Genomic DNA, 51,168 nt, shown 5'->3' with positions numbered 1-51,168 from the left:
GAGGTGCATAGAAAAGCCAGTTGTCACTGACAACTGGCTTAGTCAAAAACCGTCAACGTATTTTAGGACGGGTCAGGAGGGCGCTGACTAGAAATAGAAGCGGGTTTCCAGCAGCAGGCTGTTGGCGACTTCGTTGTGTTCGGCCCTCAGGTTGAGGGCGATCTGGGGGGTGGGATAGAACACCAGGCCGACACTGGAGTGATTCCACTGCTTGTCGAACTCCTTGGCCACCTGATGGCGAATCTCCAGATCCAGCTGGCTGGTAAGCTTGCCCCGAATCTGGAAGGCCACCACAGGGGAGATGGAGTACTCCTTCAGGTCCCCCTGGGTCCAATTGGCCAGGCTGGTGCCGACGCCCACAAGGAAGTCCCAGTGTTCGTCGCCGCCGACCCGGTAGTCGAGTCGTGCCTGGAAACGGTTGAGGGCGGCACTCTGATACTGCGCTCCCTCCTCCTGCCAGTTCATCTCCGCATTGATGTCCAGCAGCCAACGCTGATTCAGCTGGGCCAGGGCTCCGGCAGAGAGCTGCATGCCGCTGTCGTCTGTGGCGTGGATCTTCGCCAGGGCCGCATGGGCGTAGTTGTAATCCACTGGGGTGAGGTAATCATCAAACCAGTTGTCCAGCCATTGGCACAGGTCGCCGCACATGGCGAAGCCAGGTGCTGGAAGCAGCGCAATCAATAGGGGGGTGGCACGGATCACAGTGGACTCCTCGGTTTGTGTGACCCATTGAGTACCTGATCCTGACGGAAGATAAAAGCACAGTTTGGTGCCGAGTGAAGAATCTTCGATCCTGGTCAAATTTTTATCACCCCAATTTAAGTTATCTCCGGTTAACGTCGATGTAACCCTTATGGCACAAGCTGTCTCGCTTGTTTTTTGCTTCTTCTGCTGGCAGGGCGAAAGGTGCAGTTCGAATGATATTTTGACCTGTGTCAGTTTTTCCTGAGAAAGTTTCGCAACCCCTTGTTTCTAATAGGAATGCTTCTGTAAGTGAGATCTATATCTCGGAAGGGGTATCTGGAATCTGGTTATATATCCGCATTGTGCCGGTAGCGTGCCGCGCCCTTGGCAAACAGGAGTAAAAGGACGATGAGTAAATCAGATTTATACAAGGTTAGGGAAACCCGCATTCTGTTGGCTGCCCTGAATACTGCGAGCAGCAAAGGTGCTCTCGACTTTCGTATGGCCGATGTTGCTCGCGCCGCCGAGTGCTCAGTCGGAACCCTTTACGGCCACTTCATCAGCAAAGAAGATATGATGGCCGCATTGGTGCAGGTGGGTCTGACTCGCCGTACCGAGTTCGCTAAGCGTCTGTCCTCACTGGAATTGAGCGGTATGGAGCGATTCGTCAGCCTGCTGGTGCTGGAGCAACAGCGCCTGGCCCACGACGATATCCTGGCCCAACTGGAACTGCTGGTCTGCTACAGCGACCTGTGGCGTCGTGCCGCCGATAAGCGCGTGGCCGCCCTGCGAGATGCTTCCGAAGAGTTTGATCGCCAGCTGGATGAGGCCCTGGTGGCCGCAGAGAAAGAGGGGTACCGCCTGAACGAAGATCAGCGTGCCCGCCTGACCGCCCGTGGTCGTGCCGCGGTGCTGGGCAGTCAACTGCAAACGTCTCGCCAGACCCTGATGCCTTGCGGTGTCATGGCCGGTGAAGGTGAATTCTTCAATGTGCTGGCGGACATCGTTCGCTGCGGTAATGGTCCGGTTCTGGATGGCAACGAGTGGCTGGGTAAATGCCAGAATGCCCTGGAGTTGGGTCGTGAGATGATTGAACAGCCTGTGCTGGGTCAGGTCGCTGCCTGATCCCCGGCATAGCCGTTAAAGCGCGCCCAGGAGGCGCGCTTTTTTTGTGCCGGTGTCTGGCCATGGGTATACTTCCGCCATCGATACTCCCCGGACTGATCATGTACTCCCTTTATCTCGACTCACAGGGCGATGACGCCCAGCGACTGCCCGACATCGCCCGGCGTTGGCGGCTGGAACATAGCGAGACTTCCCCTTTCTCCCTGGGCTTTGAGCAGGGGCGCCTCTGCCTGAGGCTCAGAGAGGAACCGAAAACGGGTGCCATCAGTGTGGATCTGGCGTCCGGCGCGGCAGCCCACAGACGCAAATTTGGTGGCGGCCGGGGCCAGGCGATCGCCAAGGCGGTGGGCCTGAAGGGTGGCGTTACGCCCCTGGTGGTGGATGGCACCGCCGGATTGGGGCGGGACAGTTTTGTGCTGGCCAGTCTTGGCTGCCGGGTGATCATGGTGGAGCGTCACCCAGTGGTGGCGGCGTTGCTGGAGGATGGTTTGCGCCGGGCCTGTGAGGACAGCGAGATAGGCGGCTGGGTGTCACAACGCCTGAGCCTGGCGCCGGGGAACAGTATCGACTCCCTGAGTGCCATCGAGGATGAGGTGGAGGTGGTCTACCTGGATCCCATGTACCCGCACCGGGCCAAGTCTGCCCTGGTGAAGAAGGAGATGCGGGTGTTTCAGCAGTTGGTGGGCAGTGATGAGGACGCGGATGCCCTGTTGGTTCCTGCCCTCGCCCTGGCTCAAAAGCGGGTGGTGGTGAAACGCCCAGATTACGCCGAGCACCTGGATGGCCGCGAGCCCACCATGGCCATCGAAACCAAGAAAAACCGCTTCGACGTCTACGTCAAAGCGGCCTTGTCGTAACACGCCCGTCAGCGCGGGCTGGTGGGCAGTCGGTCGTACTTGCGACGTCCGAATACCTGTCGACGGTCGCTGCTTTCCTCTCCGTCCCTGGGCTGAGTGCGGCGATCCTGATTCTGGCGACGGTCCTCCCGGCGCCGGTCAAAGGGAAAGCTGTTCATGGCTCCTCCACAACCTGAGCCCGAGTACCTTACCTATAGATATAGACGTTTTTGCCTGGCACACAACCGGAGAGACCCGATTGGCATCACTGAGTATTGAAGCCTTACCGGCACAGATGCTGCCCCTGGCGGACCGCTTCTACCGTGATCAGGGTGAGAAGGATCGCTGCCGCGGTCATGACAGGGTGTGGTTGGGTCGAATCGAAGGAGGTCCGGTGGCGGTCGCCCGCCTCTCTCCTCAGGGCGGCGTGCTGCTGCTCCGGGGAGTGTGGGTGGCTCCTGAATGTCGTGGCCTTGGGGTCGGGACAACCCTGGTGCGACAGGTGATCGCCCTGGCCGGGGCGCCGGTCTGGTGTTTTACCCAGCCTGAACTGGTGGCCTGGTACCAATCCCTGGGCTTTCAACAGGTCGAAACCCTTCTCGAGAATCAGGCCGCCATGCTGGCGGCCTATCGTCGCAGTCACCCTGCACTGCAGGCCCTGTGTTACTCCCCTGGGCGTTAGCCCTGAGCCTGGAGGATCGCTTCGATGCTGCTGGTCTCGCCTCTGGCGAGGAATGGCTGACCAAAGCATGATCTTGGTTTTTGTTGGTGAAATGGTGTTTTCAAAGACAAATCACTTTCGGTTGCTTTGATGGCACTCTTGATACCGGGCAGTGTCGGAGAAACTCTCTATACTTACAGAGAGTTGGCCATGGATGGTCGCGACCCCACACGGATGAGTCATGTTCAAATCCTCAGTTAGTCTCTGGCAACCCCTGGCGTTGATGGTGGTGCTCCTCAGTTTGCTGATGGTGTTCCTTACCCTGGTGTTTGAGTCCCAGATTCGACAGATGCATCAGGCGAGGCTGCAGCAACTGGCACAGCTCGGTGCCGGATTGGTGCTTCACACCGGTTACTCTGATGCGGCGTTGCAGACCGGCGCCCTGGCTCAGATGTTGGAAGGCAGCCAAGCCCGGTTGCAGGTTCTGGACGATACCGGCCAGGTATTGCTGGACTCCAGGGGGGAGAGGGGGGGCCGCATACCGGTCACCTCCCCTGAACTGACGCAGGCCATGGCCAATGGCATCGGCGCAGCTTTGCGACACGAAGCGTCCCTCGGAGAGGTGTATCTCCTGGCGCTGTCCCTGAATCAGGGAGGCCAGAACCGCCTGATTCGCATCTCTGAACCCAAATCCGTACTTACCGGGATCCTCATGTCTCTCAGATTCTGGGTCTTGCTGACCTGGATGCTGGGGCTGTTTGTGGTGTTGGCCTTCTGGCGTTGGTTGAGGTTTACCCTGGAAAATGGCCGGCGGGATGCCGCGGCCAGTCAGGAGATCCAGGTAGTGGCACGAACCCGGGATCTGGCGATGCTGCAGCGATTGGGCAGCCTGATGTCCGCCTGTACGACCGTGCGTGCGGCTTGCAAGGTGATGGAGCCCATTGCCGAGCAGTTGTTGCCCGGAGCCAGGGGCAGCATTGCGCTTATCCGTTCCAGCCGTGGGCTGGAGTTGGTGACCAACTGGGGAGGAAGCTGGCCCGGTCCCAGAGAGTTTGGCTCAGAGGAGTGCTGGGCGCTGCTGAAGGGCAATACCCACCTTAGCTGCGACGAGGGAGTAGAGATTCATTGCGAGCATCAGACTCAGCAGGGCAGCCAATTGTGTATCCCCCTGTTGGCCCAGGGAGAGGCCCTCGGGGTGCTCAGCCTGATGTTCACCGATGAGATGCAGATGCTGGCCGGCAGGGCGGTGGCCGAATCCATGGCGGAGCAGGTGGGGTTGGCTCTGGCTAACATTCGCCTGAGAGACAACCTCAAGGAGCAGGCGATCCGTGATCCCCTCTCCGGTTTGTTCAATCGCCGCCATATGCTGGAGTTTCTCGAGGCGCAGCTGGCCCTCAGTGAGCGTCGTCAGGAGCCGCTGTCGATGCTGATGATGGACATAGACCATTTCAAGAAGTTTAACGACACCTTTGGCCATGACTCCGGCGACTTTGTGATACAGCGGGTGGCCAAGGAGTTGACCGAACTGGTGCGTAAATCGGATCTGGTGTGTCGCTACGGGGGAGAGGAGTTGGCGGTGATCTGTCCCGATACCGATGCCTCTGGCGCCCTGGACCTGGCCAATAAGCTGATTTTTGCGGTGGCGGCGCTGGAGCTGAATCACAATGGTCAGGATCTGGGGCGGGTCACCCTGTCCGCTGGCGTCAGTTGCACTGCGGGTAACCCGGTTACCGTGGAGCTGCTGATGAAGATGGCGGATGAGGCGCTCTACAGTGCCAAGCAGAAGGGACGCAATCGGGTGGAGGTGGCGGAAGGGTTACTGCCCCAGGTGCTGGCCTCTCTGAATTTCCCTGCTCAAACTACTGAACCCGGTTGATATTTGATGCGTAACTAAGAACAATGTCACCAGTTGTAGTTGAAACCGGAGAGTCCCACCCATGCTATCGAAGACCATGATCGACAAGCTCAATGAGCAGATTAACCTGGAGTTTTTCTCGTCCAACCTCTACCTGCAGATGAGTGCCTGGTGTGAGGACAAGGGTTTTGAGGGAGCTGCCGAGTTCCTGAGGGATCACGCCGACGAGGAGATGCAGCACATGCGTCGCCTGTTCACCTATGTCAGTGAGGCCGGCGGCCTGCCGATGATCGGTCAAATTGAAGCGCCAGACCACAACTTCGAGTCCCTGGCGGACATCTTTGCCAAAACCTACGAGCATGAGCAGCTGGTGACCCGTAGCATCAATGACCTGGCCCACACCGCTTTCTCTACCCAGGATTACTCCACCTTCAACTTCCTGCAGTGGTATGTGGCCGAGCAGCATGAAGAGGAGAAGCTGTTCAAGTCCGTTCTGGATAAGCTGACCCTGGTGGGTGACAGTGGTCAGGGCCTGTACATGATCGACAAGGAGTTGGCCCAGTTGGCTCAGCAAGAGGGCGCCAGCATCATGCACGACGCCGAAGGCGGCGCATAAGCAAGCCCTGAGTTCGCAGACTTTTTCCTCAGACTGTGGTGCAATGGCCCTGAACTAAAACCCGCGGAGCCACCATGCCACAGTCTCTTCCCGCCCGGACGCTTATCCTGTTCGGGCTGGTTAACCTTCCCCTTTCCATGCTGATGTCGCCTGCGGCGGCGATTCTGCCCAACTTCTATATCGAGCACACTGCGGTGACCCTGGGGATGATGGCCACGGTAACCCTGGTGTCGCGATTGTTCGACGGCATCACCGATCCGGTGATCGGAGTGTTGTCTGACCGGCTGGGTTCCCGCAAACCCCTGATGCTGATTGGGGCCCTGGTGTGCGCCCTGTCGGTGTGGCAGCTGTTCAGGCCGGCTCCGGAGGCGGGCCTGGGCTACCTGCTGCGCTGGTATCTGTTGCTGGTCCTGGGCTGGACCCTGGTGGAGATTCCCCACTCCGCCATGGCGGCTGAGCTGAGCCGAGATTACCAGCAGCGTAACCGCATCTCCATGTGGCGGCAGATCCTCGGTTTCGCCGGCGGAGTGCTGTTTATGGCTTCCCCAATGTTGCTGGGTCAGGGGCGTGCCTTTACCCCTCAGGTGATGGCGGCTCTGGCTGCCTTTGTGGCCCTGGCCTTGCCTCTGACCCTGGTGGTGATGTGCTGGCGGGTGCCTGAGCCCAGGGTGCATGGTCAGCACAGAATCCGTCCCGGTGACATGCTGCAGGTGTTCAGAACTCTGCCCTGGCTGCGCCATTTCCTGCTGACCCAGGTGCTGTTTGGCCTGGCCACCGGCGCCGTCTCCGCGTTGTTTGTCATCTACGCCAGTCAGTATCTGGGGTTGGGCGACTCCATCGCCCGCATCGCCTTGCCGTTTTCTCTGGCCATGGCCCTGTCCATGCCCCTGTGGTTGCAGTTGCTCAGGCGGGTAGAGAAACACCGGCTGTGGGCGGTGTCTGCCCCGGGAGTGATGGCCGTACTGCTGGTGATCATCAATATTGAGCCAGGTCCGGGGGCGCTGATGCCCATGACCCTGGCGATGATCCTGTTCGGTTCGATGTTGGGGCTGGCCTCCCTGGTGCTGCCTTCAATGCTGGGGGATCTGGTGGATGCCGACCTGGCCCATAACGGCCGTGACAGAGCCGGGATCCTGTTTGCTTTCCAGGCGCTGGTGATCAAGCTTAACCAGGGGGTGGGTGGCGCCATCGGCCTGAGCATACCCGCCTGGTTTGGTTTCAGTGCTGAGGGGGCCCTGACCGACTCAGCGGTGACCGGCCTAAAGCTGGCCTTTGCCGGCTGGCCATGCCTGTTGCTGGTACCGGTGATGGTTTTGGCCTGGCGCTATCCGCTGGATCGCAAGACCCACGCGCAGCTGGGCGCTACAATGGCGGCCCAGCAGACCCCTGAATCCTAGGAGACACAGTGGCCATCAATGATCTCGAGCTGGTTCGCCGCCTGGAACCTTCACTGTTAGAAGACTACCGGCTGGCCCGCAACTACTGCCTGGATGTGCCGACCCATGCCCTGGTGCACCTGCGCTCTGTGGCTTACAAGCTGGTGGAGGCCCTGGCCGCATCGGTGGAGATAAAGTTCAAAAGCAAGAACCTCTATGACCGGGTCGAGGTGCTCAACCGCGCCCGGGCCATTGATGTGCGCCTGGCACGCAGGCTGCATAAGCTCAGGGAGGGGGGCAACAAGGGGGCCCACCCCGAGAAGTACCGCCTCTCCCAGGAGCAGCTGGTGGATCTGGCAAAACGGTCGGTGGAGTTGACCGCCACGGTGCTGGCCGAGTCTTATGACACCCTGAAGGGGGCGCCCTGCCCCGACTGGGCGTTTGAGCCCCTGGATCAGGTTGCCGGCAGGGAGCTCTGCTACCGGGCGGTGATGGAGGAGGATGCCGAGGCCCAATACCTGGTGGGGATCTCCCTCAAGGCCAAGGGGCTGATGCAGCGGGAGCGGGAGCTCTCTTTCGCCATGGCCAATGACAGCGCCGACATCAACACCGAAGCCTCTCAGCGTCGCCTGGCCCAGGCGGGATACTGGTTTGAACGAGCCAGTGACAACCACGCCGGGGCGCGCTTCGAGTATGGGGTGGCACTGATCCACGGCTACGGTGACCATGAGGACCCGGCGTTGGGGGAAACCCTGGTGCAGCAGGCGGCGGAGTCTGGCCTGGCGGAGGCTCAGGCGCTGCTTGGCTATTTCTACCTCTCCTCCAGCACCGCTTTCGACCAGGACCTGTCCAAGGCGGAGCATTACCTTCTGCTGGCGGCGGACCAGGATCAGGCGGAGGCGATGGCCAACCTGGGAGTGCTCTATCACCACCACCTGCCCGATGCCGACAAGGCTTTGAGCTACACCCGACAGGCAGCACAGGCGGGCTACCCGGTGGCCCAATACCATCTGGCGCTGATGTTGGAGCAGCGGGGGGAGCTGGACGCCGCCCTCGACTGGCTGCAGCGGGCGGCGGAGCAGAGCTATCCCGATGCCATGGCCGTCCTCGCCAGGCATCTGCTCGATGGTGAGAGGCTGTCCCCGGATCCCACTCGTGCCAGCGCCCTGTACCGCAAGGCGATTCGCTATGCCGCTCTGCCGGAAGCGATGTTTGAACTCAGTCTGGCCATCTTCGATAACGAGGTGCCGGATGCGGATCCTGTGGAGGGGGCGGCGCTGCTGCAGGCGGCCTATCACTACGCCGGCAGTCGGGAGCTCAAAGAGGCGATTGAGCAGCTCAGCCCTACCCTGGTGGCGGCCCTGGAGTCGGGAGCCGGCAGTGACGACCAACTGCAGAGGTTGCAGTTGGCCCGGCGCCGCTTTGATGATCATGGGTTGCCTCTGCCCTTTGAAAATCTTTAACAAAGCGTAACTTATCCAGCCTTGTCCCCACGCTGGCCATCCAGTAGCGTGGTGGCTGGGCCTGTTGCCGACGAACTTTTGTTGGCAACAGGCCCCTAATCAAAGAGGCACGCCCGGGCACTTCTCTGGAGTACCCTGTCTAAGATGTTGTGAATTCGTTAATTTTTTTGCTCTGCTGGCCCGCGGCTGGCATGATGCATCTCTACTTTTTTCTGTCACAAGGAGCGGTTCGGTGAAACAGTTACTCACGCCGGCTTTGGCGCTCTCCCTGGCGATGGCCCCTGTGGTAACACAGGCGGCGGATTCGTCTGAGGTGAAGAGCTTTACCCTGGATAACGGCATGAAGGTGCTGGTGTTGGAAGACGACGCCATTCCCAATGCCAACATGTACCTGTTCTGGAAGGTGGGGTCCCGTAACGAGGTGCCCGGCATCACCGGCCTGTCCCACTTCTTCGAGCACATGATGTTCAACGGCTCCAAGAACTACGGTCCCAAGATGTTTGACCGCACCATGGAAGCCGCAGGTGGCGCCAACAACGCCTACACCACAGAGAACGTCACCGTGTACACCGACTGGTTCCCGGCGGAAGCCCTGGAGACCATCTTCAAGCTGGAGTCGGATCGCATCGCCCACCTGAACATTGATGCCAAGATGGTGGAGAGTGAGCGTAACGTGGTGGCCTCCGAGCGCACCACGGGTCTGGAAAACTCCAACTGGCGTGCCCTGCAGGAGGAGGTGAAGGCCACCGCTTTCCGTGCCCACCCCTACAGCTGGAGCGTGATCGGCCACGAGTCCGACATCTATGCCTGGACCCTGGACGACCTGAAGCAGTACCACAAGACCTACTACGCCCCCAACAATGCCGTGGTGGTGATCGCCGGAGCGGTGGATTATGACCAGGTGAAGCAGATGTCCGAGTACTACTTCGGCTCTATCCCTGCCCAGACGCCCCCAGCCGAAGTGCGTACCGTGGAGCCTGAGCAGAAGGGTGAGCGCCGGGTCTATGTGCGCAAGGAGTCGGTGACCAGCCCCAACCTGATGTTGGCCTACCACGTCCCCCAGACCTCCCATGAGGACAGCTATGCCCTGGATGTGCTGATGTCGCTGCTGATCGACGGTAACAGCTCTCGCCTGAACAAGGCACTGGTGGATGAGCAGCAGATCGCCCTGGGCGTGGACGGTTACGTGCCGGACAGTTTCGATCCCAATCTGTTCTACCTGTTTGCCGTGGCCAAGCCTGGCGTGGAAGCCGCCACTCTGGAGCAGGCACTGATCACCGAGATCAACAAGGTGGCGCAGGAGGGGGTTTCCCAGGAGGAGCTGGACAAGATCAAGAACAGCAAGCTGATGGGGTTCTATGACACCCTGGAGACCATCAACGGTCGTGCCAATACCCTGGGTACCTACGAGCTGTTCCAGGGAGACTGGAAGAAGATGTACACCGCCCCCGAGGCTTACGCCAAAATCACCCGCGAAGACGTGCAGCGGGTGGCCCAGACCTACCTGAAGAAGTCCAACCGCACCGTGGGTGTGCTGGCGGCCGAGGAGGACAAAGACTGATGAAAACCCTGACTCAATCCCTGCTCGCCCTGTCCTTGACGGCCCTGATGGCCACAGGGTGCAGCCAGACCACCCCAAAGGCGGAGGTCAAACCCGTGGAAACCGTGAACGCGCCCAGTTTCAAGGCCGCTGAAACCAAGCCCTTCACCCTGCCCGCCTACCAGACGGTAACCCTGAAAAACGGCCTGACTCTGCAGCTGATGGAGAAGCGCAATGTGCCGCTGATCACCGCCGACGTTACCATCCGTGCCGGTGCCGTGAACGACAGCGTCCCTGGCCTGGCCACCATGACCGCCGACGGTCTGCTGCTGGGCACCGAGCGTCGCACCAAGCAGCAACTGGAAGCCCTGGTGGACAGCCTGGGTGCCGAGCTTGGGGCCTATGCCGGAAAAGAGGGCACCTCGGTCTCTATGCGCTTCATGAGTAAAGACGCCGAAGTGATGTTGCCGCTGCTGGCGGAGCTGCTGCGCAAGCCCAGCTTCCCCGCGGAAGAGGTGGACAAGGCCAAGGCCCGCTATGCCGCTCAGCTGAAGCAGCGCAAGGAGAGCCCGCGTCAGGTGGTGGGTGCCTACTTCGACAGCCTGCTCTACGGAGAGCACCCCTATGCCAATGCTGCTGCCGGCGAATCCTCAGCCGTTGAGGGGATGGATAACTACGACCTGAAGATCTTCCACGGCAGCTGGTATCAGCCGCAGAACATGGCGATCACCCTGGTGGGGGATTTTGATGCGGCTCAGATGAAGCAGCGTCTGGAAGGCCTGTTCGACGACTGGCGGGGTGCCGATACCCCGACCATGCCAAAACTGGCCAAGGCGCTGCCAGAGCCCTCCAAGGCTCAGGTGCTGCTGGTGGACAAGCCGGACGCCATCGAGACCACTTTTGTCATCGGTGGCCCGGGCATCTCCCGTGATGATCCCGACTACGTGTCTTTGCAGGTGATCAACACCATCCTCGGCGGTCGCTTCACCTCCTGGCTTAACGATGAGCTGCGGGTGAACGCCGGCCTGACCTATGGTGCCCGCTCCCGCTTCACCACCTACTCCGAAAGCGGCAGCTTTGTCATCAGCACCTTTACCGCCACCAAGAACACCCAGGCGGCGGTCGACCTGGCGCTGAAGACCTATGCACGACTGTGGGAGCAGGGGCTGGACCAGGCGACCCTGGATTCCGCCAAGGCCTATGTGAAGGGGCAGTTCCCGCCCAAGTACGAGACCTCCGGTCAGCTGGCGTCCCTGCTGGGGCAGATGTACCTCTACGGCTTCGGCCCCGAGTTCATCGACGGTTTCCAGCAGCAGGTGGACAGCCTGACCCTGGAGAAAGCCCAGGCCCTGGTGGCCAAGGCCTTCCCCAAGGAGAACCTGCAGTTTGTGATGATCGGTAAGGCGGAGGATATCCGCAGCGTGGCCGGTCAGTATGGCCAGGTGAAAGAGGTGAGCATTCAGGGCGAAGGTTTCCGCTTCTGACGTTGATTCCCTATCATGAAAAGGGGGCCGGCTGGCCCCTTTTTTTGATCTTTTTTGCCCTGTTTAGCCGGACTAAATCAAAACAATCCCCGGTGTTTTTTTGTACATTGTAGCGTTGTCTAATGTAGCAGGGACGAATAAACATGAACCTGAGATACCTTTTAGCGTTACCACTGCTCTATGGGTGTGGTGGCAGCGACTCTTCACCGACACCACAGGATCCCGAGCTGCCCCAGGCAAGCTTGAGTGTGGCTGTTTCCGATGCCCCTATGGACGGCGCCGAAGCCGTAGTGATGGCATTTCACCGTATGGTGCTGACTCCGGTTGGCGGCGGACAGGCGTACAACATCGATCTGTCTCAGCACAGAATAAACATGCTCGATTACCAGCAGGACAGGGCACACTGGTTGTTTGAAGATCACCCGGTGCCGGCAGGGCGTTACCATCTGAGGCTGGAGATGGAGCCAGGCAGTGGCGATCAGGGGTCCTATGTGGATGATCATCAGGGACGCCATGCTCTGCACATGGAGCAGAGGCACATCGATCTGGGGGAGATGGAGCTGGGCTCCGGTCAGCATCAAGGCTTCACCCTGGAGATGGATCTGCGCCAGGGGCTCTATTATGACCCGGAGCAGGGCTATGGCTATGGTCATAATGGCTGGCGCTGGGTGGACAACCAAACCATGGGGCACCTGATGGGCAGCGTGGACGAGGCCTGGATTCAGGCTTGTGAAGCGGATAACGCCGATAAGGCTGCCGACGGAGGGGTGTTCTATCACACCGCTTACCTCTATCCGGCTGAAACCGGTTTTGAGGCGATGGACGACATGGCTCTCGAGGCTGAAGCGGGAAAGGTGCTGCCTATCGCCACCGCCTATGTCCATCAACTGCCAGACGGCAGCTGGGGATTTGGGATGGGCTTCCTGCCCGAGGGAGAGTACCAGGTGGGTTACAGTTGCCTGGGCCACCTGGACCAGCCGGAGACCAACGAGGACGCCGAGTCTGGCTTTGCTTTTTATGGTGATGGCGGGCCAGTGATCATCGATGCCGGAGAGTATGGTGGGCAGCGCAACGGCCACCGCTGCGGCGGTCAGGGGGGCGGAGGCCCGGGCCATGGCGGACGCGGTTAAAGCCTCACAACTGTTTTTTGGAATTGAATTGCTTTAACAGACAAACGGAGCCTGGTGGCTCCGTTTTTTTACTTGTTCAGTGGCCAGACTGAATATCTCGGCTGGCGGGCAGGCCTCCGGCGGCGGTGGCCGCTTTCACCGCACGGTGAATCGCCTCTTCGACCACCTCGGCGGCGATCACCCCGACCGCATTGATGTCCTTGACCTGAATCTCCCCGGTACCGGCGGCGAACAGGGTGTCACCATCGTACATGGAGTGCACCGGGCGTATCGCCCTGGCGTAGCCGTCATGGCCCATCTGCGCCAGCTTCAGGGCCTGGGACTTGGTGAGTGCGGCGTTGGTGACGATGGCGCCAATGGTGGTGTTGCGCCCGGCAAAACCCTGGGCGTTGGCACCGGCCAGAATCAGATCCGTGCCGGAGACAAAGTCATTGCCAGCCTCGTTACGGGTCGCCGCCAGCAGGGTGTCCCCCTCAAGCACGTCTCCCCAGGCGTTGACGGCCACCACGGCGCCGACAATCAGGCCATTGTCCAGGGTGACGCTGTAGCTGCCGATGCCACTCTTGGTGGCTCTGGGCATGCCGGCGATCTTGCCGACGCTGGCGCCGGTACCGGCCCCCACGCTGCCCTCATCGAATCCCTTGCGGTGGGCGGCCTTGGCCGCCTGGTAGCCCATGCCAGCATCGGGGCGGGCCTTAGCATCGCCCAGGGCCAGATCAAACAGTACGGCGCCGGTGACGATGGGCACATAAGCCACACCGGTGTCGAAACCGATCTGCTGCTCCTCCAGGTAGCGGGCCACACCGCTCATGCTGTCCAGGCCGAAGGCACTGCCGCCGGAAAGGACGATGGCGTGCACCTTGTCCACCAGGTTTTCCGGGCGCAACAGGTCGGTTTCCCGGGTACCGGGGGCGGCGCCGCGGACATCCACTCCGGCGGTGGCCCCCTTGTCGAAGCGCAGGACGGTGACCCCGGTCAGTCCCTTGGTGTCCGATACCTGGCCTATGGCCAGGTCCTTGATGCCGAAGATGGCGTTGGTCTGGTAATCGCCTGCCATGGCGGTGCCCCCCAGCAGCGCCCACAGCGCCGCAACTGCCCAAAGTCTCATGATGGTCTCTCAGTGGAAATGGCCCCCGGCCTACTACAACAATAGTTATCAGATCAGCCGGATAGCCTGAACATGCTATGGGTGCAGCTTAGCAGAGGCGACGCTGCAAAAGAAAAGGCGCCCGCAGGCGCCTTATGTGTTTTTGAGCCGGATCAATGGGTCAGCGACTGCTGCACATTGGGTGGGGCGATCTCATAGCGGCTGAAGGTCATGGAGTACTGGCCTTCGCCTCCGGTCATCGCCTTGAGTCGGGTGGCGTAATCGTCCAGGGCCGCCAGGGGGGCCTCGACGTTGATGTCCACCTGGGCGTTGTCCAGAGCTTCGGTGCCGCACACCATGGCTCTCAGGGCACTGAGATCCCCGGTGATGTCACCCATCTTCTCCTGGGGCACCTGCACATGCATGTCCACCAGGGGCTCGAGGATCACCGGTCCCGCCTTGGAGACCGCTTCCAGGAAGGCCTTCTTACCCGCCGAGATAAAGGCGATCTCCTTGGAGTCCACCGAGTGGTGCTTGCCGTCCAGCACCACCACCTTGATGTCCTGCATGGGGTAGCCTGCCAGGAAGCCCTGACTCATCGCCTCACGCACTCCTTTCTCCACCGCTGGGATGAACTGGCCCGGAATGGCGCCGCCCACCACCTGGCTTTCGAAATGGAAGCCTGCACCGCGCTCCATGGGCTCGACGCGCAGGGACACCTCACCGAACTGGCCTGCGCCACCGGTCTGCTTCTTGTGCCTGTGCATCCCTTCCGCCCCTGTGGTGATGGTTTCCCGATAGGCCACCGAGGGCTTGGCGGTATCCATGTCCACGTTGAACACTTCGTTGGCCTTCTCCAGGGCGATCTGCACGTGGAGATCCCCCAGGCCCTGGAGAACCGTCTCGTTCTGGCTCTCCTGGTGTTCGATGTGCAGGCTGGGATCTTCGGCCACCAGCTTGTGCAGCACCTCGGCGAGCTTCTGCTCATCGCCGCGCTTCTTGGGTTTCACTGCCAGGCCAAAGATGGGCTGAGGCAGATCCAGCTTGGGCATGTGGTAGAGATCTTCGTCGTGGCTGTCGTGGAGAATGGCGTCCACCTCCAGCCCGTCCACCTTGGCCAGGCCCAGGATGTCGCCGGGGACCGCTTCCTCGACTTCAATCTGCTTGGCGCCCTGCAGTTTCAGCAGGTGATTCACTTTGAAGGGTTTGCGGCCATCGCCGATGAGCAGGCGCATGCCGGGCTTCAGGGTGCCCTGATGCAGGCGCAGCACGCCCATGCGGCCGACGAAGGGGTCGATCCCCACCCGGAAAACATGGGCCAGCACATGATCCTTGGCATCCTGGGTGATGGTGACCGGTTGCTCCTGATCGCCCCAGCCCTTGAGGAAGGCGGGTGGGGTAGCTTCCCTGGGGTTGGGCATCACTTCACACAGCACCTTGAGCAGGGCGGAGAGGCCGATGTCCTTCTCTGCACTGGTGAAGCAGATGGGTACCAGGTGCCCTTCGCGAAGGGCGGTTTCCAGAGGCTCGTGAAGTTGGTCAGGATTGACCGATTCCCCCTGCTCCAGATAGAGCTCCATCAGGGCTTCATCCTCCTCCAGAACGGTGTCCACCAGTTCGTCGTGAACCGAGGCGGCGTCACTGAACAGAGTTGGGGTGTCCTGAGGGTCGAAATAGCAATCCACCACACCGTTTCCATCGGTGTTGGGGAGGTTGATGGGCAGGCAGCCATGACCGAAACGGGTCTGGATCTGCTCTACCAGGGATTCAAGCTTGTCCAGGTGACCATCGATGTGATTGATCACTATGATTATTGCCTTGCCCTGATGACGGGCGGCTTCGAAGGCGCGTTGGGTGACCGCCTCGATGCCTCGTTCGGCGTGAATCACCAGCATTACCGATTCTACCGCAGGCAGCGGCAGCAGCGCACGGCCAAAGAAGTCGGCCAGTCCGGGGGTGTCGATAAGGTGAATGTGGTGTTTCTGATAATCCAGGGAGAGGAAGGAGGGTTCCAGGCTGTGGTGATGGGCTTGTTCCTGGGCAGTGAAATCGGCGTGATTTGTGCCCTTGTCGACCCTGCCACGGTCATCGATGGCATGAGCTCGGAACAATAGGGCCTCAATTAACGAGGATTTACCACTTCCGGTATGGCCCATCAGGGCCAGGTTCCTTATCTGCGCGGTGCGATACTCAGGCATAGTCGCCTCCTTTATCTTTGTTGAATCCGGCAGTCCCTTCCGAGTATAGGTAGCAAATAGGTGGTAATTATTGACCAAGGTCACGCTTTTTGCGGTCGACAATTGTTCGGAATAACCCGCTTAAGTTTTACATTCACCAAGGATTAACCTGTTGCAACTTTGTGACTAAGAGGAGGATCCTTCTGAGAAATAGGGTTAAAATTCCCTCTCCCAAGCAGGCGTCTCACCAACCTGATCACTCCGTCATCATCTGCAAAAATGAAGTGTTTTTTTTCCGGTACGTCCTGACCTCTAGGGGGCAGGGTCTATGCCCTGTGTCGCGGCTGAGCTCCATCAAGATTGGCTTGTTTCTGTTCTTATCAGTTCCATACCGGTGCTTCTGTTTTGTCATCGGCGCTACTATCGTCAGGCTGGCTTGTGTAGAGTGGCCATCATTAGCCCTAGTGGAGCACCGAATTGAACTACGACTGGATCCTGTTTGACGCCGACGACACCCTGTTTCACTTTGACGACTTTGCCGGGCTGTCCCGCCTGTTTGCCGACAGGGGGCTGCCTTTCGCCAGGGAGGAGTATCTGGCCTATCAGCAGCGCAATCGCCCTCTTTGGGTGGCGTATCAGAATGGGGAGATCGGTGCCAGGGAGGTGCAGCAGGTTCGTTTCGAACCCTGGCAGGCTCAGCTGGCCATGAGCGCCGCCGAGATCAATGCTGCCTTTCTCGGGGCCATGGCGGAAGTGTGTCGTCCTCTGCCCGGGGCGAGGGAGTTGCTGATGGCCCTGGAGAGTCGGGCCAAACTGGGGATCATCACCAATGGATTTACCGACCTGCAGCAGGTCAGGCTGGAAAGAAATGGCCTGGATGGGCTGTTTTCTCTGGTGGTGATCTCAGAAGAAGTTGGGGTGGCCAAACCCGACGCCCGCATCTTTGAACATGCCAAAGTTCAGATGGCCCACCCACCGTCAGAAAGGGTATTGATGGTGGGGGACAATCCTCACTCCGACATTCTCGGCGGCAACCGCGCCGGCTTCCACACCTGTTGGCTGAACCACAATGATGACGCCTGTCCCGAAGGGATCACTCCTCACTACCAGGTGCGTCACCTGAGAGAGCTTCAGGCACTGCTGCTGGCCTGATTGCAACAACGTCCGCAGAAGCGGGCGTTGTGATGTGCGGTGATGACTAGTTCAAGCCATCCAGGGTGCTCTGTTCTAATGAGCGTTGGTAGGCCTCTTCGAACTGAGATAGGTCAACAGGTGCCAGGACTGCCATTCGAGGAGCAGTGCTCAGATAAGAGATGTCTTCGTTGGCCTCATAGGAGTAGTCGCGATAGACCATGGCCTGCTCAATCACCACCTGGCGCCCATCCTCCAATTTGCGGACTGAGGTCCACTGCCCCTGAAGCAGTTGAGTTCCCCAGCCCTGATTGGTGGAGTTGCCAAAGCCGTAGCTGTACTCGCCAAGCTCCTCCAGTTTTTGCCAGCCCTCGGACCAGTCAGACGCGGTGAAGTACCACTGTCTGGTGCGGTCGTAATTCTCATCCTGATCACGAGATTTGATGGTATGGGCGCGACCGTTCGCTTCCAGCAGGTAACCGCTGATGGATTCTATGTGGGCTTGTGCATGGCCACCCCAGTATTGGGACCAAGTGCTGGAGAAAGAGCCGATCACCATCGGCAGCTCTTGTGTCAGGGTCTGTTTCAGACCAGCCTGCTCGGGCGCATATTGGGCCATCCAGCTTAAGTTGGTCTGGCGATGCCCCTCCTTAGACGCCGTGTGCATAACGCTGTAGAGGCCCGAGTTCTCCGCTATCGGCGTGTAGGTCATCTCCCAGCCGGAGTCCAGGTTAAGCTTCAGTGAACCGTTTGCAAACTCCCACTGGCCTATGGCTTTGCCCTGGCTGTCCAGAAGCTGGCTGTTGGCTGAAAGATCCACGACACGGGTGACTACCTGCTCTACCAGCTCACTGGGATCGGAGGTAAGCATGGGGACCTGGTCCGGCATCGACAGGGCCCAGGAGCCGCTGGGGGTCGAAGTCCATAAGCTGGGTTGCTCAGACAGGGTTTGCCAGATCATAAAGGTCTGTTCACTGACCACGTAGCTGGGCAGGTCGCCTTCCCAGCCTGCCGCGTCTCTGTCCCGTTCCAGGGTAACCCGGCGGCTGCGCTGGACCACCACCTCGTCACGGCCTGTCAGCCGGGAGATTCTCAGTGGCTCTTGAGTTGTGATGGTGGTCAGGTAGTAGTTGTTTTTATCTTGGGGCAGGGCGTCGGCGACATTCTGGCCCCAGTGCTCGACCACCTGCTCATAGCTGAGCTGATGAAAGAACCTCTCGGGTTCCATGTCTACCGAGATCGCCAATGCACCTGTGTCATCAAGCTGCCAGCGACCGGTCACATCCTCTTGAATGAATCGAGTGGCGCCGGCGTTGTAGTTGAGTATTGCCTTGCCATCTTCAGAGAGCTGAGCGACATAGCCCAGGTTGGCTACCCAGCCTTCGGCCGGAGTAAAGGAGAACAGAGAGGTGCCCACCAGAGAGTCGTTGGTAAAACTTGCTTGAACACCGCCGTCATTCAGCAGGGTTAGCCGTGCCGCGTCCCGGGCTTTCTTGAACTCCGGGTCCATATTGCCCGCGTTGCCCATCCAACCCAGGTTCACCAGGCTTTGTTCTATCTGCGAGTTGAGCGCTTGGGGAGCGGCGCTGAACAGGGACAGTGTGGTGCCTTCTGCCGGTGTAAAGTCAGGGTTTTCCGCCAGGGTTCTGATGGTGGCGGCCAGGTCCCAGACTCGTTCACTGGACAGTTTGGCCTCAGTGGCAGTCAGTGAGGCATCACTGTTCAGGTCCGTTGTGCTGTTCTTTGCCCACAACAGGGTAGCTGTGCCCAGGTGACTCAGTTGACTGCGATGGGATTCATCGATGCTGAGCACCAGATCCTCGCCGGCCTGATTCTTGATGGCTCCGAATGATCCCAGAATGGCGGCCAGCTCGATGTGAGACTGACTGGCCAGGCCCTTGGCGGTGAGCTGAACCATGTCGCCGTCCGCCAGGGTCCCGGCGTCATACTCCATGGCCAGGCTGAAGTGGCCCCGATCATCGGTGTTGGCGGTAAAGTTGTCATCGCCTATGGTGGCGGTCACCAGCGCGTTGGCCAGGGGGGTGCCCAGGGTTTCGCCCTCGATGGTGAAGGTCTTTTTTACTGTGGTTGGTGGTTCGGGCGTGGGGGGCGTCGGTGGGGCGGGCTCGCTGCTGCCTCCGCCTCCGCCACATGCGACGAGACCAAATAGAGAGAGGGCGACCAGGCTGGATGTCTTGAAGCGCATCCTTATGCTCCTTACTGAAGATTGTCCGTAATCTTCCGGTGTATTTGAGGCTGACCTAAACCTTCCAGCACTGTTTTTAGTCAGTGCCAGATACAACGGGGCAACAGACGATGGGTCAGATTCTGGTTGGTGAAATTATCAACAAGCCCATATGTCGTCAACGACACAGTGTTGAAATTATTAGAGAATGCTCTTCAGATCACAGGGCGCCTGCAAACCCCTGCTGGCGCCAGGCTTCGTAGCTGACGATGGCCACGGCGTTGGAGAGGTTGAGGCTGCGACTGGTGCCCAGCATCGGGATGCGGATCCGCTGGGATTCGGGGATGGCGTTGCGCACCGCTTCCGGCAGGCCGCGGGTCTCAGGTCCAAATAATAACACGTCGCCAGGTTGGTACTGGGGCTCGATGTGGGGGCGGCTGCCCTTGGTGGTCAGGGCGAAGATGCGCCTGCCGGCCATCGCGTCCAGGAAACTGGGGTAATCCGAATGGCGGGTGACCCGGGTGAGATCCCCATAGTCCAGGCCGGCCCGACGCAGTTTTTTCTCCTCCAGGTCGAACCCCAGGGGCTCGATCAGGTGCAGATGGCAGCCGTTATTGGCACAGAGGCGGATGATGTTGCCGGTATTGGGGGCGATCTCCGGCTCATACAGGGCGATCTCAAACATGGTGTTCACAGGCTGATGGTCAGGGCGGGCCAGTATGACAGCGGGCCCCAGGGCCCGCAAGTCACTCGAGAGGCAGGGTCAGGGTGACACAGAGACCGCCGAGTTGGCCTATCTCCGCCCTGATCAGTCCCTGATGGGCGGTGACCGCCCCCTGGACTATGGCCAGCCCAAGCCCCCAGCCGCCGCTTTGGCGATCCCGGGCCTTGGAGACCCGGTGGAAGGGCTTGAAGATGTCATCCAGCTGATCCTCGGGCACGCCGGGGCCATCATCTTCGACCCTCAGGCAGACATTCTCCCCCCATCGCCAGGCGCTCAGCCGGATCTGTTCATCGCCGTAGCGGATGGCGTTGCGCAACAGGTTCTCGACCGCCCTCTGCAGCAGGGTGTCACAGCCGTTGAGTGCCAAGCCCTCTGGCAGGTCCACCTCAAGGTGTTTGCCCGCCTGTTCCGCTTCGAAGGTGGCACCGTCCACTACCCGCTCCAGGGTTTTTTCCAGATTCAGCAGTTTCTTGGTGTCGGTGACCTGGCTGTTGAGCCGGGAGAGCTGCAGCAGTTCCTGGATCATCCCCTCCATCTGGGACGCCTGTTGTTCCAGCCGGGTCAGCTCATTGCTTTCCTGGCCCTTGCGCTTGGCCAGGGCCAGGGCCAGCTGGATCCGGGTCAGCGGGGTGCGCAGCTCATGGGAGATGTCGGAAATCAGTCGCTGCTGCTCACGCACCAGGGTGCTCACCGAGTGGGCCATGGTGTCGAAGCTGCGCGCCAGTTGGCCAACTTCATCTCGTCGGGAGAGGATCTTGGGCTCCACCCGGGCGTCCAGGTCTCCCTGTCCCAGCTGCAGTGCGGTCAGCCGCAAGGCGTTCAGGGGTCTGCCGAAGTGCCAGGCCACCAGGCCAAAGATCACCCCGGACACCAGGGCCACCATCAGCACGAACACGAAGGGGTTCTCCTGCAGATAGATGATCCAGCTGCGCGGATGGGAGGCTTTCATCTCCACCAGCAACAGGGTGGGTTGTCCGGCCAGGGTCAGCGGCTCCGGGCCAAAGATCACCGAGCGGACACTGTAGAAGGCCATGGGGGAGAGGGTATCATTCTCCAGCAGGAAGCGGCGCGCCGCCCTGGGCAGGCGTTTGGCTTCGTGGCCCAACGGGCGGCCATCCAGGGTCAACAGGTGGAAGCGGAAGCGCTCGTCACGCAGGGGGCCAGCTCCCGGTCCGGGTGGCCGACGCTCTCTCCCCTCCTTGGGGTGGATGCGGTGGCGCATCATATCGGCGAAGCGATTCAGGTCCCGGATGGGCAGGGTTTCGATGCGCCGGGCCGACTTGAGCAGAAAATCCTGCTGCCAGGGCTTGAGGGGCTGAAGCTCCTGGGGTTGCAGGATCTTGGGCAGCAGGATCACCGAGCCAACGATCAGGCTGGTGGTGATCCAGAATGCCAGCAGCAGCTTAAGAAAGAGTCGGTTGGGAAGGGCGACCTCTACTCGAGCCATATATAGCCTTTGCCCCTGACGGTCTTGATGCGGGGTCGGCCATCCTGGCGCTCGGGCAGCTTACGCCTCAAATTGGACAGGTGCATGTCCAGGCTGCGGTCGAAGGGCATCAGTTTCTTACCCAGCACGCTGACACTGAGTTCCTCCTTGGCCACCACCTCGCCGGTGTGGTTGAGCAGGGCCTGAAGCAGGGAGAACTCGGTGGAGGTAAGGGGAAGCAGCTCCTCCCGGTACCACACCTCCTGACGGCCAGGGCTCACCACCAGGTCATTGTCGGTGATGTGGTCTGACGGGTCCCACTCCTGGGTGCGGCGCAAAATGGCACGGATGCGGGCCACCAGCTCACGATCGTTGAAGGGCTTGGGCAGGTAGTCGTCGGCGCCGATCTCCAGCCCCACCACCCGGTCGATGTCGTCACCGCGGGCGGTCAGCATCAGTACCGGCATGCGGCTGTGTTTTCTCAGCTCCTTCAGGATCTCGAATCCGTTCATCTCTGGCAGCATGACGTCCAGCAACAGCAGATCAAAGTTGCCGCTCATCGCCAGTTCCAGTCCCTCGCGACCGTTTTGGCAGCAGGTGGGTTGATACCCCTCCATCTGCAGCAGTTCGGTCAGCAGTTCACACAGATCCAGATCGTCTTCTACTAGAAGAATCTTGCCCATTTTTGCCCTCCAAAAAACCCTTGAAGCCGTAAGCCTACCGCGGCCTGAGAGTCCATTTGACTCTACTTTACACAGTTTTACTCACGACTGCAGTTGCCTGACTTCAGGAGGCATAGACTGAAAACGTACCAAGACGACCAGACACCCAGATGAACAGAAGGACAGACTTATGAAATTGACCAAGACATTGACCCTGGCCGCCGTAGCGGGTCTGGTGCTCTCCATGACCGCAGTCTCCACCGCCTCCGCCAAAAACCATGGCCAGGGCTACCATCAGGAGATGGGGGGTGAGTTCCACCAAGGTGGTGGCAAGCACATGAAGCGGATGCTGCGTGGCCTGGACCTGACCGATGAGCAGAAGCAACAGGTGAAGGATATCCTCACCAAGGCCAAGGCGGACCGCCCAGAGCGCGATCCCCAGTTCATGAAGGCGCAGATGGAGCGTCACCATCAACTGATGTTGGCAGCGGAGTTTGATGAGCAGGCGGCCCGGGAGGCGATCGCCGTACGCCAGGCCAAGATGGCAGAGATGCAGCTCAAGCAGATGAAGGTGCAGCATGAGATCATGCAACTGCTCACCGCGGAGCAGAAGCAGAAACTGGAGGAGCGCCGCGCAGAGCGTATGAAGCGCTTCGAAGACCGCTTCTAGTTGTCATTGTGAATCAACAAAAAGGGTGGCATTTGCCACCCTTTTTTCATTGGGGTCAACGCAGCAACTGGTACACTTGCCTCAGTTCACCCTTAGCTTTATGGACAGACCATGCCACAACCTGTCAGTGACCAATACAAATTCTGGATCACCTGGGCCAGTCGTGCCTCGGTGGCCACCGCCACCGTACTGATTCTAGCCAAGCTGATCGCCTGGTTCTACTCAGGTTCTGCCAGCATGCTGGCTTCCCTGACCGACTCCCTGATGGATGCGGCGGCCTCCCTGATCAACCTGATGGCGCTGAGGCTGGCGATTCAGCCTGCGGATGACAGGCACAGGTTTGGTCATGGCAAGGCGGAGCCTCTGGCGACCCTGGCTCAGGCGGGCTTTATCCTGGGCTCCAGCTTCCTGCTGGTGTTCCACGGAGTGGATCGCATCCTCAAACCGGCGGCCCTGACCCATGGCAGCGTGGGTATTGGGGTGTCGGTGTTTGCCATCGTCATGACCCTGGCCCTGTTGGCGGTGCAGCGTCACGCGGTGAAGGTCACCGGGTCGACCGCCATCGCCGCCGACGCCCTGCACTACCGTTCAGACCTGCTGCTCAACCTGGCGGTACTGGTGGCCCTGGTGCTGGCCGGTCAGGGCATGTTGTGGGCGGACGGAGTGTTCTCCGTGCTGATCGCCCTCTACATTGGCTATGGTGCGGTGACTCTGGGTTACGAAGCGGTTCAGTTGCTGTTGGACAGCGAGGCGGAGCCCGAGGTGCGGCAGAAGGTTGAGGACCTGGCCCGTGAAGATGAGCGGGTTCTGGGACTGCATGACATGCGCACCCGTCGTTCCGGTCACATGCTGTTTGTCCAGCTGCACATTGAGCTGGACAGTGACCTCTCCCTGCGGGAGGCCCATGACATTGCCGAGTCGGTGGAAGACCGCATTCGCGATCACTTCCCCGACAGCGACGTCATCGTCCACCAGGATCCCCAGGAGGTGGTGCCTGGGTTCCAGCCTGAGCCGGGTACTCCGGACTAGAGGCCCAGCTCTTTCAGCTTGCGGGTGAGGGTGTTGCGCCCCCACCCCAACAGCTTGGCCGCCTCCTGCTTGTGGCCGCCACTGTGGGCCAGGGCGGTTTCCAGCATCACCTTCTCGAACTGAGGCAGGGCGGTGGTCAGCAGTTCCCGCTGGCCGGAAGCCAGGGCATCCCGGGCCCAGTTGGCCAGGCCACTCTGCCAGTCGGCCGCCACGGGCATGGGGGCGGCCTCGCCCCCGGGTTGAAGTTCGGGGGGCAGGTCCGCCGGCAACACCTCTTGACCCGACGCCATCACCGTCAGCCAACGGCAGCTGTTTTCCAGCTGGCGCACGTTGCCGGGCCAGGGCAGTGCCACCATACGTTCCACGGTATCCGGGTGCAGGCGTTTGGGTTCCACTCCCAGCTCGGAGGCGGCCCGGGCCAGGAAGTGACGACTCAGGGCCGGAATGTCTTCCCGTCTGTCCTTGAGGGCCGGCAGGTGAACCCGGATGACGTTGAGGCGGTGGAACAGATCCTCCCGAAATTCACCGGCGGTGACCCGGCTCTCCAGGTCCTGGTGGGTGGCGGCGATGATGCGCACATCCACCTTTACCGGCTGGTGACCACCGACCCGATAGAATTGCCCGTCTGCCAGTACCCGCAACAGCCGGGTCTGCACATCCAGCGGCATGTCACCGATCTCATCCAGAAACAGGGTACCGCCGTCCGCCTGCTCGAAACGCCCCTGACGAACGCCAGCGGCGCCGGTGAACGCCCCCTTCTCATGACCAAAGAGCTCGGATTCGATGAGATCCTTGGGGATGGCCGCCATGTTCAGGGCGATGAAGGGGCGGCTGGCCCTGGGGCTGTGCTTGTGCAAGGCATGAGCCACCAGCTCCTTACCCGTACCGGACTGACCGTTGATCAGCACGCTGATGGTGGAGCGGGACAAACGACCGATGGCGCGGAACACCTCCTGCATCGCTGGCGCTTCACCGATGATCTCCGGAACGGGAACCGTTTCCTCGGTCACCGTGGGTTTGCGGCTGGCTGCCTGCTCCAGGGCGCGTTGCACCAGGGTGACCGCTTCGTCGATGTCGAAGGGCTTGGGCAGGTATTCGAAGGCACCGGCCTGGTAGGCGCCTACGGCACTGTCCAGATCCGAGTGGGCGGTCATGATGATCACCGGCAGATCCGGGTATTGCCGCTGAACCTTTTCCAGTAGGGTCAGGCCGTCGGTGCCGGGCATGCGGATGTCGCTGATGATGGCACTGGGCTGGGATTCCCCCAAAGCTTCCCACAGGGAATCGGCACTGGCGAAGCTGGCACAGCTGATCCCTTCAGCCATCATCGCCTGTTCGACCACCCAGCGGATGGAGCTGTCGTCATCCAGAATCCACAGTTGCTCTGTCATTTCTCCTCCTTGGCAGTAATCAGCGGCAGGACCAGGGTAAAGGCGGTGTGACCTGGCCAGCTTTCAAGATCGATACGTCCCTGGTGTTGGGCTACGGCGTTCTGGGCGATGGAAAGGCCCAGGCCGGAGCCCTCTGTGCGGCCGGTCACCATGGGATAGAACAGGGTGTCTTTCAGTTTTTCATCGATACCCGGGCCGTCGTCGATGATGCTCACCGCAACAGCCATGCGGTGGCGCTTGCCGGCGATGGTGATCTGGCTGCAGGTCCGGGTTTTCAGGGTGATGGTGCCTCGGCCCTCCAGGGCCTGGGCGGCGTTGCGGACGATGTTGAACACCGCCTGTTGCAGCAGATCCCTGTCCATGTCGAAGCCTGGGATGGAGGGATCGTAGTCCCGGACAAACTTCAGCTGGTCGGAAAACTCCAGGGCACAGAGGCGGGCGACCTGCTCCAGGATGCGGTGGATGTTGCCCTGTTCTCTCTGGCCCGGCTTCTGAGGGCCCAGCAGCTTGTCCACCAGGCTGCGAAGCCGGTCCGCCTGCTCGATGATGATGCCGGTGAACTCCTTGAGTCTGGTCTCGGTGAGCTGTCGCTCCAGCAGCTGCGCAGCGCCCCTCAGGCCGCCGAGGGGGTTCTTGATCTCATGGGCCAGCCCGCGGACCAGAAGTTGGGCGGCGTGGTGTTGAGCGTACTGGTGCAGCTCCTGGCTGATGCGCTGCTGCTGATCAATGACCCGGATCTCCAGCAGCCCCTTGCCTGAAGAGAGGGGAGTCAGGAACAGGTCCACCGTATGGTGGTGCCCCTCCAGAGTGGCCAGGCTCATGGCGTAGAAGGCGGCGGCCTGATTGTCCGCCAGGTTCTCTTTCAACTGGGCGGCCTTTACCCCCAGATGGGAAACGCACTCACCCAGGGTCAGCTCGCCGAGGCGGCGCTGACTGAGGCCGAACAGCTGCTCACTGGCCTGGTTGGCGTACTCGACGCCCAGGGTTCGGTTTACCACCAGCAGGGCGGCGTTAAGGTGATTGAGCAGGTTAGCTTCCTGTATGTCGGCCATCTTGGGTGAAACTCCTTGGGCATCCTGAGACTAAGATACCATTGCACCAATGTGGTGCAAACCCTGGGGTGGTGTCTGCCCCAAATTGGGGAGCCCGTCCATTCAGGGCCCCTGGATGCTTGGTTTTGCACTAATGGTCAGAGGTGTTGCAAGAGCCCTGCCAATTATCCAGTCAGGGAATGGGAGGGGGTGAAGCAGTTTGCTGATGGCGAGGTTTGCCAAACAGCCTGGATTGGCGGTGCAGATGGATGGTGACCGCTGGGCTTTGAGCCAGCAGTGCCCCTTGCTGATCTACCACCACCGCCTGCAGCTGGTGGGTGCCGCGGTCCAGGTTGTTCAGGGTGAGCCGATGGCCCTGAAGTCGATGGGCCTGACCGTCGACCAGCAGTTGCAGGCTATGGTCTGCAGCGGGTTTGGGGTCGGCGGCCACCCTGATGGTCAGCTTGCCTTGGTTGCTGCGCACCGTGGCATCCTGCTCTGGGCTGAGTATGGCCAGGCTGTAGCCCGGGATCGCTGCTTGAGTGGCGGATTGCTCCCGATCAGGGAAAGTGGGAGAACGCAGGGAGACCCGGCTGCCAGGGGTGATGGTGACCGGTTGGGCCTGCCCATGGGGGGGCAGATCGCTGTAGTGAGCCACTCCGTTGGCGTCCACCCACAGGTAGACGGTGGCCTGGGCAGGGGCGCACAACAGCAGCAACAGCAAGAGGGTTCGCATCCTTGTCTCCTCCTCAAGATTCTGTTTTTCAGTGTAGCAGGCACAAAAAAGCCCGCCGGAAGGCGGGCTTTCTCAGACAACTGGGTTTAGCAGCTGTAGTACATCTCGAACTCAACAGGGTGAGTGGTCATGTCCAGACGCTCGACTTCGGCGCGCTTCAGCTCCAGGTAGGAGTTGATGTAGTCATCGGAGAATACACCACCGGCAGTCAGGAACTCGCGGTCTGCGTCCAGGCAGTCCAGGGCCTGAGCGAAGGAGGCGGCAACGGTTGGGATCTCCGCGGCTTCCTCGGCAGGCAGGTCATACAGATCCTTGTCCATGGCTTCGCCGGGGTGGATCTTGTTCTTGATGCCGTCCAGGCCAGCCATCAGCATGGCCGCAAAGGCCAGGTAGGGGTTGGCGGTTGGATCGGGGAAGCGCACCTCGATACGACGGCCTTTCGGGCTGGGTACCACAGGGATGCGGATGGAAGCGGAACGGTTACGGGCGGAGTAGGCCAGCATTACCGGGGCTTCGAAGCCGGGAACCAGACGCTTGTAGGAGTTGGTGGACGCGTTGGCAAAGGCGTTGATGGCACGGGCGTGCTTGATGATGCCGCCGATGTAGTACAGGGCGGTCTCAGACAGGCCGCCGTACTTGTCGCCAGCGAACAGGTTGACGCCATCTTTCAGCAGAGACTGGTGGCAGTGCATGCCGGAACCGTTGTCACCGACCACAGGCTTGGGCATGAAGGTGGCGGACTTGCCGTAGGCATGGGCAACGTTGTGTACCACGTACTTGTAGATCTGAATTTCGTCAGCCTTTTCAACGATGGTGTTGAACTTGGTGGCGATCTCGTTCTGACCGGCAGTGGCCACTTCGTGGTGGTGGGCTTCAACAGTCAGGCCCATCTCTTCCATCACCAGACACATGGCGGAGCGCAGGTCCTGGGAGGAGTCCACAGGGGCCACTGGGAAGTAGCCGCCCTTGACGCCGGGACGGTGACCCATGTTGCCGCCTTCGTAATCTTTGGCGGAGTTCCAACTGGCTTCTTCGGCATCGATGCGGTACATGGAGCCGGCCATGTCGGTGTGGAACTTCACATCGTCGAACAGGAAGAACTCAGGCTCGGGACCGAAGAACACTTCGTCGGCGAAACCGGCGGAGCGCATGTAGCCTTCGGCACGCTTGGCGATGGAGCGTGGGTCACGATCGTAGCCCTGCATGGTGGTGGGCTCGATGATGTCACAGCGGATGTTCAGGGTCGCCTCTTCGGTGAAGGGGTCCAGAATCGCGGTGGCAGGATCAGGCATCAGCACCATGTCGGACTCGTTGATTCCCTTCCAGCCAGCGATGGAGGAGCCGTCGAACATCTTGCCCTCTTCGAAGAAATCTTCGTCCACCTGGTGGGTGGGCAGGGAGACGTGTTGCTCTTTACCCTTGGTATCGGTGAAGCGCAGATCGACAAACTTCACATCATTTTCTTTAATCAGTTCCAATACGTGTTCGACAGACATCCGATTTACCTCCAAATGGCGATTGCGCCCCTAAGTTTCTGTCACCTCTTATGCCAGAGGTGTGCCAAAAAATTAAGTGGCTGATTATGAAGAGATTGTTACAGGAGAGGGGGGTGAGAGGACGCGTATTTGCACCGAAATGGTGCAGGATGTGGTCATTTTTGGTGCATTGCACCCGGGATAAGGCAGCGGCGTCCATGGCTTGCGTCCGTTGGTGAAAAAAAGCACTGTCCTGATGCGTGATGACAGAGTAGAATGGCCGCCTTTTTGATGCAACCTAATATGGAGCCAGGCAGAACAGTGCTGGATAAATTAAGAAATATTGCGATCATTGCGCACGTCGACCACGGTAAGACCACCCTGGTAGACAAGCTGCTGCAGCAGTCCGGAACCCTGGAGAGCCGCACCGAGCTGGATGAGCGGGTGATGGACTCCAACGATCTGGAAAAAGAACGCGGTATCACCATTCTGGCTAAGAACACTGCCATCAAGTGGAACGACTACCGCATCAACATCGTGGACACTCCCGGACACGCCGACTTCGGTGGTGAGGTAGAGCGGGTCATGTCCATGGTGGACAGCGTACTGCTGCTGGTGGACGCCCAAGAGGGCCCCATGCCCCAGACTCGCTTCGTGACCCAGAAGGCATTCGCCCAGGGCCTCAAGCCCATCGTGGTGATCAACAAGATCGACAAGCCTGGCGCCCGTCCCGACTGGGTGATGGACCAGGTATTCGACCTGTTTGACAACCTGGGTGCCACCGACGAGCAGCTGGACTTCCAGGTGGTGTACGCCTCCGCTCTGAACGGCTGGGCGTCCCATGACGCCGAAGAGACCGGTACCGACATGACTCCCCTGTTCGAAACCATTGTTGAGCAGGTGGAAGCGCCCCAGGGCGACGTCGACGGTTCCTTCCAGATGCAGATCTCTCAGCTGGACTACAACTCCTACGTTGGCGTAATCGGCGTAGGCCGCGTGAGCCGCGGTAAGGTGAAGGTGGGTCAGCAGGTGACCATCAACTGCGCCAACGGCACCATCCGTAACGGTAAGGTTGGCCAGGTTCTGGGTTACCTGGGTCTGGAGCGTCACGAAGTTGAAGAAGCTCAGGCGGGCGACATCATCGCCATCTCCGGCCTGGGTGAGCTGAAGATCTCCGACACCGTGTGCTGCCCCAACGAAGTGGAGGCTCTGCCTGCCCTGTCCGTGGACGAGCCCACCGTGACCATGACCTTCCAGGTGAACACCTCCCCGTTCTCCGGCCAGGAAGGCAAGTACGTGACCTCCCGTAACATTCTGGAGCGTCTGCAGAAAGAGCTGGTGCACAACGTGGCCCTGCGCGTGGAAGAGACCGATGATCCGGACAAGTTCCGTGTCTCCGGCCGTGGTGAACTGCACCTGGGTGTTCTGATCGAGAACATGCGCCGTGAAGGTTACGAGCTGGCGGTATCCCGCCCCGAGGTGATTCTGCGTACCGTTGACGGTGTGCTGGAAGAACCCTACGAGACCGTGACCGTGGACGTGGAAGAGGAGAACCAGGGCAGCATCATGGAGAAGCTGGGTCTGCGTAAGGCTGAGCTGACCGACATGGCCCCTGACGGCAAGGGTCGTATCCGCATGGACTTCATCATGCCTTCTCGCGGCCTGATCGGCTTCCAGACCGAGTTCATGACTCTGACCTCTGGTACCGGCCTGATCTACCACACCTTCTTCAAGTACGGCCCTCACAAGGGCGGCGACATCGGTCAGCGCATCAACGGCGTACTGATCGCCAACGCCACCGGTAAGGCCTTGACCAACGCCCTGTTCAACCTGCAGGAGCGTGGCCGTCTGATGATCGGTCACGGTGTTGAGGTGTACGAAGGCATGGTGGTGGGCATCCACAGCCGTGACAACGACCTGACCGTGAACGTGCTCAAGGGCAAGCAGCTGACCAACGTCCGTGCCTCCGGTACCGACGACGCTCAGGTTCTGACTCCGCCGATCAAGATGACCCTGGAGCAGGCTCTGGAGTTCATCGATGATGACGAGCTGGTGGAAGTGACCCCGGAGAGCATCCGCATCCGTAAGAAGCTGCTGACCGAATCCGATCGTAAGCGCGCTTCCCGAGAAGCGAAGAAGTAATTCCTCTCAAGGGATCAGAAAGGGCCGCATTTGCGGCCCTTTTTTATTGTTGGCGTTTGCCTGAGATTATTCCGCCTGGGGCAGCAGCGTCAGGGTTTCCAGTTGAGGAAGAATGGACTGGCGAATCTGCTCCGGGGTGCTGCTCTGCCAGTAACCACTGAGGTAGCTGAGCAGCGGCACCACGGCGACAAACATCAGCAGCATGAACAGGATCACCGACGGCTTCAGAGGCAGGTAGCGCCCCGGCAGTGACAGGGTCAAGGCGCCCTTTTGCGGGCAGGCCTGGGCACAGCGATGGCAGGCGTGGCACTCATCCACGTTCACCGTATCCAGGCGGTGCACCGGAATCTGTGACGGGCAGGCCTGATGACACTTGCTACAATCCTTGCCCTCGCTCTCCCTCAGGCAGGTGGCGCGGTCACGGCGAATTTTGAAGGGGCTCAGCAGGGAGAGGGCTCCCATCAGGGCGCCATAGGGACAGAAGTAGCGGCAGAAGGCGTTGCGCTTGACCACCGACAGCAGCAGCAACATCGCCAGCAGCACCATCATCACCACATTGGGGTGGGTGAATTGCTTCCACATGGAGAGGTCCGCCATCAGGTGTTTGTCGCTGTCCAGGTAGGAGGCCAGCTCGATTGAGGGGATCTCCAGCACCAGAGTCAGCAGCCAGATCAGCACGCCATATTTGGTCATGCGCAGGCCGCTGTCCAGCCAGTTGGGGATGCGGATTCCGCTTTTTACCGCCTTATGACCCCGGCGATAGATCAGCTCGGAGATAAAGCCGACGGCGCAGATCCAGCTGCAGAAGGCGCGCTTGGTCACCAGGGCGGAGGCCATCAGCGCCAGGAACATCACCAGGGCGGCGGGGTGCTGGTGGTCCAATACACCCTGCTCAACCCAGGCCCGCAGCGAGATGCCGGCGGTGACCGGCAGGTAGATGTCCACCACACTGGGCCGGGTCAGCCAAACGCTGCCCGCCTCCATCTGCATGGCGTACAAGCCGTATTGGATGGCGATCACCACCATGGCCACGGCGAAGGCGTTCTGGGTCATCTGCCGTAATCGGTCGAAGTGATCCAGGGTTCGGGAGGGCCGCCGGTTGGGCATCAGCTGGCGGCCGGCACCCAGAGTCATCAGGAAGCACAATGCGGCCAGCAGCAGCAGGGCATCTCTGGCCATCAACAGTCCCAGTCCCGCGGTCAGCACAGTGGTGGCCGCCCCGAGCGTGCGACTCAGGGTAATGAGAATGCCCAGGGCCACGGTGCAGCCGGTGAGCAAAAGAAGGGACTCGAGAAAGGACATGGGCCATCCATATGGATTCAGATGGCCATAAGTATCTCAGCCCTTGCTCGCTAAAGCAGGGGCTGATTTGTGGATTTTAGACCCATTTAACAGTTTGGCATGGAAACCAAATCTTTATTGTCCCAGGGTCTGGATGAACTCGTCAGATTCGGCAATAGCACGATTCATCTCGGTTATGAGAGATTGAATCTCCTGTTTGAGATCGCCGAACTCATTGCCGATGGCAATGACGGCACGGGCGTTGAGGTTGTGCTTGAGGTAGAGCTCATTGTCCTTCAGGCGGGCCAGCACCGGCTCCATCTTGTCTTCGGCGCGGCGCATGCTGCTGAGCATCTTGTCGTACTGTCGCTGGGTGGAGCGCAGCTGTTTTTCGCTGTTGCGGCGCAGGGAGGCGGACTGGTATTGCTCCAGCTCATCCTGCCACTCGTCAAACATGGCGCCGGCCACATGATCGATGGCGTCGATGCGTTCAGACACCTCGTTGGCGGCTTTCTCCGAGGCCTCGTATTCGCCACGCACCTGGTCGTACACCGATTCCAGGTCGCCTCCCTCGAAATCCACCAGGGTCTTCAGCTGTTCCAGGGCCGAACTGAACTGCTCCTGGGCCTCTTTCTGGCTCTCCTGAGCGCTCTCTACCCGATCGGTGAGGATTTCACGCTTGTGGTAACCCACCTGCTCCGCGGCGGCGTAATAGGCGGATTGGCAGCCACTGAGCATCAGGGCCAGGGCAAGGATAAGAAAACGCATGGAAGCTCCTTAACTGCGGTAGCGGGCGGCGTCGATGATGCACCACAGGTGCAGCACGGCGGCAATCACCGCGGGAACGATCAAAAAGTAGAAGAAGTAGCCTGAGCTGATGAACACGAAAAACAACAGTGCCGGCAGTATCCGTCCCTGCACCAGCTGACCCAGGCCGGGGATGAAGAAACTGCAGATGGCGGCGATGACATTGCCGGCGGAACCCTGTCGGGACATACAAACCTCCTTGCTTCCCTCGTCCTGAGGGTGCTGATAACTCAGTAGTTTAGACAGTTATGTTAACACCGAAGCAACCTGGAGCAAGGAGAGTGTGTTAGCGAGTGCGTCCCAGGAGATTGAACAGGGCGCCGCCCAGGATCAATCCTCCCCCGATCAGGGTCCACTGGGTGGGGATCTCGGCGAACACCAGCCAGCCCAGGGCGATGGAGAAGAGGATCTGCACATAGGAGTAGGCCACCACCCGGTTGGCCACTTCACCCTGCAGTGCCTTGGTCAGGCCAACCTGACCGACCTGGGTAAACACCCCCACCAACAGCAGCAGGCCCAGAGTCTGCCAGTCCGGGATCACCAGGTCGTTGCCCAGCAGCACCAGCGACAGCGGCAGGGCCAACATGGGGAAGTAGAGGATGATCACCGAGCTGTCTTCGGTCCGGCTCAATTTTTTCACCAGGATGTAGGCGATGGCACTGCCACAGGCGCCCGCCAGGCCGGCGGCGATGCTCAGCAGGGGCAGGGGGCTGTGGGGACTGGACCACACCGGCATCATCATGGCGCTCAGGCCCGCCAGGGAGAGGGTGATGCAGATCAGGGTAAAACGATGGATTCGTTCTCCGAGGAAGTGGAACGCCAGCAGGGCGGTGAAGACCGGGTGCAGATACTGCAGCAGGGTGGCTTCCGCCAGGGGTAGGGTGGTGACGGCGTAGTAGACGCAGATCAGCGCCAGGGCTCCGGTGGCGCCCCGAGCCAACAGCAGCGGCTTGTTGTTGCCCAAAGGCGCCAGCCCCTTGCGACGGATATCCAGGTAGCTGAGCAGCACCGAGACCAGGGCCCGGGCGGCGACGATCTCCAGCACAGGAATCCCCCGGGCGCTCGCCAGCTTGACGCAGGCGGACATCAGGGCGAAACCCAGGGCCGACATCAGGGCATAGTAGACGCTGAGGTTCTGATTGGATGCGCTGGGGCTGGGCATGGGGCTCTCCGGGTATAAGAGAGGCGCACTATAGGGGGCGGGCACTCCGGGGTCAACTGACGCAACCCTGTACAGGTCCGCTCCCGGTGTTATGATCCATTTATAGAGATAATACCAAGTGCATTAGGTATTTGCTCCACTCCGAACGTCTCACTGCCAGTGAGTCTGGGCGCAATCGTGAACGAATAGTGGGCCTCTTTCGAGTGGTTAGCGGTATAAACACAGGATTACTATGAACATCATCACCCGGGCGCGGCTGCAGTGGCAGAGCTTCCCCTGGCGGCGGATTCCCGCCTATTTTCGCTTTCTGTTCCGGCGCAGCATGGAGAACCGCCTGCAGGTGACCTCGGGCTACCTGGCCTACATGACCCTGCTCTCCCTGGTGCCCATGATGGCGGTGGTGCTGTCCATCTTTTCCGCGTTTCCCGGTTTCGTCGGGGTGAAGGAGCAGGTGGAGCAGTTTGTCTACACCAACTTCGTGCCCACGGCCAGTGGCGTGGTGCAGCAGTACCTGACTGAATTCGTCGCCAACGCCTCCAAGATGACCGCGGTGGGGGTGGTATTCCTGGCGGTGGTGGCCCTGGCACTGATCTCCGCCATCGACAAGGCCCTGAACCAGATCTGGCGAATCCAGCAGCGGCGACGCTGGGTCTACTCCTTCTCCATGTACTGGATGATCCTGACTCTGGGGCCGATACTGATGGGGGCCAGCATCGCCATGACCTCCTACCTGGTGTCGCTGAAGCTGCTGTCCGACGTCGGGTTGTCCGGAATGGTGCCCTTCTTCATGGCCAAGCTGCCCTTCCTGCTGTCGGTGCTGGCCTTTGTGCTGATCTACTCCCTGGTGCCCAATGCCCAGGTGCGTTTCCACCATGCCCTGACCGGTGCCGTGGTGGCGGCCCTGCTGTTTGAGGCGGGCAAGCGTGGCTTTGCCTGGTACATCACCACCTTCCCCTCCTATGAGGCGATCTATGGTGCCCTGGCAGTGATCCCCATTCTGTTCGTCTGGGTCTATCTTTCCTGGATGATCCTCCTGCTGGGAGCCGAGGTCACCGCCTCCCTGCCCGAGTTCTTTGCCGTGACCGAACCACAAAAGGACGTGAAATAATGAAACACTGGATGGCGATTGTGATGTTGATGCTGGTGACGGGCTGTGCGGCCACCGGTCAGTCCCAGGACCGCATCGATCTGAGCGGCAAAACCAATGAGCAGGCCACGGACATACTGTTGGCGGCCTTGCAGGCGGAGTCCTATCAGGTGAAGCGGGCGGCGGCGGACAGGCTGCTGGTGGAGTATGACGGCAGCCACTTTATGCTGCAGCCCAGAATGCTGCCGGACAGCCTGGATCGGGTGGTGATCACCAAGTACTACCTGCTGCACCCGGATCTGGCACAGACACCGGAGCTGCTGCTGGTGATTGGCAAACTGAATCAGCAACTGGATTTTGCCAAGTTCATTGTCCGCCAGGAGGGGCGAGCCATCGAGGTGCGCGGTTCTGCCACCTTTGTGAATGAGATCAGCCTGCTGGAACTGACCCGCTTCATGGCCTGGACCAATCAGGGGTTGGCCCTGGTGCGTCAACAGTTCCCTCAGGCCCAGCCCATGGCCAAAGAGGTGAAACTGGGGGATCTCTAACGCCTCTTGAGTTACGAGGCGCTCTTCGCCACACTGATGCGCTGAATCAGAAGAGGTAACAGATGATCGCATTAGTGCAGCGGGTGTCCACCGCCAAAGTGGAAGTTGAAGGGCGCATCACCGGCGAGATCGACCGGGGATTGCTGGTGCTCCTGGGTGTGGAGCAGCAGGATGATGGCGAGCGGATGCGCAAACTGGCGGACAAGGTGATGAAGTACCGCATCTTCAGCGATGAGGAGGGCAAGATGAACCTGAACGTTCGCCAGGCCGAAGGCAAGCTGCTGGTGGTGAGTCAGTTCACCCTGGCGGCGGACACCGGCAAGGGGCTGCGCCCCAGCTTCTCTGGCGCCGGTAAGCCGGATCAGGCCAAGTCGCTGTACGAAGAGTTTGTTGCCTACTGTCGCAGCACAGGGATGGAGGTGGAGACCGGAGAGTTTGCCGCCGACATGCAGGTATCGCTGACCAATGATGGGCCGGTGACCTTCCACCTGCAGGTATAGCGCCACGCTGCCCGAGCTCGAAAACGAAAACGCCGCGGACTCCGCGGCGTTTCTGTTTTTGCTGACCAGACTCAGTCCTGGTGGGCGCCACGGGCGATGGCCGCCAGCAGGGCTTCCGGGTCGAACTTGCACAGACCCTCGTTGGCGCCGCTGTTTTCTGTGTAGCGGCGGCAGACATCGCTGTTGAGGGAGGTGTGCAGGATGATGTAGGTCTCCTTGAGGCACTCCTCGCCTCGCACCGTAGTGGCCAGCTGATAGCCATCCAGCTCCGGCATCTCGATGTCGGAGACCAGGATCTGAATGGGTTGGCCCGCATTGGCCTGGCGCTGCAGGGTTTCCAGGGCGGCCCGGCCATTGGGGGCACTGTGGTAGTCGATGCCATGCTGCTCCAGCACCGTGGCCAGCTGACGGCGGGCGAAGCGGGAGTCGTCGCAGATGAGGATGCGTTGGCCGCGGATCTCGGCCAGGGTCTCAGGCGTCAGGACAAAGTCGTCCACCCGCTTGTTGGCGTTAAGTCCCACGGTTTCATTGAGGATGCGCTCCAGATCCAGCACCTGAACCAGATCGTGCTCACGGCGAATCACACCGGAGCTGTAGCTGGAGTCCCCCAGCCTGGAAGGCATGGCGGCCACATCGTCGCTGTTGCAGTAGTGGATGGTGTCGATGCCGGTGACCAACAGGCCGAAGAACTTGCCCTGTACCTCACAGACCACCACCTGTTTGCAGTCATCGGGTTGCATGCCGATGGCGCTGGCCAGGTCGATCACCGTCAGAGTGTGGCCGCGCAGTGGCATGGTGCCCACCACGCAGGGGTGGCTTCCCGGAATCTGGTTGAATTGACGGGTGGTAACAATCTCCCTGACTTTCAGGGTCGTGATGGCAAAGGCACGCTTAGGGCCCAGGGTGAATACCAGAAACTCCTGGCGATTGTTCTCTTGAGTCATCCCACAAATTCCAACAGGCGGCAGATTATTAGTTATATCGACCACCGCGGCACAAGCTTGAGTCCGCGGTTCGCCCAAGATGCCTTGGTCGGGTCAGGGTGTCCAGTTTAACTGTGATATTCTCACCGCTAATTTGCTCTGAAACAGGTTATGGTCGTCGATGAAGCTGCTCGCCCCCACCACAGATCAATTGTCCCAGGCACTCGATTTGAGATACCGCCTGCTTAGAGCCCCCTGGGGTCAGCCCAAGGGCAGTGAGCAGGATGAGCTGGAAGCCGAGGCGATACACCGGGTGTTGCTGGACGAGCGGGACAGGGTGGTGGCGACCGGGCGCTTGCATCGACACAGCCCACGGCGAGGGCAGATCCGCTTTATGGCGGTGGAGCCTGAGTGTCAGGGGCAGGGGTTGGGTGCCAGAGTGCTGGCAGCCCTGGAGCAAGCTGCGGAAGTGGCGGGGATGGAGGTCATCGAGCTGCAATCCAGAGAGGATCAGATCGGCTTCTATCTGGCCAGGGGCTACCGGGACCTGGGACCGGGGCACACCCTGTTTGGCACCATAGGGCACAGGCGCATGGCCAGGCTTCTGCCCGCGGCCGTGATCCGGCTGACCCAGACATGGCATCAGACCATTCCGGTCTCTGATTTTATGCGGGTGGAGGGGGTGAGTTTCGATGGTCAGCAATTCGAGACCCGGGCCAGCTTTGAGCGGGGCAGCAACCTGCACGGTACCCTGTTTGCCGGGGCCGGTTACACCCAGGCGACCCTGACTGGCTGGGGACGGGTCTGGCTGGAGTTGCAGCTCAAGGGGGTGGCGGGGGAGATTGTCCTGGCCCGGGCCGAGGTCAAATACAGCAAGCCGGTGCGCGACACACCCCATGCCTGGGTTCAGGCCGAGGATCTGGACCTCTCCCGCCTGGCTCAGGGGCGCAATGCCAAGGTGCCCCTGACCATACAGCTGGCGGATGGGCTGACCCTGGAGGCGCTGTTTGCGGTGCTGCCGCCCAAGGAGTGACGGCATTGGTGTGTCCCGCCCTCGAAACAATAAAGCCCCGCAGTGCGGGGCTTTATTGATCGTGGTGTCACTCAGTCGTTCATGGCGGCCTTGAAGCGGCGCAAGGTGGACTTGAGTTTGCCGGCGTTATCCGGCCCCATGCGCAGCATCAGCTTCTCGGCGTCGCTCATCTCCTCCAACTGCTCATCCTGGAAGGTGTAGTTCACCGAGTGGCTCTCCAGAGCCAGGGCGGTGTCCATCTCCGGTGCGGCCAGCATCAGGTTGATGGCGTCCATCATCCGGTCACGGAAGCCATCACTGTATCCCAGTTCGGCGTAGGCCTGCTCAAACAGGGGCTCCATCAGCAGGTAGCTGTCGCGCAGCGCCTGTTCATCCAGACGATAGAGGAAGCTGGTGTAGGCATCGAAACGATGGAAGCCGTCTGGGTCCAGATAGAGCTGGCCATTGACGTCCACCGCTTTGAACTCTTCGTTGAGCTTCTTAAAGGGGCCCTGGGTGCGCAGTACGTTGCCCTCGGCCAGGTTGTCCACCAGGCTGACGAAGCGCCGCACCAGGCTGTCGGAGACCAGGAACTGGCCCAGCTGCATGCCATCGGCCAGCTTGTTCAGCTCCCCCTTGGCGAAATCATCGGACTCACCCAGGCTGGGCAGAACGATCTCAGGCTCGGGCTCAGGCTGGGGCTCGGGCTCCACGGCGGGCTCGGGCTCGACCACAGGCTCAGGTTCTGGTTCGGGTTCAGGCTCGACCACGGGTTCTGTCGGCAGGGGCTCAGCGGGAACCTCCACCGCAGGCTCAATCACCGGCTCGATGGGGTCGGCGGTGACCTGGGGAGCTTCCGGCTCACCGGCCAGGTAGACCCAGGCACCGACGCTGAGCAGGATCACCAGCGCCACTGCTCCCATCATCAGGGTGTTGCTGCTGGAACTGGAGGTGTCGCGTTCGTTGGAATTCATTTGGTCTCTCTACTCCTGTGCCGACCCGGACTTCCATTGTGCAAAATTAGCCCGGGCTGTCTAGGCTTGGCTATAAATCTCTCGCCCTTTTAACCACCTATCTATAAGCGGCTGCACACTTTGGGGGTGTTTCCGCATCAGGTGTTCCGCCAATCGCTTCACCTGGGGGATGAGGGCGCCATCCCGAACCAGGTCGGCAATCTTCAGATCGGCCAGGCCGGTCTGTTTGGTGCCCAGTACTTCGCCGGGCCCGCGAATCTCCAGATCCCGCTGGGCGATGACGAAGCCGTCGTTGCTCTCGCGAAGCACGCCGATGCGGGCCTGAGCCGTCTTGGACAGGGGTGGGTGGTAGAGCAGCACACAGTGACTGGCGGTGCTGCCCCGGCCGACCCGGCCTCTGAGCTGGTGCAACTGGGCCAGGCCCAGTCGCTCCGGGTTTTCAATGATCATCAGGCTGGCGTTGGGGACATCCACCCCGACTTCGATCACCGTGGTGGCCACCAGCAGATCCAAGTCGCCGGATTTGAATTGATCCATCACCTGCTGCTTCTCAGCCGACTTCATGCGGCCATGTACCAATCCGACCTGTAAATCAGACAGTTGTTCCCCTAATTCGACGGCGGTGTCCTCCGCAGCCTGGCATTGAAGCACTTCGGATTCGTCGATGAGGGTACAGACCCAGTAGGCCTGCCTGCCCTGCTCCTTGCAGGCCTGACGCACTCGCTCCACCACTTCGTGACGGCGGTTGTCGCCGATGGCGACCGTGGTGACCGGTGTTCGACCCGGGGGCAGCTCGTCGATGATGGAGGTGTCCAGATCCGCGTAGGCGGTCATCGCCAGAGTCCGGGGGATGGGGGTGGCGGTCATGATCAGTTGATGGGGGTAGTTGCCCTCTTTGAGCCCCTTCTCCCTCAGCTCCAGCCGCTGATGTACCCCGAATCTGTGCTGCTCATCGATGATGATCAGCGCCAGATGATCGAAGCTGACCTGATCCTGGAAGATGGCGTGGGTACCGACAATCATCTTGGCGGTGCCGTCGGCCACGTGAGCCAGGGTCTGCTCCCGCGCCTTACCCTTGAGTTTGCCAGCCAGCCAGGCGACCGGATACCCCAGGGGCTCCAGCCAGTTGGCAAAGGCCAGGGCATGCTGTTCGGCCAACAGTTCGGTGGGGGCCATCAGGGCCACCTGACGTCCCTGGCTCAGGGCAGTCAGCGCCGCCAGAGCCGCCACCAGGGTTTTCCCTGAGCCTACATCCCCCTGAACCAGGCGCATCATCGGCTGGCTGGTGGCCAGATCGGTGCGGATCTCAGCCACCACCCGTTTCTGGGCGCCGGTGGGTTCGAAGGGGATCCTGGCCAGGAAGTCATTTTCCAGGGCGGTGTCCATTGTCAGCGGCAGGGCGCTGTGTTCATCGGCACTCTGACGCAGCTGCAGCATGGAGAGGTTCTGCGCCAGCAGCTCCTCCATCGCCAGTCGCTGTTGAGTCGGGTGTTGCCCCTCGGCCAGCAGCTCCACATCCGCATCCGCCGGAGGCCTGTGCACGTACTCCAGGGCCTGCTCCATGCTCATCTGCTGGTCGTAGAGCCCGTCGGGCAACAGCTCAGGGACCCTGGCATTGTGCAGCTTATCCACCGCCTGTTCGGCCAATTTGCGCAGACTCAGCTGCTTCAGGCCTTCGGTGGTGGGATAGATGGGAGTGAGGCGCTCCTCCAGTTCCAGGCCATTGCCCTCACCGGGCAGGCTGTATTCAGGGTGGATGATCTCCAGTCCATGGAGGCCGCGGCGGATCTCGCCAAAGGCGCGGATCCGCTTGCCGTTCTGCAGGGTGTTCTTCTGAGCCATGGCGAAGTTGAAGAACCTCAGGGTGAGGCTGCCGCTGGCGTCCATCATCTTGACGGTCATCATTCGCTTGCGGCCGTAGGTGACCTTGCTGGAGAGGATCTCCCCTTCGACGGTGCCGTGGATGCCGGGCATCAGCTCGGCGATGGCCCACAGGCGGGTGCGGTCTTCGTAGCGCAGGGGCAGGTGGAACAGCAGGTCCTGAACCGATTCGATGCCAATTTTGGCTAATTTCTCTGCTACTTTGCTGCCGACACCCTTGAGGGAGGTGATGGGCAGAGCCGCCAGATCCGTCACTCTGTTATCCACAACTACTGTAAATATGATCAGATAATAGCAGTCCTGCCTACGGGAATCAGCCCCTTAGAGGGCGGAAACAGAAAGGGGCCCATGGGGCCCCGTGTTCTTTTGAGGTGCTAGCTGGCCTTGGCAGCCTTGGAAAGCTGATCTTCCCACACCACCGTGTCGTCACGCATGTGGCCGATCATTGGGCCGTAGCGCTTCTCCAGTACGTGGCGTTTGATCTTCAGGGTGGGGGTGAGGACGTCGTTTTCCACCGTCCAGGGCTCGTCTACCACCAGGATGCCGCCCAGGGTAGAGTGGCTCTCCATGGTGCCGCTGACCTGGCGGCAGATGCTGCGCAGGGCGATCTCCACCTCGGTGCGGGATTCCGCGCGGGCCGCTTCCGAGAGCTGCACCAGGGCGACCGGATAGGGTTGGCCTGAGCCGATGACGCACAGCAGTTCGATGCGGCTCTCCTGAGCCAGCTTACGCTCCAGGGGCACAGGGGCGACAAACTTACCCTTGGCGGTCTTGAAGTTATCCTTCACCCGACCCGTGATGGTGACGTAGCCATCCTCGTCCACTTCAGCCTGGTCTCCGGTACGGAAGTAGCCATTTTCATCAAAGGCCTCAGCCGTGGCTTCCGGTTGTTTGTAGTACTCACGGAACAGGCCCGGACTCTTGAACAGCAGCTCATTGTCGTCGCCGATCTTCACCTCACAGTCGATGCCGGGGGCACCGACACTGCCGATCTTATCGGCGCGGTAGGGGAAGTTGAGGGTGGCGTAGGCACCGTTTTCGGTCATGCCCCAAGCCTCGGTGATGTCCATGCCGATACGGCGGTACCAGTGCAGCAGGGACGGCGATACCGGCGCCGAACCACAGCCCAGGATGCGGGCGTTGTTCAGCCCCAGCTGTTTGCGGATCTTACGGGCGATGAAGGCGTTGAGTATGGGGATGTTCAGCAACAGGTTGAGTTTGCTCTCCCCCACCTTGGCGATGATGTTCTTCTGGAACAGGGTCCAGAGCCTGGGAACCGACAGGAAGAAGTCGGGGTTGGCCACCTGCACATCCTCCACGAAGGTGTCCAGGCTCTCGGCGAAGTAGACGGTGCCGCCGCCAGCGATGGAGCTGCCAAAGATGTAGGCGCGCTCGGTGATGTGCGCCAGGGGCAGGTAGGAGATCACCCTGTCTTTCGGGGTGCCGCCCAAATGCTTGGTGAGGCGATCGGCGGCCCAGCTGAAGGCACCAAAAGTCATCACCGCGCCCTTGGGGTTGCCGGTGGATCCCGAGGTGTAGATGACGGTCATCACCTCGTCGGCGCCCGGATAGTGAGTGTCCAGCGGATCGGCCATCTCCAGCAGTTGCTGCCAATGATACTGGGTGGTGATGCCTTCGTAGCCCATGCCCATGCGGATGATGTGGGCGGGGATGGCGGGCTCCTGCTCTGGACCGTCGTCCAGTTTGCCCACCAGGATGCCCTTGGCCTCGGAGTGCTCAAGCACGTAGCTGATGGTGTCCACATTGGCGGTGGGGTAGATGGGCACGCTGATGAAGCCACCCACCATCAGGGCCAGGTCGGTGATGAACCACTCGGCGCAATTCTTCGAAAGGATGGCGATCTTATCCCCTTTTTCAAACCCCAGTTTGTGCAGGGCGCCGGCCAGGCGGTGGGCCATCTGGTGGACCTGACACCAGGAGTAGTCGTGCAGTTTGCGCTGCTTAGGTTGGCGCAGATAGATTTTGTCGCCCTGAACCCTGGCCCATTCATCCAGCAGTTCTACCGGAGTCTTGAAACTTTCAGCCATCAGATGTCCCTCTTCTGTATTTTTTGTGCCACGCGCCTGGTGGGGATTATGGATTCCGCTCTCCTGACGGAATACGAAAAACCGGTCTAACCACTTGAAAATAGCAGGAAATGGCTATTTTTAAAGCGCTTATGGCGTGATTATTGTGCGAATTGGGGTGGCGGCGACCTTGATGGCTGTCGTGTTGGGCTGATTTTTTGTGATCTCTGGCGTTAAAACGCCGAGTAAGCAGAGAGTTCGGTTGAGAGTTGACCAGTAGCCCGTGAGTAACCCTGTTTTTTACTGTTTAACTGCGTCGGTGAAATGAAGTCGTAGGTGTGGTCCTGAGTGGGCAAAAAACCGGCTGGTATCCGCCAGACAATTGGGCAGGGGAGTTGAGGAGGCGCTGGCTGCGCCTCCCCGGGTTGTCATCTTGGTCAGTCGTCCAGGTGTTCCCAGGAGTCCTTGGTCATCTGGATCTTCTGCCACCACTCTTCGGGGGCATCGATCTGGCCCTCCTCATCGACGCGGGGGTAGGGGATCCCTTTCTGACGGCAGATCTTGGCGAAGATGGGATGGCCACCTTCAAACAACAGGCGCTGGCACTCACTGTCGTCCAGGGTGCGTGTGTCGTACATGCCTGCTTCCTGGCGCTGACGCTGGGCTTCGTACAGCATCAGGGCGGTGGCCACCGACACGTTCAGGGATTGCACCATGCCCACCATGGGGATGATCACATCCTGATCTGCCAGGGCCAGGGCTTCCTTGGTGATGCCGAACTTCTCCTGGCCCATCAGTATGGCGGTGGGCTTGGTGTAGTCGATTTCGCGGAAATCCACGGCGGTATCAGACAGGTTGGTGGCGATGATCTGCATCCCCTGCTCACGCAGCGCCTGGATGGCGTCGGTGATCGATGCGTGGGACTTCAGCCCGACCCAGTTCTGGCTGCCGGTGGCGGTGCCGCCGGAGAGCTTGGTTTTCTGATCCGGCCAGATGGCGTGCACCTGATGAACCCCAACGGCATCGGCCGTGCGCACCATGGCCGCCAGGTTGTGCGGCTTGTGGACCTCCTCCATGCAGATGGTCAGGTCCGGCTGGCGCTTGTCCAGCATGGCGTTGATTCGGGCTAAGCGTTCGGGGCTCATGGGGATTCCTTAAGGTTAGAAACGAAGCCGGGGGCGCCCATGCGCCCCCGAAAGTATAGGTCTGTGTGGGTCTGGTTTAGAGCACCATCACCGCATCCATCTCCACCAGGGAGCCCTTGGGCAGCTCCTTGACGCCGATGGCGGCACGGGCAGGGTAGGGCTGCTGGATGTATTGGCCCATCACCTCGTTGACCTTGGCGAAGTTGGCCAGGTCCAGCATGTAGATGTTCAGTTTCACCAGCTTCTGCAGGTCACCCCCGGCGGCTTCGCAGACCGCTTTCAGGTTGTCGAACACCTGGACGACCTGGGAGTCGAAGTCGTCACCCACCATCTCCATGGTCTCTGGAACCAGGGGGATCTGGCCGGAGATGTAAACGGTGTCCCCGGCGCGGATGGCCTGGGAGTAGGTGCCGATGGCGGCGGGAGCTTTGTCGGTGGCAATAACGAGCTTGTCGGTCATGGTGTCCCCACAGAGTTTATCAGTTACGGTTTCGCGCGACTTTCAGCACTTCCGGCTGAACCCGCAGCTTGCGCATCACATTGGCCAGGTGTACCCGGTTCTTCACCGTGAGCGTCAGGGTGATGGTGTAGACCCGCCCCTCCTTCTCTTCGGTGTTGAGATTATGAATATTTGCGTCGCAGGCCGCAATGATGGAGGTGAGCTTGGCCAGGATCCCCTGATGATTGATGATGTCCATCCTCAGGCCGGTGACGTACTCCTCCCGGTTGTCCTGATCCCACTCCACATTAAGGAACTTCTCCGCCTCCACCTCTCGGGCGCGACGGATGTTGCGGCAGTTGTCTCTGTGCACCACCAGCCCTTTGCCGGGGCTGACGTGGGCCACGATGTCGTCGCCGGGAATGGGGCGACAGCACTTGGCGAAGGAGAGCAGAACCCCCTCGGCACCACGGATAGGCAGCTTGTCGCGGCCCTCAGTGGACTCCAGCTCACCCTTGAGCTTCTGGGCTACGACCAGGCTCATGGCGTTGCCCAGGCCGATGTCTGCCAGCAGGGCATTGAAGTCGTCGTGACGGTACTCGGCCACCACCTGCTCGATGCGCTCTGCGGAGATGTCCTCCAGGGTCATGTCTCCCAGGGCGTGGTTCAGCAACCGCTTACCCAGGGCGGTGGCGTCCCTGTCCTGCAGGTTCTTCAGCACGTGGCGAATCTTGGCCCTGGCCTTGGCGGTGACCACGAAGTTCAGCCAGGCAGCATTGGGGCGGGCGCCCGGGGCGGTGATGATCTCCACGGTCTGGCCAGATTTCAGCGGCTGGCTCAGGGGGTAGGCGTGGCGATTGACCTTGGCGCCGACGGCGCCGTTGCCCACGTCGGTGTGGACCGCATAGGCAAAGTCCACCGGCGTGGCGCCCAGGGGCAGCTCCAGAATCTTGCCGGTGGGGGTGAAAACGTAGATCTCATCGGGGAAGAGATCGGTTTTGACGTTTTCGATGAATTCGAAGGAGTTGCCAGCACTTTGCTGCAGCTCCAGCAGGCTTTGCATCCATTTGCGGGCACGGACCTGGGCGGTGGTGGCGTTGGCCTCGGCGTCGCCCTTGTAGAGCCAGTGGGCTGCCACACCCTTGTCTGCCATCTGGTCCATATCTTCGGTGCGGATCTGCACCTCAACCGGCACCCCATGGGGACCATAGAGGGAGGTGTGCAGGCTCTGGTAGCCGTTGGCCTTGGGGATGGCGATGTAATCCTTGAAGCGATCCAGGCGGGGCTTGTACAGGGTGTGCATGGCGCCAAGCACCCGGTAGCAGGTGTCGATATCCTTGACGATCACCCTAAAGGCGTAGATGTCCATCACCTCCTGGAACTGAAGCTCCTTGTTCACCATCTTGTTGTAGATGGAGTAGAGGTTCTTCTCCCGGCCTGACACCTCTCCGTCGATGGTGACCTCATCCAGACGACCGATGATCGCCTCGCGGATGGAGTTCATGATCGCCTTGCGGTTACCGCTGGCGGCCTGCAAGGTGTCCCGCAGCACCCGGTGGCGCATGGGGTAGAGCGCGGAAAAACCCAGGTCCTCGAGCTCATTCTTGATGTTATGGATGCCGAGGCGGTTGGCGATGGGGGCGTAGATCTCCAGGGTTTCCCTGGCGATACGGCGGCGTTTGTCCGGGCGCAATGAGCCCAGGGTACGCATGTTGTGGGTGCGGTCGGCGAGCTTGATCAGGATGACCCGGATGTCCTGCACCATGGCCAGGACCATCTTGCGGAAGTTCTCCGCCTGGGCTTCCTTTTTGTCGCGGAACTTAAGCTTGTCGAGCTTGGAGACGCCCTCCACCAACTCTGCCACAGAGGGACCAAACTGTTCGGCCAGATCCTCTTTGGTGAGCTCGGTGTCCTCGATGACGTCATGCATCAGGGCAGCGGCCAGGGTCTCGTAGTCGAGACGCATCTCCGCCAGGATGCGGGTGACCGCAACCGGATGGGTAATGTAGGGCTCGCCGCTGGACCGGGTTTGCCCATCATGGGCATCTCTGGCGGTGATATACGCTCGAGTGAGATTCTCGACCTGCTCAGGATCCAGATAGCTGGATGCCAGTTCCCTCAGGCTTTCAAACAGATACAACGACGACCCCCGGTGCTGGAATTACAGAGTGCGTCCTTCAGCGATGGCAGCTACCGCAGCCAGCTCGGCCGCTTCCTGCTCGCGCTGAGCTTGCAGCTCTTGCTCATCCAGAGTCTTGGCATCGATCAGACCCGCTTCGATTTCGCGCAGGGCGATCACGGTGGGCTTATCGTTCTGCTCCTCGACCAGCGGTTCCTTGCCGTTTACAGACAGCTGACGCGCACGGCGAGAGGCGACCAGGATCAGGTCAAAACGGTTGCCAATCTTATCTACGGCGTCTTCAACAGTTACGCGTGCCATGAAAAGGAACTCCTGTGTTTGAGCTTAAAAAAATGACGCAAAAGTGTACATGAAGTTGACTAGCCTGCCAACAGATCATCTAGCATATCACCGTGAACAGATTTTTGCCCAGCCAGATGCAGTCGGTTGGCCAAAACAATGGCAGAGAGATCCGCCAGTGCCGTGTCGAAATCTTCGTTGACGATCAGATAGTCGTACTCATCATAATGACTCATCTCGTCCACCGCATCCGCCATGCGGGCGGCGATGGTGTCGGCGCTGTCCTGGCCGCGGCTGTTGAGCCGGCGCTCCAGTTCCTCCCGGGAGGGGGGCAGAATAAAGATGCCGATCGCCTCGGGCATCAGTGCCTTCACCTGACGGGCACCCTGCCAGTCGATGTCCAGGAAGACGTCGATCCCTTTATCGAGGGTCTGCTCGATGGTGACGCGAGAGGTGCCGTAGTAGTTGCCGAACACCTCGGCCCACTCAAAGAAGGCACCCTGATCGATCAGCGCCTTGAACGCCTCTTTATCGACGAAGTGGTAGTGCACGCCGTCGCTCTCGCCGGGACGGGGGGCTCGGGTGGTGTGAGAGACCGACACCTGCATGTCCGCAGGCTTGTCCTTGAGCAGGGCGCCGATGAGAGACGACTTACCTGCACCACTGGGGGCCGATACAATGAATAGGTTTCCACGACGGGTCATGGCTTATTCCACCCTGAAAAAAGTTAAAACCGGGCCGCCTCCTCTGCAGAGCAGGGTCGGGGGGAAACCGGTGTCTAAGTTCTAGTGACAGTGGCGGCAAGAAGCAAGGGCCGGCCACCTAATTCTGAGGCGGCGTAAATTACCATGAATGGGTGGATAAATCACCCGTTTGGGGCAGGAAAACGGGAGCGCATCCATGGCTGTGGCCAATTCTCCTTGATTGGCGGCAATGCCGGTGTGACTCTAACTCAACCCAAGGAGCGGATCAGTACCTGATGAACCTGAAACAACAGATCGCCCAGAAGTTGATGATCGACTTGCGCTATTTTGGCGACTCGCCCACATCGCGCACCCCAATGACCCGGTTGCCGAAAGCGGTGGCGGACTGGATCGCCCGCCAGGGGCTGGGTGGGGTGATCCTGTTTTCCGAGAACCTGGAGAACCCGGAGCAGATTCGGGCCCTGACCTCACAGCTGCAGCAGGCGGCGGCGCGCTCGCCCCTGGGCACGCCTCTGCTGATCTCTGTGGATCAGGAGGGGGGACGGGTGTGTCGCACACCCAAAGCGTACACCACCACCTTCGCCGGAAACATGGCGCTGGGGGCCGCGTCTTCCGTTTACCCTGAATTGGCAGAAGAGGTGGCCGTCGCCATGGGCCGGGAGCTGTCGGCCCTGGGGATCAATGTGGACCATGCGCCCTGTGTCGATGTGAACAATAACCCGCAGAACCCGGTGATCAACGTCCGCGCCTACGGGGATGACCCCGGGCTGGTGGCGCAACTGGGGCTGGCTCAGGCCCGGGGCCTGGTCGCCGGCGGCGTTCTGGCAACCCTCAAGCATTTTCCCGGCCATGGGGATACCCACAGCGACAGCCACACCGGCCTGCCCCGAGTGGATCACGACCGTGCACACCTGGACCAAATGGAGCTGGTGCCCTTCAAAGCCATACTGGAGCACACCCAGCCCGCCATGGTGATGACCGCCCACATTCAGTACCCCGCCCTGGATGACACCACCCTGACTGGCCTGGATGGCCGACAACATCTGGTGCCGGCCACCCTCTCCCGCAAGATCATCACCGGTTTGCTGCGGCAGGAGTTGGGATACCGCGGGGTGGTGATCACCGATGCCCTGGATATGGCGGGCATCAGCGGCTGGTTGTCGCTGACCCAGGCGGTGATCCACACCTTTGCCGCCGGGGTGGACATCGCCCTGATGCCGGTGCGAATCCGCTGCGAGGCGGACCTGGCCAAGCTGGATGCCCTGATGGATGCTGTGGCCGAGGCGATGGCCAGCGGCCAGCTGGACCCTGATGAGTGGCAGCGCTCCCTGGCGAGGATCGCCGATCTCAAGCGGAGGCTGACGCCTGAGCCTCTGTTCCCTGTCGAAGTACTGGGCTGTGACGCTCACCGGGCCCTGGAGCGCAAGTTGGCGGCGGCCGCCATTACCCCGTTGTGTGCCAATACCCTGCCCCGGCCCGCCGGTGAGCATCGCCATTGGCTGCTGATGATGCCCGACCTGGAGAAGGCCCATGCCCTGGCCCAGGCCCTGAAAGAGCTTAAGCCTGAGCTCAAGATAAGTTGCGCCAGTCTGCTTCAACCTGAAGCGGAGCTTCACAGGGTGATGGAGCAGGTGGACTTGGTGGTCAGTGGTTTTATCTCACCCCGCCAGAGCCCCGCCGAGTTGGGAGGCATGGAGGATGTGTCAGCGTTGAGCGAACAGGCGCAGATTCAAGCCCATCAGCCCGAGCGGCTGGTTCGGCTGCTGGAACAGGCCAGAGCCTGTGGTCGCTCGGTGGTCCACCTGAGCCTGCGTGCTCCTTATGAGTTTTCACAGGTCAGTCCCTGGTGCCACTGGGGCCTGGCCAGCTTTGCCTATCACCTGGATCGCCCCGGACGGGGGGCGAGCTACGATTCTCTGGCCGAGGTGCTGCTGGGCCAGGCCCCGGCACCCGGTCTTATGCCCCTGAAGGAGGGAGAGGAATGAGTAAACGCTACCTGGTCAGTCAGCTGTTTGATGGCCAGCAGATGTTTAAGAACGTGGTACTTACCGTGGAGAATGGCCGCGTGGCCAGCATCGACAAGGAGCGCAATCGCTGGGATGAGAAGCTGGTGGGCATCCTGGCCCCGGGCTTTGTGGATCTTCAGGTCAATGGTGGCGGCGGTGTGCTGATCAATGACGCGGTCGACGCAGACCAGGTGCTGACCGTGCTCAACGCCCATGGCCAGTTTGGTACCACGGCGATGCTGCCGACGGTGATCACCGATGATCTGGCCAGCATGACCCGGGCTGCGGATGCTGTGGCCAGGGCCAGGCAAAGCTCCCCCTTTGGCATCCTGGGCATTCACTTCGAAGGGCCGCACCTGGCACCGGCCAAGGGCGGGGTGCACAACGCCGAGCATATGCGCCCCATCGGTGAGGCGGAGTGGCAGCTTTACGCCCGGGACGACCTGGGGGTCAAGATGATCACCCTGGCGCCGGATGTGGTGTCGGAGGCGGAGATCCGCACCCTGGTTTCTCTGGGAGTGATCGTCTTCCTGGGTCACTCCAACGCCAGCGCCGATGAGGTGGACGCCGCCCTGGCCGCCGGCGCCGTCGGCTTTACCCATCTGTTCAATGCAATGTCGCCCCTGGCGTCCCGGGCGCCGGGCATGGTGGGCAGCGCGCTGCTGGATGAGTACAGCATGGCGGGGATCATCCTCGACGGTCACCATATGGATTACCGGGCGGCCCGCCTGGCGCTGAAGTGCAAGGGACAGGACAACCTGATGCTGGTGACCGATGCCATGCCCCCGGTAGGCAGTGATCAGCAGAGCTTTGAACTGGTGGGGCGTCAGGTCACCCGCCACCAGTGTCGATTGGAGGGGCCCGATGGCCAGTTGGCGGGCTCGGTGCTGGATATGAACCAGGCGGTGCTCAATGCCATCGATGGCCTGGGAGTGGCGCCGGGACAGGCACTGCGCATGGCATCGGCCAATCCTGCCAGGGCCCTGGGTATGGAGGAGGCGTTGGGACACCTTAAGCCCGGCGCATTGGCGAACATGGTGCTATTGGGGACAGGGATGAAGGTGACCCGAACCTGGGTGGCGGGAGAGCCACTGTGGCAGGAGGAGGTGTGATCTTGAACCGCCCTGAGCGCAAGGTGGAATTACGGGCTGGCATTCAAAACGACAAAGTCGATTAGGGCGATAGCCACACTCCGTTATACCAAGAGGGTGAGACTGGGTAGTCTGTAACCAATGGCCCACAGCACCAAGGCCCAGAGTACCGAGTTTCATCATCATCTCATATCGTTTTTTTGAGGGCCTGTTGGCCCTCTTTTTTTGTCTGTTGTCCGGTCAGCTGGAGTCGAATCCGCAGGACCGAAGCACACAAAATCCCAGAGCGGGATTCAAAGAGGGAAAGTCGATTAGTGCAATAGTGAGAGTGCGTTATATCTAATCGCCAGGGCTGAGTATGCTGTAGTCAATGGCCCACAGCACCAAGGGCCAGAGTCTCCAGTTTCACGACCTTATCATATCGATTTCCTTGAGGGCCCACGGGCCCTCTTTTTTTAGGTTCTTCGCACATTAGCGGGAACTAGATACGAAAACGGCTGGAAAGGTTATTGTGTAGTCGCCAAAC

At 60.4% G+C, this 51,168-nt stretch carries 45 protein-coding genes; 20 read left to right on the top strand and 25 right to left on the bottom strand.

All coding sequences use genetic code 11. The features are described 5' to 3' along the window. Positions 1-87 precede the first annotated feature (87 nt). Positions 88-702 carry a hypothetical protein gene (locus ACN0RV_RS18115; protein WP_417349832.1) on the bottom strand — a complete coding sequence of 205 codons (615 nt, stop codon included), beginning with the start codon at positions 700-702 and terminating at the stop codon, positions 88-90. A 390-nt stretch (positions 703-1,092) separates the two neighbouring features. Here ACN0RV_RS18115 and ACN0RV_RS18110 point away from each other — a divergent pair, with 390 nt between their 5' ends. Together ACN0RV_RS18110 and ACN0RV_RS18105 are read left to right on the top strand one after the other, a co-directional pair. Beyond that, entirely contained in the window at positions 1,093-1,809 is a 717-nt protein-coding gene (locus ACN0RV_RS18110) for a TetR/AcrR family transcriptional regulator (protein WP_417349830.1), read from the top strand. Between the two features lie 101 nt (positions 1,810-1,910). Then, positions 1,911-2,666, top strand: coding sequence for a class I SAM-dependent methyltransferase (locus ACN0RV_RS18105; RefSeq protein ID WP_417349828.1), 756 nt, complete (start codon positions 1,911-1,913; stop codon positions 2,664-2,666). Positions 2,667-2,674: 8 nt separating this feature from the next. Here ACN0RV_RS18105 and ACN0RV_RS18100 read toward each other — a convergent pair whose 3' ends face one another. Beyond that, positions 2,675-2,824: a hypothetical protein gene (locus ACN0RV_RS18100; RefSeq protein ID WP_286341044.1), complete on the bottom strand. Its 150-nt coding sequence runs from the start codon at positions 2,822-2,824 to the stop codon at positions 2,675-2,677. An 80-nt stretch (positions 2,825-2,904) separates the two neighbouring features. Between ACN0RV_RS18100 and ACN0RV_RS18095 the strand changes: the two genes are divergently transcribed. The 8 genes from ACN0RV_RS18095 (at position 2,905) to ACN0RV_RS18060 (ending at position 12,770) form a co-directional block, all read left to right on the top strand. Then, on the top strand, positions 2,905-3,327 hold the full coding sequence (locus ACN0RV_RS18095) for a GNAT family N-acetyltransferase (protein ID WP_417349827.1): 423 nt from the start codon (positions 2,905-2,907) through the stop codon (positions 3,325-3,327). Between the two features lie 220 nt (positions 3,328-3,547). Then, the gene (locus tag ACN0RV_RS18090) at positions 3,548-5,182 is read left to right on the top strand and encodes a diguanylate cyclase (RefSeq protein ID WP_417349825.1); all 1,635 of its coding nucleotides are present in this window, start codon (positions 3,548-3,550) and stop codon (positions 5,180-5,182) included. Positions 5,183-5,243: 61 nt separating this feature from the next. Then, positions 5,244-5,777: a non-heme ferritin gene (gene ftnA / locus ACN0RV_RS18085; protein WP_417349823.1), complete on the top strand. Its 534-nt coding sequence runs from the start codon at positions 5,244-5,246 to the stop codon at positions 5,775-5,777. Between the two features lie 74 nt (positions 5,778-5,851). Continuing rightward, positions 5,852-7,174, top strand: a complete 1,323-nt coding sequence (locus ACN0RV_RS18080) for an MFS transporter (RefSeq protein WP_417349821.1) — start codon at positions 5,852-5,854, stop codon at positions 7,172-7,174. 8 nt (positions 7,175-7,182) lie between these two features. Next, positions 7,183-8,616 carry a DUF4145 domain-containing protein gene (locus tag ACN0RV_RS18075; protein ID WP_417349819.1) on the top strand — a complete coding sequence of 478 codons (1,434 nt, stop codon included), beginning with the start codon at positions 7,183-7,185 and terminating at the stop codon, positions 8,614-8,616. A gap of 274 nt (positions 8,617-8,890) precedes the next feature. Beyond that, positions 8,891-10,177: a M16 family metallopeptidase gene (locus tag ACN0RV_RS18070; RefSeq protein ID WP_417349838.1), complete on the top strand. Its 1,287-nt coding sequence runs from the start codon at positions 8,891-8,893 to the stop codon at positions 10,175-10,177. Further along, on the top strand, positions 10,177-11,640 hold the full coding sequence (locus tag ACN0RV_RS18065) for a M16 family metallopeptidase (RefSeq protein WP_417349817.1): 1,464 nt from the start codon (positions 10,177-10,179) through the stop codon (positions 11,638-11,640). The genes ACN0RV_RS18070 and ACN0RV_RS18065 overlap by 1 nt, the downstream gene beginning before the upstream one ends. Before the next feature lie 143 nt (positions 11,641-11,783). Then, positions 11,784-12,770: a DUF4382 domain-containing protein gene (locus ACN0RV_RS18060; RefSeq protein WP_417349815.1), complete on the top strand. Its 987-nt coding sequence runs from the start codon at positions 11,784-11,786 to the stop codon at positions 12,768-12,770. Positions 12,771-12,846: 76 nt separating this feature from the next. Here ACN0RV_RS18060 and ACN0RV_RS18055 read toward each other — a convergent pair whose 3' ends face one another. Then, positions 12,847-13,878: a P1 family peptidase gene (locus tag ACN0RV_RS18055; RefSeq protein WP_417349813.1), complete on the bottom strand. Its 1,032-nt coding sequence runs from the start codon at positions 13,876-13,878 to the stop codon at positions 12,847-12,849. Between the two features lie 152 nt (positions 13,879-14,030). Next, positions 14,031-16,055 carry an elongation factor G gene (gene fusA / locus ACN0RV_RS18050; protein WP_417349811.1) on the bottom strand — a complete coding sequence of 675 codons (2,025 nt, stop codon included), beginning with the start codon at positions 16,053-16,055 and terminating at the stop codon, positions 14,031-14,033. A 456-nt stretch (positions 16,056-16,511) separates the two neighbouring features. Here fusA and yjjG point away from each other — a divergent pair, with 456 nt between their 5' ends. Then, complete coding sequence (yjjG, locus tag ACN0RV_RS18045; protein WP_417349809.1) at positions 16,512-17,186, top strand: pyrimidine 5'-nucleotidase; 675 nt, start codon at positions 16,512-16,514, stop codon at positions 17,184-17,186. Between the two features lie 46 nt (positions 17,187-17,232). Here yjjG and ACN0RV_RS18040 read toward each other — a convergent pair whose 3' ends face one another. The 4 genes from ACN0RV_RS18040 to ACN0RV_RS18025 form a co-directional block, all read right to left on the bottom strand. Next, positions 17,233-19,371 carry a hypothetical protein gene (locus tag ACN0RV_RS18040; protein ID WP_417349807.1) on the bottom strand — a complete coding sequence of 713 codons (2,139 nt, stop codon included), beginning with the start codon at positions 19,369-19,371 and terminating at the stop codon, positions 17,233-17,235. A 199-nt stretch (positions 19,372-19,570) separates the two neighbouring features. Further along, positions 19,571-20,035: a tRNA (cytidine(34)-2'-O)-methyltransferase gene (locus ACN0RV_RS18035; RefSeq protein WP_417349805.1), complete on the bottom strand. Its 465-nt coding sequence runs from the start codon at positions 20,033-20,035 to the stop codon at positions 19,571-19,573. Positions 20,036-20,096: 61 nt separating this feature from the next. Then, positions 20,097-21,521: an ATP-binding protein gene (locus ACN0RV_RS18030; RefSeq protein WP_417349803.1), complete on the bottom strand. Its 1,425-nt coding sequence runs from the start codon at positions 21,519-21,521 to the stop codon at positions 20,097-20,099. Next, positions 21,509-22,183, bottom strand: coding sequence for a response regulator (locus ACN0RV_RS18025; protein ID WP_286341061.1), 675 nt, complete (start codon positions 22,181-22,183; stop codon positions 21,509-21,511). The genes ACN0RV_RS18030 and ACN0RV_RS18025 overlap by 13 nt, the downstream gene beginning before the upstream one ends. Before the next feature lie 169 nt (positions 22,184-22,352). Here ACN0RV_RS18025 and ACN0RV_RS18020 point away from each other — a divergent pair, with 169 nt between their 5' ends. Further along, the gene (locus tag ACN0RV_RS18020) at positions 22,353-22,832 is read left to right on the top strand and encodes a Spy/CpxP family protein refolding chaperone (RefSeq protein ID WP_417349801.1); all 480 of its coding nucleotides are present in this window, start codon (positions 22,353-22,355) and stop codon (positions 22,830-22,832) included. A 111-nt stretch (positions 22,833-22,943) separates the two neighbouring features. Beyond that, positions 22,944-23,861, top strand: coding sequence for a cation diffusion facilitator family transporter (locus ACN0RV_RS18015; RefSeq protein WP_417349799.1), 918 nt, complete (start codon positions 22,944-22,946; stop codon positions 23,859-23,861). On the opposite strand, the gene glnG is transcribed toward ACN0RV_RS18015, so the two are convergent. The 4 genes from glnG to glnA all read right to left on the bottom strand — a co-directional run bounded on the left by glnG (position 23,858) and on the right by glnA (position 28,515). Further along, positions 23,858-25,252 (bottom strand): nitrogen regulation protein NR(I), encoded by a 1,395-nt coding sequence (gene glnG / locus ACN0RV_RS18010; protein WP_417349797.1) that lies wholly within the window; start codon positions 25,250-25,252, stop codon positions 23,858-23,860. The two genes, ACN0RV_RS18015 and glnG, sit on opposite strands and share 4 nt — an antisense overlap. After that, positions 25,249-26,295: a nitrogen regulation protein NR(II) gene (gene glnL, locus ACN0RV_RS18005; protein WP_417349836.1), complete on the bottom strand. Its 1,047-nt coding sequence runs from the start codon at positions 26,293-26,295 to the stop codon at positions 25,249-25,251. The genes glnG and glnL overlap by 4 nt, the downstream gene beginning before the upstream one ends. A 181-nt stretch (positions 26,296-26,476) precedes the next feature. After that, the gene (locus tag ACN0RV_RS18000) at positions 26,477-27,019 is read right to left on the bottom strand and encodes a DUF4124 domain-containing protein (protein WP_417349795.1); all 543 of its coding nucleotides are present in this window, start codon (positions 27,017-27,019) and stop codon (positions 26,477-26,479) included. An 86-nt stretch (positions 27,020-27,105) separates the two neighbouring features. Beyond that, entirely contained in the window at positions 27,106-28,515 is a 1,410-nt protein-coding gene (gene glnA / locus ACN0RV_RS17995) for a glutamate--ammonia ligase (protein WP_417349793.1), read from the bottom strand. A 282-nt stretch (positions 28,516-28,797) separates the two neighbouring features. Here glnA and typA point away from each other — a divergent pair, with 282 nt between their 5' ends. Then, complete coding sequence (gene typA / locus ACN0RV_RS17990; protein WP_286341066.1) at positions 28,798-30,636, top strand: translational GTPase TypA; 1,839 nt, start codon at positions 28,798-28,800, stop codon at positions 30,634-30,636. Between the two features lie 66 nt (positions 30,637-30,702). Here typA and ACN0RV_RS17985 read toward each other — a convergent pair whose 3' ends face one another. The 4 genes from ACN0RV_RS17985 to ACN0RV_RS17970 all read right to left on the bottom strand — a co-directional run bounded on the left by ACN0RV_RS17985 (position 30,703) and on the right by ACN0RV_RS17970 (position 33,886). After that, complete coding sequence (locus ACN0RV_RS17985) at positions 30,703-31,938, bottom strand: 4Fe-4S binding protein (RefSeq protein ID WP_417349791.1); 1,236 nt, start codon at positions 31,936-31,938, stop codon at positions 30,703-30,705. A gap of 114 nt (positions 31,939-32,052) precedes the next feature. Next, positions 32,053-32,685, bottom strand: a complete 633-nt coding sequence (locus ACN0RV_RS17980; protein ID WP_417349790.1) for a DUF2959 domain-containing protein — start codon at positions 32,683-32,685, stop codon at positions 32,053-32,055. 9 nt (positions 32,686-32,694) lie between these two features. Continuing rightward, positions 32,695-32,913 carry a hypothetical protein gene (locus ACN0RV_RS17975; RefSeq protein WP_028109316.1) on the bottom strand — a complete coding sequence of 73 codons (219 nt, stop codon included), beginning with the start codon at positions 32,911-32,913 and terminating at the stop codon, positions 32,695-32,697. Positions 32,914-33,010: 97 nt separating this feature from the next. Next, complete coding sequence (locus ACN0RV_RS17970; RefSeq protein WP_417349788.1) at positions 33,011-33,886, bottom strand: DMT family transporter; 876 nt, start codon at positions 33,884-33,886, stop codon at positions 33,011-33,013. A 232-nt stretch (positions 33,887-34,118) separates the two neighbouring features. Between ACN0RV_RS17970 and ACN0RV_RS17965 the strand changes: the two genes are divergently transcribed. From ACN0RV_RS17965 to dtd, 3 genes are all read left to right on the top strand, one after another. Then, entirely contained in the window at positions 34,119-34,994 is an 876-nt protein-coding gene (locus ACN0RV_RS17965) for a virulence factor BrkB family protein (RefSeq protein ID WP_417349786.1), read from the top strand. Continuing rightward, positions 34,994-35,521: a hypothetical protein gene (locus tag ACN0RV_RS17960; RefSeq protein ID WP_417349784.1), complete on the top strand. Its 528-nt coding sequence runs from the start codon at positions 34,994-34,996 to the stop codon at positions 35,519-35,521. Before ACN0RV_RS17965 ends, ACN0RV_RS17960 begins: the two co-directional genes overlap by 1 nt. A 62-nt stretch (positions 35,522-35,583) precedes the next feature. Then, entirely contained in the window at positions 35,584-36,021 is a 438-nt protein-coding gene (gene dtd / locus ACN0RV_RS17955; RefSeq protein ID WP_417349782.1) for a D-aminoacyl-tRNA deacylase, read from the top strand. A gap of 71 nt (positions 36,022-36,092) precedes the next feature. On the opposite strand, the gene ACN0RV_RS17950 is transcribed toward dtd, so the two are convergent. Then, positions 36,093-36,965, bottom strand: a complete 873-nt coding sequence (locus ACN0RV_RS17950; protein WP_417349780.1) for a chemotaxis protein — start codon at positions 36,963-36,965, stop codon at positions 36,093-36,095. Positions 36,966-37,125: 160 nt separating this feature from the next. Between ACN0RV_RS17950 and ACN0RV_RS17945 the strand changes: the two genes are divergently transcribed. Next, positions 37,126-37,977: a YiiD C-terminal domain-containing protein gene (locus ACN0RV_RS17945; RefSeq protein WP_417349778.1), complete on the top strand. Its 852-nt coding sequence runs from the start codon at positions 37,126-37,128 to the stop codon at positions 37,975-37,977. A gap of 71 nt (positions 37,978-38,048) precedes the next feature. On the opposite strand, the gene ACN0RV_RS17940 is transcribed toward ACN0RV_RS17945, so the two are convergent. From ACN0RV_RS17940 to gmk, 8 genes are all read right to left on the bottom strand, one after another. Then, complete coding sequence (locus ACN0RV_RS17940; RefSeq protein ID WP_417349776.1) at positions 38,049-38,930, bottom strand: DUF3014 domain-containing protein; 882 nt, start codon at positions 38,928-38,930, stop codon at positions 38,049-38,051. A gap of 60 nt (positions 38,931-38,990) precedes the next feature. Next, entirely contained in the window at positions 38,991-41,066 is a 2,076-nt protein-coding gene (gene recG / locus ACN0RV_RS17935; RefSeq protein ID WP_417349834.1) for an ATP-dependent DNA helicase RecG, read from the bottom strand. Positions 41,067-41,185: 119 nt separating this feature from the next. Next, positions 41,186-42,859: an AMP-binding protein gene (locus ACN0RV_RS17930; RefSeq protein WP_417349774.1), complete on the bottom strand. Its 1,674-nt coding sequence runs from the start codon at positions 42,857-42,859 to the stop codon at positions 41,186-41,188. A gap of 416 nt (positions 42,860-43,275) precedes the next feature. Next, the gene (trmH, locus tag ACN0RV_RS17925) at positions 43,276-43,983 is read right to left on the bottom strand and encodes a tRNA (guanosine(18)-2'-O)-methyltransferase TrmH (RefSeq protein ID WP_417349772.1); all 708 of its coding nucleotides are present in this window, start codon (positions 43,981-43,983) and stop codon (positions 43,276-43,278) included. Positions 43,984-44,059: 76 nt separating this feature from the next. Continuing rightward, entirely contained in the window at positions 44,060-44,443 is a 384-nt protein-coding gene (locus tag ACN0RV_RS17920; protein ID WP_286341080.1) for a RidA family protein, read from the bottom strand. Positions 44,444-44,462: 19 nt separating this feature from the next. Further along, positions 44,463-46,562 (bottom strand): bifunctional GTP diphosphokinase/guanosine-3',5'-bis pyrophosphate 3'-pyrophosphohydrolase, encoded by a 2,100-nt coding sequence (gene spoT, locus ACN0RV_RS17915; protein WP_417349770.1) that lies wholly within the window; start codon positions 46,560-46,562, stop codon positions 44,463-44,465. A gap of 21 nt (positions 46,563-46,583) precedes the next feature. Next, complete coding sequence (rpoZ, locus tag ACN0RV_RS17910) at positions 46,584-46,862, bottom strand: DNA-directed RNA polymerase subunit omega (protein WP_028109328.1); 279 nt, start codon at positions 46,860-46,862, stop codon at positions 46,584-46,586. 59 nt (positions 46,863-46,921) lie between these two features. Beyond that, complete coding sequence (gene gmk / locus ACN0RV_RS17905) at positions 46,922-47,545, bottom strand: guanylate kinase (RefSeq protein WP_417349767.1); 624 nt, start codon at positions 47,543-47,545, stop codon at positions 46,922-46,924. 275 nt (positions 47,546-47,820) lie between these two features. On the opposite strand from gmk, the gene ACN0RV_RS17900 reads away from it, so the two are divergent. Both ACN0RV_RS17900 and nagA read left to right on the top strand, forming a co-directional pair. Next, on the top strand, positions 47,821-49,530 hold the full coding sequence (locus tag ACN0RV_RS17900) for a glycoside hydrolase family 3 protein (protein WP_417349765.1): 1,710 nt from the start codon (positions 47,821-47,823) through the stop codon (positions 49,528-49,530). Continuing rightward, complete coding sequence (nagA, locus tag ACN0RV_RS17895) at positions 49,527-50,663, top strand: N-acetylglucosamine-6-phosphate deacetylase (RefSeq protein ID WP_417349763.1); 1,137 nt, start codon at positions 49,527-49,529, stop codon at positions 50,661-50,663. Before ACN0RV_RS17900 ends, nagA begins: the two co-directional genes overlap by 4 nt. Positions 50,664-51,168 lie beyond the last annotated feature (505 nt).

This window comes from Ferrimonas sp., from assembly GCF_048263965.1.
Classification (GTDB): Bacteria; Pseudomonadota; Gammaproteobacteria; order Enterobacterales; family Shewanellaceae; genus Ferrimonas.
The sequence above is the reverse complement of the archived record's forward strand: the minus strand, read 5'-3'. Positions and strand labels throughout refer to the sequence as shown.

Bases quoted from the DNA above. Each gene is read 5' to 3' on its own strand.
- ACN0RV_RS18110 (WP_417349830.1), top strand. From the start codon at position 1,093: ATGAGTAAATCAGATTTATACAAGGTTAGGGAAACCCGCATTCTGTTG.
- ACN0RV_RS18105 (WP_417349828.1), top strand. From the start codon at position 1,911: ATGTACTCCCTTTATCTCGACTCACAGGGCGATGACGCCCAGCGACTG.
- ACN0RV_RS18100 (WP_286341044.1), bottom strand. From the start codon at position 2,824: ATGAACAGCTTTCCCTTTGACCGGCGCCGGGAGGACCGTCGCCAGAAT.
- ACN0RV_RS18090 (WP_417349825.1), top strand. From the start codon at position 3,548: ATGTTCAAATCCTCAGTTAGTCTCTGGCAACCCCTGGCGTTGATGGTG.
- ftnA (WP_417349823.1), top strand. From the start codon at position 5,244: ATGCTATCGAAGACCATGATCGACAAGCTCAATGAGCAGATTAACCTG.
- ACN0RV_RS18080 (WP_417349821.1), top strand. From the start codon at position 5,852: ATGCCACAGTCTCTTCCCGCCCGGACGCTTATCCTGTTCGGGCTGGTT.
- ACN0RV_RS18070 (WP_417349838.1), top strand. From the start codon at position 8,891: ATGGCCCCTGTGGTAACACAGGCGGCGGATTCGTCTGAGGTGAAGAGC.
- ACN0RV_RS18065 (WP_417349817.1), top strand. From the start codon at position 10,177: ATGAAAACCCTGACTCAATCCCTGCTCGCCCTGTCCTTGACGGCCCTG.
- ACN0RV_RS18060 (WP_417349815.1), top strand. From the start codon at position 11,784: ATGAACCTGAGATACCTTTTAGCGTTACCACTGCTCTATGGGTGTGGT.
- ACN0RV_RS18055 (WP_417349813.1), bottom strand. From the start codon at position 13,878: ATGAGACTTTGGGCAGTTGCGGCGCTGTGGGCGCTGCTGGGGGGCACC.
- fusA (WP_417349811.1), bottom strand. From the start codon at position 16,055: ATGCCTGAGTATCGCACCGCGCAGATAAGGAACCTGGCCCTGATGGGC.
- ACN0RV_RS18040 (WP_417349807.1), bottom strand. From the start codon at position 19,371: ATGCGCTTCAAGACATCCAGCCTGGTCGCCCTCTCTCTATTTGGTCTC.
- ACN0RV_RS18035 (WP_417349805.1), bottom strand. From the start codon at position 20,035: ATGTTTGAGATCGCCCTGTATGAGCCGGAGATCGCCCCCAATACCGGC.
- ACN0RV_RS18030 (WP_417349803.1), bottom strand. From the start codon at position 21,521: ATGGCTCGAGTAGAGGTCGCCCTTCCCAACCGACTCTTTCTTAAGCTG.
- ACN0RV_RS18025 (WP_286341061.1), bottom strand. From the start codon at position 22,183: ATGGGCAAGATTCTTCTAGTAGAAGACGATCTGGATCTGTGTGAACTG.
- ACN0RV_RS18020 (WP_417349801.1), top strand. From the start codon at position 22,353: ATGAAATTGACCAAGACATTGACCCTGGCCGCCGTAGCGGGTCTGGTG.
- ACN0RV_RS18015 (WP_417349799.1), top strand. From the start codon at position 22,944: ATGCCACAACCTGTCAGTGACCAATACAAATTCTGGATCACCTGGGCC.
- glnG (WP_417349797.1), bottom strand. From the start codon at position 25,252: ATGACAGAGCAACTGTGGATTCTGGATGACGACAGCTCCATCCGCTGG.
- ACN0RV_RS18000 (WP_417349795.1), bottom strand. From the start codon at position 27,019: ATGCGAACCCTCTTGCTGTTGCTGCTGTTGTGCGCCCCTGCCCAGGCC.
- glnA (WP_417349793.1), bottom strand. From the start codon at position 28,515: ATGTCTGTCGAACACGTATTGGAACTGATTAAAGAAAATGATGTGAAG.
- typA (WP_286341066.1), top strand. From the start codon at position 28,798: ATGGAGCCAGGCAGAACAGTGCTGGATAAATTAAGAAATATTGCGATC.
- ACN0RV_RS17985 (WP_417349791.1), bottom strand. From the start codon at position 31,938: ATGTCCTTTCTCGAGTCCCTTCTTTTGCTCACCGGCTGCACCGTGGCC.
- ACN0RV_RS17980 (WP_417349790.1), bottom strand. From the start codon at position 32,685: ATGCGTTTTCTTATCCTTGCCCTGGCCCTGATGCTCAGTGGCTGCCAA.
- ACN0RV_RS17975 (WP_028109316.1), bottom strand. From the start codon at position 32,913: ATGTCCCGACAGGGTTCCGCCGGCAATGTCATCGCCGCCATCTGCAGT.
- ACN0RV_RS17970 (WP_417349788.1), bottom strand. From the start codon at position 33,886: ATGCCCAGCCCCAGCGCATCCAATCAGAACCTCAGCGTCTACTATGCC.
- ACN0RV_RS17965 (WP_417349786.1), top strand. From the start codon at position 34,119: ATGAACATCATCACCCGGGCGCGGCTGCAGTGGCAGAGCTTCCCCTGG.
- ACN0RV_RS17960 (WP_417349784.1), top strand. From the start codon at position 34,994: ATGAAACACTGGATGGCGATTGTGATGTTGATGCTGGTGACGGGCTGT.
- dtd (WP_417349782.1), top strand. From the start codon at position 35,584: ATGATCGCATTAGTGCAGCGGGTGTCCACCGCCAAAGTGGAAGTTGAA.
- ACN0RV_RS17950 (WP_417349780.1), bottom strand. From the start codon at position 36,965: ATGACTCAAGAGAACAATCGCCAGGAGTTTCTGGTATTCACCCTGGGC.
- ACN0RV_RS17945 (WP_417349778.1), top strand. From the start codon at position 37,126: ATGAAGCTGCTCGCCCCCACCACAGATCAATTGTCCCAGGCACTCGAT.
- ACN0RV_RS17940 (WP_417349776.1), bottom strand. From the start codon at position 38,930: ATGAATTCCAACGAACGCGACACCTCCAGTTCCAGCAGCAACACCCTG.
- ACN0RV_RS17930 (WP_417349774.1), bottom strand. From the start codon at position 42,859: ATGGCTGAAAGTTTCAAGACTCCGGTAGAACTGCTGGATGAATGGGCC.
- trmH (WP_417349772.1), bottom strand. From the start codon at position 43,983: ATGAGCCCCGAACGCTTAGCCCGAATCAACGCCATGCTGGACAAGCGC.
- ACN0RV_RS17920 (WP_286341080.1), bottom strand. From the start codon at position 44,443: ATGACCGACAAGCTCGTTATTGCCACCGACAAAGCTCCCGCCGCCATC.
- rpoZ (WP_028109328.1), bottom strand. From the start codon at position 46,862: ATGGCACGCGTAACTGTTGAAGACGCCGTAGATAAGATTGGCAACCGT.
- gmk (WP_417349767.1), bottom strand. From the start codon at position 47,545: ATGACCCGTCGTGGAAACCTATTCATTGTATCGGCCCCCAGTGGTGCA.
- ACN0RV_RS17900 (WP_417349765.1), top strand. From the start codon at position 47,821: ATGAACCTGAAACAACAGATCGCCCAGAAGTTGATGATCGACTTGCGC.
- nagA (WP_417349763.1), top strand. From the start codon at position 49,527: ATGAGTAAACGCTACCTGGTCAGTCAGCTGTTTGATGGCCAGCAGATG.